The sequence below is a fragment of the Paenibacillus sp. URB8-2 genome (assembly GCF_013393385.1).
GTDB lineage: Bacteria > Bacillota > Bacilli > Paenibacillales > Paenibacillaceae > Paenibacillus_AQ.
Map to the genome: position 1 here is coordinate 115,344 of NZ_AP023239.1, position 57,671 is coordinate 173,014.

The 57,671-nt window shown below is 53.5% G+C and carries 49 protein-coding genes, 10 tRNA genes, 3 rRNA genes, 1 other RNA gene and 1 pseudogene (1 of these 64 only partly in view); 56 read left to right on the plus strand and 8 right to left on the minus strand.

Translation table 11 applies throughout. The features are described 5' to 3' along the window. Positions 1–774, plus strand: the final stretch of a protein-coding gene (gene argS, locus PUR_RS00550; RefSeq protein WP_179033574.1) for an arginine--tRNA ligase. Its footprint begins 912 nt before the window's first position; only the last 774 of its 1,686 coding nucleotides appear in the window; its start codon lies beyond the left edge, outside the window; it ends in the stop codon at positions 772–774. 114 nt (positions 775–888) lie between these two features. Here the strand turns inward: argS and PUR_RS00555 are convergent, their stop codons facing one another. Then, on the minus strand, positions 889–2,079 hold the full coding sequence (locus PUR_RS00555) for a S8 family peptidase (RefSeq protein WP_179033575.1): 1,191 nt from the start codon (positions 2,077–2,079) through the stop codon (positions 889–891). A gap of 411 nt (positions 2,080–2,490) precedes the next feature. Beyond that, entirely contained in the window at positions 2,491–2,679 is a 189-nt protein-coding gene (locus PUR_RS00560) for a hypothetical protein (protein ID WP_179033576.1), read from the minus strand. A gap of 130 nt (positions 2,680–2,809) precedes the next feature. Between PUR_RS00560 and rpoE the strand changes: the two genes are divergently transcribed. The 6 genes from rpoE to PUR_RS00590 all read left to right on the plus strand — a co-directional run bounded on the left by rpoE (position 2,810) and on the right by PUR_RS00590 (position 10,700). Then, on the plus strand, positions 2,810–3,376 hold the full coding sequence (gene rpoE, locus PUR_RS00565; protein WP_179033577.1) for a DNA-directed RNA polymerase subunit delta: 567 nt from the start codon (positions 2,810–2,812) through the stop codon (positions 3,374–3,376). A gap of 316 nt (positions 3,377–3,692) precedes the next feature. Continuing rightward, positions 3,693–5,300: a CTP synthase gene (locus tag PUR_RS00570; RefSeq protein WP_179033578.1), complete on the plus strand. Its 1,608-nt coding sequence runs from the start codon at positions 3,693–3,695 to the stop codon at positions 5,298–5,300. 359 nt (positions 5,301–5,659) lie between these two features. Then, entirely contained in the window at positions 5,660–7,219 is a 1,560-nt protein-coding gene (locus PUR_RS00575; protein WP_179037688.1) for an IS1182 family transposase, read from the plus strand. A 341-nt stretch (positions 7,220–7,560) separates the two neighbouring features. Further along, positions 7,561–7,953, plus strand: a complete 393-nt coding sequence (locus PUR_RS00580; RefSeq protein WP_179033579.1) for a response regulator — start codon at positions 7,561–7,563, stop codon at positions 7,951–7,953. A gap of 390 nt (positions 7,954–8,343) precedes the next feature. Continuing rightward, complete coding sequence (gene fba, locus PUR_RS00585) at positions 8,344–9,198, plus strand: class II fructose-1,6-bisphosphate aldolase (RefSeq protein WP_179033580.1); 855 nt, start codon at positions 8,344–8,346, stop codon at positions 9,196–9,198. A 248-nt stretch (positions 9,199–9,446) separates the two neighbouring features. After that, positions 9,447–10,700: a UDP-N-acetylglucosamine 1-carboxyvinyltransferase gene (locus PUR_RS00590; protein WP_179033581.1), complete on the plus strand. Its 1,254-nt coding sequence runs from the start codon at positions 9,447–9,449 to the stop codon at positions 10,698–10,700. A gap of 180 nt (positions 10,701–10,880) precedes the next feature. On the opposite strand, the gene PUR_RS00595 is transcribed toward PUR_RS00590, so the two are convergent. Beyond that, positions 10,881–11,063: a hypothetical protein gene (locus PUR_RS00595; RefSeq protein ID WP_179033582.1), complete on the minus strand. Its 183-nt coding sequence runs from the start codon at positions 11,061–11,063 to the stop codon at positions 10,881–10,883. Between the two features lie 101 nt (positions 11,064–11,164). Here PUR_RS00595 and rho point away from each other — a divergent pair, with 101 nt between their 5' ends. The 30 genes from rho to PUR_RS00745 all read left to right on the plus strand — a co-directional run bounded on the left by rho (position 11,165) and on the right by PUR_RS00745 (position 32,954). Next, a complete protein-coding gene (gene rho, locus PUR_RS00600; protein WP_179033583.1) occupies positions 11,165–12,520 on the plus strand; it encodes a transcription termination factor Rho in 1,356 nt (451 codons plus the stop codon). A 25-nt stretch (positions 12,521–12,545) separates the two neighbouring features. After that, on the plus strand, positions 12,546–13,829 hold the full coding sequence (locus tag PUR_RS00605) for a radical SAM family protein (protein WP_179033584.1): 1,284 nt from the start codon (positions 12,546–12,548) through the stop codon (positions 13,827–13,829). Between the two features lie 127 nt (positions 13,830–13,956). After that, complete coding sequence (gene rpmE, locus PUR_RS00610) at positions 13,957–14,154, plus strand: 50S ribosomal protein L31 (RefSeq protein WP_025695904.1); 198 nt, start codon at positions 13,957–13,959, stop codon at positions 14,152–14,154. A gap of 188 nt (positions 14,155–14,342) precedes the next feature. Next, an RNA gene (ffs, locus tag PUR_RS00615) (signal recognition particle sRNA large type) lies at positions 14,343–14,610 on the plus strand. A 139-nt stretch (positions 14,611–14,749) separates the two neighbouring features. Next, positions 14,750–16,504 carry a DNA polymerase III subunit gamma/tau gene (gene dnaX / locus PUR_RS00620; protein ID WP_179033585.1) on the plus strand — a complete coding sequence of 585 codons (1,755 nt, stop codon included), beginning with the start codon at positions 14,750–14,752 and terminating at the stop codon, positions 16,502–16,504. Between the two features lie 53 nt (positions 16,505–16,557). Beyond that, a complete protein-coding gene (locus tag PUR_RS00625) occupies positions 16,558–16,869 on the plus strand; it encodes a YbaB/EbfC family nucleoid-associated protein (RefSeq protein ID WP_124697831.1) in 312 nt (103 codons plus the stop codon). 42 nt (positions 16,870–16,911) lie between these two features. Next, a complete protein-coding gene (gene recR, locus PUR_RS00630) occupies positions 16,912–17,511 on the plus strand; it encodes a recombination mediator RecR (protein WP_124697830.1) in 600 nt (199 codons plus the stop codon). Positions 17,512–17,754: 243 nt separating this feature from the next. Further along, on the plus strand, positions 17,755–18,003 hold the full coding sequence (locus tag PUR_RS00635; protein WP_179033482.1) for a hypothetical protein: 249 nt from the start codon (positions 17,755–17,757) through the stop codon (positions 18,001–18,003). A gap of 29 nt (positions 18,004–18,032) precedes the next feature. Beyond that, complete coding sequence (locus tag PUR_RS00640) at positions 18,033–18,299, plus strand: pro-sigmaK processing inhibitor BofA family protein (protein ID WP_179033586.1); 267 nt, start codon at positions 18,033–18,035, stop codon at positions 18,297–18,299. A gap of 355 nt (positions 18,300–18,654) precedes the next feature. Beyond that, positions 18,655–20,210, plus strand: a 16S ribosomal RNA gene (locus tag PUR_RS00645). A 143-nt stretch (positions 20,211–20,353) separates the two neighbouring features. Continuing rightward, positions 20,354–20,470, plus strand: a 5S ribosomal RNA gene (rrf, locus tag PUR_RS00650). A gap of 40 nt (positions 20,471–20,510) precedes the next feature. Then, positions 20,511–20,587: transfer RNA gene (locus PUR_RS00655), tRNA-Ile, on the plus strand. Between the two features lie 23 nt (positions 20,588–20,610). Continuing rightward, positions 20,611–20,686: transfer RNA gene (locus tag PUR_RS00660), tRNA-Ala, on the plus strand. Positions 20,687–20,836: 150 nt separating this feature from the next. Beyond that, a 23S ribosomal RNA gene (locus PUR_RS00665) occupies positions 20,837–23,888 on the plus strand. Together the 16S, 23S and 5S rRNA genes with 10 tRNA genes alongside form the textbook arrangement of a ribosomal RNA operon. Before the next feature lie 110 nt (positions 23,889–23,998). Further along, positions 23,999–24,090, plus strand: a tRNA-Ser gene (locus PUR_RS00670). Between the two features lie 23 nt (positions 24,091–24,113). Further along, positions 24,114–24,190 (plus strand) — tRNA-Met (locus PUR_RS00675). Between the two features lie 7 nt (positions 24,191–24,197). Then, a tRNA-Val gene (locus PUR_RS00680) sits at positions 24,198–24,273 on the plus strand. A 32-nt stretch (positions 24,274–24,305) separates the two neighbouring features. After that, positions 24,306–24,381, plus strand: a tRNA-Thr gene (locus PUR_RS00685). A gap of 13 nt (positions 24,382–24,394) precedes the next feature. Next, positions 24,395–24,471 (plus strand) — tRNA-Asp (locus tag PUR_RS00690). A gap of 17 nt (positions 24,472–24,488) precedes the next feature. Then, positions 24,489–24,561 (plus strand) — tRNA-Phe (locus PUR_RS00695). Positions 24,562–24,568: 7 nt separating this feature from the next. Beyond that, a tRNA-Tyr gene (locus tag PUR_RS00700) sits at positions 24,569–24,654 on the plus strand. Positions 24,655–24,662: 8 nt separating this feature from the next. Next, a tRNA-Lys gene (locus tag PUR_RS00705) sits at positions 24,663–24,735 on the plus strand. Between the two features lie 149 nt (positions 24,736–24,884). Then, positions 24,885–25,814, plus strand: a complete 930-nt coding sequence (locus tag PUR_RS00710) for an NAD(P)/FAD-dependent oxidoreductase (RefSeq protein ID WP_179033587.1) — start codon at positions 24,885–24,887, stop codon at positions 25,812–25,814. A gap of 66 nt (positions 25,815–25,880) precedes the next feature. Further along, positions 25,881–26,978, plus strand: coding sequence for a PucR family transcriptional regulator (locus tag PUR_RS00715; RefSeq protein ID WP_179033588.1), 1,098 nt, complete (start codon positions 25,881–25,883; stop codon positions 26,976–26,978). 102 nt (positions 26,979–27,080) lie between these two features. Beyond that, positions 27,081–28,202: an ABC transporter ATP-binding protein gene (locus tag PUR_RS00720; protein WP_179033589.1), complete on the plus strand. Its 1,122-nt coding sequence runs from the start codon at positions 27,081–27,083 to the stop codon at positions 28,200–28,202. A gap of 345 nt (positions 28,203–28,547) precedes the next feature. Next, positions 28,548–29,486, plus strand: a complete 939-nt coding sequence (hprK, locus tag PUR_RS00725; RefSeq protein ID WP_179033590.1) for an HPr(Ser) kinase/phosphatase — start codon at positions 28,548–28,550, stop codon at positions 29,484–29,486. A gap of 12 nt (positions 29,487–29,498) precedes the next feature. After that, positions 29,499–30,536 (plus strand): prolipoprotein diacylglyceryl transferase, encoded by a 1,038-nt coding sequence (gene lgt / locus PUR_RS00730; RefSeq protein ID WP_179033591.1) that lies wholly within the window; start codon positions 29,499–29,501, stop codon positions 30,534–30,536. 3 nt (positions 30,537–30,539) lie between these two features. Further along, positions 30,540–31,193 (plus strand): pyrophosphatase PpaX, encoded by a 654-nt coding sequence (gene ppaX / locus PUR_RS00735; RefSeq protein ID WP_179033592.1) that lies wholly within the window; start codon positions 30,540–30,542, stop codon positions 31,191–31,193. After that, positions 31,190–31,678 carry an acyltransferase gene (locus PUR_RS00740; protein WP_179033593.1) on the plus strand — a complete coding sequence of 163 codons (489 nt, stop codon included), beginning with the start codon at positions 31,190–31,192 and terminating at the stop codon, positions 31,676–31,678. The genes ppaX and PUR_RS00740 overlap by 4 nt, the downstream gene beginning before the upstream one ends. Before the next feature lie 91 nt (positions 31,679–31,769). After that, complete coding sequence (locus PUR_RS00745; RefSeq protein ID WP_179033594.1) at positions 31,770–32,954, plus strand: acyltransferase; 1,185 nt, start codon at positions 31,770–31,772, stop codon at positions 32,952–32,954. An 83-nt stretch (positions 32,955–33,037) separates the two neighbouring features. Here the strand turns inward: PUR_RS00745 and gntK are convergent, their stop codons facing one another. The 4 genes and pseudogenes from gntK to gnd form a co-directional block, all read right to left on the minus strand. Next, entirely contained in the window at positions 33,038–34,582 is a 1,545-nt protein-coding gene (gene gntK, locus PUR_RS00750; protein WP_179033595.1) for a gluconokinase, read from the minus strand. An 83-nt stretch (positions 34,583–34,665) separates the two neighbouring features. Further along, positions 34,666–35,935: pseudogene (locus PUR_RS00755) on the minus strand (GntT/GntP/DsdX family permease). Positions 35,936–36,097: 162 nt separating this feature from the next. Beyond that, positions 36,098–36,769: a GntR family transcriptional regulator gene (locus PUR_RS00760; RefSeq protein WP_179033596.1), complete on the minus strand. Its 672-nt coding sequence runs from the start codon at positions 36,767–36,769 to the stop codon at positions 36,098–36,100. 131 nt (positions 36,770–36,900) lie between these two features. Continuing rightward, the gene (gnd, locus tag PUR_RS00765) at positions 36,901–37,800 is read right to left on the minus strand and encodes a phosphogluconate dehydrogenase (NAD(+)-dependent, decarboxylating) (protein ID WP_179033597.1); all 900 of its coding nucleotides are present in this window, start codon (positions 37,798–37,800) and stop codon (positions 36,901–36,903) included. 382 nt (positions 37,801–38,182) lie between these two features. Between gnd and PUR_RS00770 the strand changes: the two genes are divergently transcribed. From PUR_RS00770 to trxB, 12 genes are all read left to right on the plus strand, one after another. After that, on the plus strand, positions 38,183–39,388 hold the full coding sequence (locus PUR_RS00770) for an ATP phosphoribosyltransferase regulatory subunit (protein WP_179033598.1): 1,206 nt from the start codon (positions 38,183–38,185) through the stop codon (positions 39,386–39,388). Between the two features lie 74 nt (positions 39,389–39,462). Further along, positions 39,463–40,098 (plus strand): ATP phosphoribosyltransferase, encoded by a 636-nt coding sequence (hisG, locus tag PUR_RS00775; RefSeq protein WP_179033599.1) that lies wholly within the window; start codon positions 39,463–39,465, stop codon positions 40,096–40,098. Positions 40,099–40,300: 202 nt separating this feature from the next. Next, positions 40,301–41,608, plus strand: coding sequence for a histidinol dehydrogenase (gene hisD, locus PUR_RS00780; RefSeq protein WP_179033600.1), 1,308 nt, complete (start codon positions 40,301–40,303; stop codon positions 41,606–41,608). Next, positions 41,574–42,203 (plus strand): imidazoleglycerol-phosphate dehydratase HisB, encoded by a 630-nt coding sequence (gene hisB, locus PUR_RS00785; protein ID WP_179033601.1) that lies wholly within the window; start codon positions 41,574–41,576, stop codon positions 42,201–42,203. Before hisD ends, hisB begins: the two co-directional genes overlap by 35 nt. Positions 42,204–42,206: 3 nt before the next feature. Then, positions 42,207–42,824, plus strand: coding sequence for an imidazole glycerol phosphate synthase subunit HisH (gene hisH / locus PUR_RS00790; RefSeq protein WP_179033602.1), 618 nt, complete (start codon positions 42,207–42,209; stop codon positions 42,822–42,824). Positions 42,825–42,956: 132 nt separating this feature from the next. Continuing rightward, entirely contained in the window at positions 42,957–43,688 is a 732-nt protein-coding gene (hisA, locus tag PUR_RS00795) for a 1-(5-phosphoribosyl)-5-[(5-phosphoribosylamino)methylideneamino]imidazole-4-carboxamide isomerase (RefSeq protein ID WP_179033603.1), read from the plus strand. Positions 43,689–44,017: 329 nt separating this feature from the next. Beyond that, on the plus strand, positions 44,018–44,776 hold the full coding sequence (gene hisF / locus PUR_RS00800) for an imidazole glycerol phosphate synthase subunit HisF (protein WP_124696092.1): 759 nt from the start codon (positions 44,018–44,020) through the stop codon (positions 44,774–44,776). Next, a complete protein-coding gene (gene hisIE, locus PUR_RS00805; protein WP_179033604.1) occupies positions 44,773–45,495 on the plus strand; it encodes a bifunctional phosphoribosyl-AMP cyclohydrolase/phosphoribosyl-ATP diphosphatase HisIE in 723 nt (240 codons plus the stop codon). Before hisF ends, hisIE begins: the two co-directional genes overlap by 4 nt. Positions 45,496–45,512: 17 nt before the next feature. Further along, positions 45,513–46,340 carry a histidinol-phosphatase HisJ gene (gene hisJ / locus PUR_RS00810; protein WP_179033605.1) on the plus strand — a complete coding sequence of 276 codons (828 nt, stop codon included), beginning with the start codon at positions 45,513–45,515 and terminating at the stop codon, positions 46,338–46,340. A 23-nt stretch (positions 46,341–46,363) separates the two neighbouring features. Further along, positions 46,364–47,314, plus strand: coding sequence for a ribose-phosphate diphosphokinase (locus tag PUR_RS00815; protein ID WP_179033606.1), 951 nt, complete (start codon positions 46,364–46,366; stop codon positions 47,312–47,314). 274 nt (positions 47,315–47,588) lie between these two features. Further along, the gene (locus PUR_RS00820; protein ID WP_332107928.1) at positions 47,589–48,965 is read left to right on the plus strand and encodes a tetratricopeptide repeat protein; all 1,377 of its coding nucleotides are present in this window, start codon (positions 47,589–47,591) and stop codon (positions 48,963–48,965) included. A 90-nt stretch (positions 48,966–49,055) separates the two neighbouring features. Beyond that, a complete protein-coding gene (gene trxB, locus PUR_RS00825; protein ID WP_179033607.1) occupies positions 49,056–50,009 on the plus strand; it encodes a thioredoxin-disulfide reductase in 954 nt (317 codons plus the stop codon). A 92-nt stretch (positions 50,010–50,101) separates the two neighbouring features. Here the strand turns inward: trxB and PUR_RS00830 are convergent, their stop codons facing one another. Next, complete coding sequence (locus PUR_RS00830) at positions 50,102–51,949, minus strand: ABC transporter substrate-binding protein (RefSeq protein ID WP_179033608.1); 1,848 nt, start codon at positions 51,947–51,949, stop codon at positions 50,102–50,104. 136 nt (positions 51,950–52,085) lie between these two features. On the opposite strand from PUR_RS00830, the gene PUR_RS00835 reads away from it, so the two are divergent. The 7 genes from PUR_RS00835 (at position 52,086) to PUR_RS00865 (ending at position 57,669) form a co-directional block, all read left to right on the plus strand. Further along, positions 52,086–52,262, plus strand: coding sequence for a hypothetical protein (locus PUR_RS00835; RefSeq protein ID WP_179033609.1), 177 nt, complete (start codon positions 52,086–52,088; stop codon positions 52,260–52,262). A gap of 178 nt (positions 52,263–52,440) precedes the next feature. Next, on the plus strand, positions 52,441–53,238 hold the full coding sequence (locus PUR_RS00840) for a DUF438 domain-containing protein (RefSeq protein ID WP_179033610.1): 798 nt from the start codon (positions 52,441–52,443) through the stop codon (positions 53,236–53,238). Positions 53,239–53,472: 234 nt separating this feature from the next. Next, positions 53,473–54,423, plus strand: a complete 951-nt coding sequence (locus PUR_RS00845; RefSeq protein ID WP_179033611.1) for an ROK family glucokinase — start codon at positions 53,473–53,475, stop codon at positions 54,421–54,423. 44 nt (positions 54,424–54,467) lie between these two features. Beyond that, positions 54,468–55,367, plus strand: a complete 900-nt coding sequence (gene rapZ / locus PUR_RS00850) for an RNase adapter RapZ (protein WP_179033612.1) — start codon at positions 54,468–54,470, stop codon at positions 55,365–55,367. 58 nt (positions 55,368–55,425) lie between these two features. Continuing rightward, on the plus strand, positions 55,426–56,367 hold the full coding sequence (locus PUR_RS00855; protein ID WP_232101843.1) for a gluconeogenesis factor YvcK family protein: 942 nt from the start codon (positions 55,426–55,428) through the stop codon (positions 56,365–56,367). A 5-nt stretch (positions 56,368–56,372) separates the two neighbouring features. Then, positions 56,373–57,302, plus strand: a complete 930-nt coding sequence (gene whiA / locus PUR_RS00860) for a DNA-binding protein WhiA (RefSeq protein WP_179037689.1) — start codon at positions 56,373–56,375, stop codon at positions 57,300–57,302. A 97-nt stretch (positions 57,303–57,399) separates the two neighbouring features. After that, positions 57,400–57,669 (plus strand): HPr family phosphocarrier protein, encoded by a 270-nt coding sequence (locus PUR_RS00865; protein ID WP_025332700.1) that lies wholly within the window; start codon positions 57,400–57,402, stop codon positions 57,667–57,669. Positions 57,670–57,671: the final 2 nt, after the last annotated feature.

The following is a 57,671-nucleotide window of genomic DNA, read 5'->3' on the forward strand; positions in this document are numbered from 1 at the left end:
GACGACAAGGACCGCGTGCTGATCAAGAACGACGGCACTTATACGTACCTTACGCCGGATATCGCCTACCACAGCGATAAATACGGCCGTGGATACGACAAAATGATCAATATTTGGGGCGCCGACCATCACGGATACATTCCGCGGATGAAAGCGGCGATGGCTTCGCTGGGCAACGATCCGGACAAGCTGGTCGTACTGATCGCCCAAATGGTCAGCCTGTTCCAGGACGGTGAGAAGGTGAAAATGTCCAAGCGGACCGGCAAAGCCGTAACGATGGAGGATTTGATGGATGAAGTCGGCGTCGACGCGATCCGCTATTTCTTTACTATGCGTAGCATGGATTCCCATCTCGACTTCGACATGGATCTCGCCGTTTCGACCTCAAACGAAAATCCGGTATTCTATGTACAATACGCGCATGCGCGTATTTGCAGCGTATTCCGTCAAGCTGAGGAGCAGGGTATTACCCTGCCGGAATTGGCCGGAATCGATTACTCGAAGCTGACGGCGGAGCACGAATACGCCCTGCTGCGCAAAGTCGGCGAGCTTCCTTTCGAGGTTGCCCTGGCCGCCGAGGGTTACGCGCCGCACCGCCTGGTCCGCTATGTGTACGAGCTGGCGGCGCTCTTCCACAGCTATTACAAAGCGGAGCGCGTCATCACCGAAGACGCCGCCCAGACGCTCGCGCGGCTCGCGCTCCTTGGCGCCGTTCGCCAATCCATCGCGAACGTGCTGCGCCTTGTTGGCGTGACGGCGCCGGAACGGATGTAGGCGCCTTATACCCAATACGCGCATCCAGCCGCGTTTAACCGCACGCAAGCCAGAAGCCGCCCCCCGGGGCGGCTTCTTTATAATGCATTTATAAGCTGAATGCCGACTCGGCCTTCAACCCGGCATTCGCGGCGCCGACCCAGCGCCTGTCGGCCTTTTTGCCCGCGCCCGCAGCAGGCGCATCGCGTCTACCGTACCGCCGCCCAGCGTAACACGGCGCTGGCCCTTTCGCAGCAGCAGCGGCGATGAGGTGCGGCGCAGCGCCAGCTTCAGCTCCCGGGGCGTAATCCCCGGGCGCAGAGCGAGCAGCAGGGCGGCGGCTCCCGTCACATGGGAGGTTGCCATGGAGGTGCCGCTCATTTCTTTGTAGCCTTCCTTCGGCCAACAGGAAGTGACATTTTCCCCCGGGCCGTATACGTCGATATAGGAACCGTGGTTGCTGAAGGAGGCGACGCGGCGCTTGCGGTCGATAGCGCCAACGGCAATGGCCTCGCTGTACCGGGCCGGGTAGTCTCCCCCCCGTTTCCCGTCATTGCCCGACGAGGCAATAATCGGAATGCCGGCACGGTAGGCTTTGACGACAACGTCATGCAGCGCATTGCTGCGGCTTTTCATTCCGAAGCTCATGTTAATGAGATCGATCCGGTTCTGAACGCACCAATCGATGGCGAGCACGATATCGGACACAAAAGCCGAGCCGGTATGATCGAAGGCTTTGACCGGATAAATCAGGGAACGCGGCGCCACCCCCATCATGCCCCGCATGCCGCCAGCGGCGGCGAGCGTTCCGGCGATATGCGTGCCGTGCCCGTTATCATCAATAGGAAGCATGCCGCGATGCAACAGATTCACTCCAGAGGCGAGCGAACTCTTAAGATCGGGATGGAGGAAATCCGCTCCGGTGTCAATGACGCCGATTTTAATATGAACGCCGGTCGATCTCGACCATGCCTGGGGAGCGCGAATCGCCCTGACGCCCCAAGGCAGAGAGTGCGAATTCTTATTCGCGGCAGGAGACAGGGTATGTGAATGGATTTGAATGCGCAAATCCTCTTCGACGGCGACCGCTTCGGCATATCTTTGCATCAGCTTCACGGCTCCGGCCGCCGGCACAAAAAAGGCCCGGATCAGTGGAGACACTTTGACCCTGCGCAGTCCGGGCCGGCGTGACTTCAGGAATTTCCACTGCGACAGCGCTCCGGCATACTGACGGGGATCGTGAAAAGTAACGATTCGCCGTTCAGCGTTTCCGGGAGCGGCCGCTGCTTCTTCAAGCACCAGTTTCCAAAATTCGTGAAAGTCCATTGTTCTGCAATCCCCTCCTGCTGCCGTGCTTCCATATTTTATGAGGAGGGGGAGAAGCCCGCGTGGGAACTTGCCTTTTTTTGCTGAAATAGGCCGTCTGTCGTGTCAAAAGAGAGTCCAACACATAAAATAGTGTAAGAGGGAAGGCCCTCTTTGAAACAACGCCGAGCTAATCCTTGGCGTGGATACAGTCAGGTGCGGAGGAGCTTCCTCCGCCTTTTTCTTAAAATATAAGAATTTATAAGCTGCGCCCTTATTTATGGGCTTTATATTCGATTAGAAACGGATGCCTGCAGGCGATACGCAGTATCGCTCGCTTCGGAAGCATAAGCTCCGGAGAGGATGGCGAAGCCGTTTCTTTTTGAAATATCAGAAAGTATAAGCTTCGCGCTTATCCTTAACCTGATATTTTTACGAGAAACGGATGCCTTCCTCTTCCAGAGGACGGCGAAGCCGTTTCTTCTTATCTCCGCACATCTTCGCCGTCCGGTTGACAGCCACTTCGGAATCGGCGGTATTTTTTCGAGGCTCCGTCCACCCGGTTTTTCTCGGGGAAACTTCAATAAACGGTTGATACCGGCCTTCCGAAATCAGGGGCATCCGTATGCGCCAATTTGACTTGCATTTTGTTCCCAAATAGGTTTTACTTAGGTTTGTCAATGAATGTTAACGAAATAACGACTGAATAAAGCCATAGCGTGAACAATGCGTGAGAGGAAGTGTCCCGAAAGTGAGTACGCCACTTAATTTGAAGCTGGATCCTGAAAAAATCAAAGAAATGCCGATGGTGGACTTGGCGTTTCTGATTCTGAAAGCGGCCAATACGCCGTTCTATTACCGTGACCTGATGGCCGAGGTGGCCAAGCTGCGCGGAATGTCCGAAGAAGAGATCAACGATACGATTGCCCAGTTATATACCGAAATTAATATCGACGGGCGTTTTGCCTGTGTCGGAACCAACCTGTGGGGTTTGAAGCGCTGGTATCCGCTTGAGCGCTCCGACGATCCGATTGGCAACTCCAAGCGTCCGCGCATCATTAATGATGAAGACGATGATTTGGACGATGACGATTTCACCGAGGAGGAAGACTCCTACTCCGGCGATGACGAAGACTTCGACGTGATCGACGAGGACCGCGACGATCTGTATTCCGACGATGACAGCGATGAGGAAGTCGACGAAGAAGTCGTTATAGACGATGAGGATATAGACGAAGAGGAAATTGAAGACGATGAGGAATCCGAGGAAGAGGCCGACGATGAAGCTTCGGATGATGAAAACGACGACAAATTTTAAGACGCTTCCGTCCAATAATTCTTCCTTGACATCAACAAAGCCGACAGAGTAAACTATTTGATGGGCTTATGATGAATTTAAATTCTATATTTTCAAAAATAAAAAGTGCCCCCGGTTCTGCGGGTGTCACTTTTTTGTTTTTTAGATATCATTTTGATGCCGGATAACGCTGTTATGACGCAAGTCGGACCAACGTGAGGGCTTCCCCGAGAGATTTAGGCGATTTTGAATTTCTCCGTTTTGCCGCTCTGAAAACGGGTTACGATAACATCATATATCGCCTGATTTTACGGAAATTATTTAGGAGGGTTATGCATTGACAAAGTATATTTTTGTAACGGGTGGCGTTGTGTCCTCCCTGGGCAAGGGAATTACGGCTGCTTCGCTAGGCAGGCTGCTCAAAAACAGGGGTCTTAAGGTGACGATCCAGAAATTCGATCCGTACATTAATGTGGACCCGGGAACGATGAGTCCCTACCAGCACGGTGAAGTATTCGTTACGGATGACGGAGCGGAGACCGACCTTGACCTCGGGCACTATGAGCGGTTCATCGACATCAACCTGTCCAAGAACAGCAACGTGACGACAGGTAAAGTGTACTCTTCGGTAATCAGCAAGGAAAGGCGCGGAGAGTATCTGGGCGGCACGGTCCAGGTCATTCCCCACATTACGAACGAAATCAAGGAACGGGTATTCCGCGCAGGCCGCGAGACCGGTTCGGATGTCGTTATTACCGAGATCGGCGGCACCGTCGGCGACATCGAGAGTCTGCCTTTTCTTGAAGCCATCCGTCAAATCAAGAGCGATATCGGCCGTGAAAATGTAATGTATATCCACGTAACCCTCATTCCTTATATCAAGGCTGCGGGCGAAGTGAAGACCAAACCGACCCAGCACAGCGTCAAAGAGCTTCGCAGCATCGGAATTCAGCCTAATGTGATCGTCTGCCGCACGGAATACGAGCTTTCCGCAGACATGAAGGCAAAGATTGCGTTGTTCTGCGACATCGACGCGAATGCGGTTGTGGAATGCCGCGACGCTTCGACGCTGTATGAGGTTCCGCTTAATCTGCGCAACGAAGGACTTGACGAGATTGTCGTCAACCATCTGAAGCTGACTACGCCGGCGCCGGATATGCGTGAATGGGAAGCCTTGCTTGCGCGCATTAACAAGCTGGAGCGCAACGTGGAGATCGCGATTGTCGGCAAATACGTGGCGCTGCACGATGCTTACCTCAGTGTCGTCGAGTCCCTCTCCCACGCGGGATTCGACGCTAATTCCGAAGTCAACATCCGCTGGGTGAACGCTGAGGAGATAACCGACGAGAATGTGGACGAGATACTGCGAGGCGTCGGCGGAATACTGGTGCCTGGCGGCTTCGGCGACCGGGGCATCGAAGGCAAGATTTCCGCGATCCGTTATGCCCGCGAGAAGGGTGTGCCTTTCTTCGGCATTTGTCTGGGAATGCAGGTATCCGTTATCGAATACGGCCGTTCGATCCTGGGAATGGCGGGAGCGAACAGCTCGGAGATTGATCCGGCAACGCCACACCCTATCATCGACCTGCTGCCCGAGCAGAAGGATATCGAGGACCTTGGAGGCACGATGCGTCTGGGTCTTTATCCTTGCAAGCTTCAGCCGAATTCCCTGGCCATATCCTGTTACGGAGAAGAGCTTGTGTATGAACGCCATCGTCACCGGTACGAGTTCAATAATTCCTACCGCGATCAAATCGAAAAAGCAGGCCTACTGATTTCCGGCACTTCCCCGGACGGACGTTTGGTCGAGATCGTAGAGCTTCCGGGTCATCCGTGGTTCCTGGCGGTTCAGTTCCATCCGGAATTCACTTCCCGTCCGAACCGTCCTCAGCCGCTGTTCCGTGAATTTGTCAAAGCCTCGCTAGTTCATGCGGAGCAATTGTAAGATCGGCTGGCGTTTTCCATATCCGGATCTCCGGAGATTAAGGGGGTGTCCCAAAAGCCATGAAATGGCTACTTGGGACACCCCTCGTTTTTTGAGTAGGATTTAGGTAAGCACTTGGTGTGGACGCTCCGCGAACGGACCGTTGTTCCAATCGCTGTTGTGTCCAGATTTTTTTCATTCCCCTTAGCGGTGAAAATCCGGACCCAAAGGCGACCGCTACCGCTTTTCCACAATCGTTCCGTCCCCTCCGCTGCTTTCAGCTGTAACTGTTACTAAAATTCTTTCTTGAAATCACAAAAAGAAATCGCCCTTTGGTAAAATGGAAGTACCACCCACCATCTCTAAAAGGAGCGATTTCTTTGTACATTCAATATACCATGGACCAACTTTTCCTGCCAATGGATTTAGAAGAAGACATTCCAGAAAATCACCTCGTTCGTGTCATCAACACTGCCGTAAACCGCCTGGACGACTCGATCTTTGATGCCGCTTATCCCGGTGGTGGCCGCGACAGCTACCACCCCAAAATGCTCACCAAAGTCACTATTTATGCCTACACCCAGCGCATCTACTCTTCCCGGCAAATGGCCAAAGCTGTGCGGGAGAACATTCCCTTCATGTGGCTGGCCGGACGACAACGCCCGGACTTCCGCACCCTTAACCGCTTCCGTTCTCAGCGGATGAAGGATGTCCTCGAAACCGTATTTACCGCCGTTCTTCAATTTCTGGCGGACGAAAAATACATCTCCCTGGAGCATTACTTTGTCGATGGCACCAAGATCGAGGCCAATGCCAATCGCTACACGTTTGTTTGGGGCAAAGCGGTCAGCAAACATAAGACCAAACTGCAAGAGAACGTACACGCGCTGTTTGCCACCATCGAAGCTGCAGAGAACCAAGAAGAAGCGAAACACCAAGGCAACGATCTCGCTGAACTTGGCGAGTCCTCAGCGATTAGCGCCGAGAAACTCGAACAAGTGACCCAGGAACTCGAAGCCCGGCTTCTGAACAAGCCTAAAGATAAACTCCTGAAGAAAGCGGTTCGTAAGCTTCGAAAAGACCTGCTTCCCCGGCTGCTGAAGTACGAACAGTACCAAGCGTTGCTCGGCGACCGGAATAGCTTTAGCAAGACCGACCCGGATGCGACCTTCATGCGAATGAAGGAAGATCACATGCGAAACGGTCAACTCAAACCGGGATACAATGTTCAGATTGGGACCGAAAACCAGTTTATTTTAGCCTACAGTCTACACCCAAGACCGACCGATACCCGCTGCCTACAACCGCATATGGAAAAGGCAAGGCAGATGCTTGGCAAACTCCCACAGACGGTCATTGCAGATGCAGGCTACGGCAGTGAAGAAAACTACGCCTATTTGGAAAAGGAAGAGATTCAGGCTGTGGTGAAATACGGCAGCTACCATCAAGAGAAGAGTAAAGCCTGGAAAGAGAAGGTCGGAAGGATTGAGAACTGGGCGTATGACGAAGCCGAAGATACGTGGACCTGTCCGGCCGGACAAATGCTGCATTTCCGCAGAGAAAGCAAGGAAACCTTGGCAAGTGGGTATGAAATTCGCAAACGTCATTACCGAAGCCAAAACTGCGACGGTTGCCCACTGAAGGACCGTTGCACCAAAGCGGCAGGAAATCGGGAAGTGGCCGTCAGTCTGGAACGGCTAAGGTACCAGAAGCAGGCTAGGGAAATGTTGCGAAGTGAAGATGGCTATGCTTTGACGGTACGGCGAATGACGGAACCGGAAAGCGTATTTGGACAACTGAAGAACAACCGAGGGTTCCGGCGTTTTCTGCTTCGCGGCATGGAGAAAGTGACGCTTGAGGTCGGGTGGCTTTCACTTGCCCATAATGTGCTGAAGCAAGCCGCAGTGGACCAAAAACGCAAAGCAGCGATTCTCCAATAACGGGAGAATCACTGCTTTGCTGACTTTTTACGATTTTTTAGAATGAAGAAAGCTGTCTCTGACGTAGAAGAACTACTTATGGGACAGCTCCTTTTTTTAGGGGCTAAGGGGCCAGGCAATCCCTGAGTATGTTTAGGGTCGAGGCCGAACTTCGTTGAGTGGTCTTTCCACTTGGGGGCGGCAACTTGCATTTGTACTGTTTTATGACGTATAATTACGCATTTTTTACCATTTAGCAGGAGTTTCGTGGTCAAGCACGAATTATAGTTCTTCGTATGGATTTATGCGAAGACCGTCGGACGCGGTAAGGTGGATCGGCCACATATCAGGGAGGGTTACGAATGGAAAAAAAGAAAAAGAAAGTATTGATCGTCGATGACCAAAACGGGATTCGAATCCTGCTTATGGAGGTTTTTAATAGCGAAGGCTACACGACTTTTCAAGCAGCTAACGGAAAAGCGGCTTTGGATATTGTGCGCAGCGACTGCCCCGATCTGGTTCTCCTCGACATGAAAATCCCGGGAATGGACGGACTGGAAATTTTAAAGCATATTAAAGAGATCAATACGGAGATCAAGGTAATCATGATGACGGCGTACGGTGAGCTGGACATGATCAAGGAAGCGACGAAGCTCGGAGCGCTTATGCATTTTACCAAGCCATTCGATATTGATGAAATGCGGGTGGCGGTCAATGTGCATTTACGTACAGGTTCTGTTGACCATTACAGTTAAAGCTGGGGATTCTGCGATAAGCAGAGTCCCTTTTTTGAAATATCAGAAAGTATAAGCTTCGCGCTTATCCTAAACCTGATATTTTTACGAGAAACGGATGCCTTCCTCTTCCAGAGGACGGCGAAGCCGTTTCTTCTTAAGGGACTTCCGCCGGCTCGGGATTGGCAGTCACATGATACTTTCCGGATGTATGCTTGTGGATCATTTGGGGTAATAAAAAGAAGACCGGATCGCAACTTTATCTTAACACCAGAGGGTTGGGCGAATTATGTCCCGCCGGGACATATTTTTGTCTAAACTATTTAGTATTTGAGACAGGTTGTGCTATAATAGGCCTGTATGTGATGTCGGCTTTAAAAAAGCGAGAAACCATTTTTAGGAGGATGAATTATGCCATTGGTATCGATGACAGACATGTTGAACAAAGCTCTTGCAGGAAAATACGCGGTTGGTCAATACAACATTAACAACCTTGAATGGACCCAAGCAATTTTGGGCGCAGCAGAAGAAGAGAAATCCCCTGTTATTCTTGGTGTATCCGAAGGCGCAGCGCGTCATATCGGCGGATTCAACACTGTGGTTAAAATGGTGGAAGGTCTTATTCAAGACATGAAAATTACGGTTCCTGTAGCGATTCACCTCGACCATGGATCCAGCTTTGACAAGTGTAAAGAAGCCATCGACGCCGGATTTACTTCCGTTATGATCGACGGCTCCCACCATCCGATCGAAGAGAACATCGAGATGACCAAGAAAGTCGTTAATTACGCTCACTCCAAAGGTGTTTCCGTTGAAGCCGAGGTTGGTACGGTTGGCGGACAGGAAGACGACGTTATTGGCGGCATTATGTACGCCAAACTGGATGAGTGCGTAGCTATCGTAAAAGAAACTGGCGTTGATGCCTTGGCTCCGGCGCTTGGTTCCGTACATGGACCTTACCTCGGCGAGCCTAACCTTGGATTCAAGGAAATGGAAGAAGTTCGCGACGCTGTTCAAATTCCGCTTGTTCTTCATGGCGGCACAGGCATCCCGAAACATGACATTGACAAAGCGATCTCCCTTGGCACTTCCAAAATCAACGTAAACACCGAGAACCAAATCGCATTCGCCAAGGTTGTCCGCGAAGTGCTGGCAGCTAAACCGGACGCTTATGACCCACGTACGTTCATCGCACCGGGCCGCGAAGCCATCAAACAAACGGTTATCGGCAAAATCCGCGAATTCGGTTCCAACAACAAAGCTTAATCGTGTATAATGGGCAAGTCAGCTTCAATCGGTTATAATGAATGGAATAGCGTCATTTGGAGAGCACACCGCTTAGACGGTGTCTTTCCATTTAAATACAGATAATTCATATCCTTTCGGATCAAGCGATGCGGGCAGCGGGGCTGCGTTTCAGGCAGCCCCGCTGTGCTTTCCCGCCATTTTTTATGATGCGTCAGCTATTATTATGAAAAGCAGCTGCAATACATCTAGGGGGAACCAGATAATCAATGGAAAAATTAATGATTGGCGGTGGGCGTCCGCTGCAAGGCATGGTGACGATCAGCGGTGCAAAGAACAGTGCGATTGCGCTCATACCTGCGGCGATTTTGGCAGAATCGGAAGTTGTCCTGGATAATTTGCCCTCCCTTAGCGATGTGGCCGTCTATTCTGAAATTCTTCAAGAGCTTGGCGCCGAAGTATCCTGGTCGGGCAGCCAAATGAGAATCGATCCTTCCCGAATCATTTCCATTCCTATGCCCAACGGTCCTGTCAAGAAGCTTCGGGCTTCTTACTACATGATGGGAGCGCTCCTCGGACGCTTCAAAGAAGCGACCATTGGACTTCCCGGAGGCTGCAATTTCGAACCAAGACCTATCGACCAGCATATCAAGGGATTCGAAGCGCTTGGTGCGACCGTCTCCAACGAACATGGCGCCATTCATTTATATGCCAAGGAACTGCGCGGCGCGAAGATTTACCTCGACGTATCCAGCGTTGGTGCGACTATTAACATTATGCTTGCGGCTTCCCGGGCCAAAGGCTCTACCATTATCGAAAATGCGGCCAAAGAGCCTGAGATTATAGATGTAGCCACTTTACTTAATTCCATGGGCGCCGTCATTAAGGGTGCCGGAACCGAAACGATCCGGATCGAGGGCGTCTCGGAGATGCACGGGTGCCGTCACTCCATTATCCCCGACCGGATTCAGGCGGGAACCTACATGATCGCTGCGGCTTCCACGCGCGGCAATGTGCTTATTGACAATGTGATTCCCAAGCATCTGGAGGCGCTGACCGCCAAGCTGCTGGAAATGGGCGTCGAAGTGGAAGAACTCGATGAGAGCATCCGCGTCATCGGCAAAGCGGTCTACGAACCGGCCGATGTTAAGGCGCTTGTCTATCCCGGCTTCGCTACCGATCTTCAATCGCCGATGACCACGATGCTGACCCAGGCGAAAGGCGTGAGTGTGCTTAGCGATTTCGTTTACAGCAACCGCTTCAAGCATGTTCCGGAGCTATTGCGTATGGGAGCGAAGATACGCGTTGAAGGAAGGTCGGCCATTATTGAGGGCAACAGACTGAATGCGGCCAAAGTCAAAGCGGCCGACCTTAGAGCCGGCGCCGCGCTCGTCATTGCCGGACTGACCGTTGAAGACGGAATAACGGAAGTGACGGGGGTCGAATATATTGACCGCGGTTACGACAATCTGGTATCCAATCTCCGTGAACTGGGTGCCGAGGTCTGGCGGGAGGAAGAATAGTCCTCAAGCACTTTGATTCTGAAGCGGAACGCATGGAGGGCCGTCAATAGGGAAGACACATCATTTATTGGCGGCCGCCATGCGATTCGTTAAAGAATTCCCCCGATTTTTCAAAAAGATTTGCAATGATCTGCATATCTTCCTCCATTTTGGGTAATGCTATCCTAATGAGGATTTTTGTTATACAACCGAAACAATCCATGCGAAATCAAGTATTGCAGCAGAGCCGACGATTATATGATGCTGTTCAACCGATTCCTCGCTTCTGAATTCAGGCATATGCCGCAAGCGCAATGTCCTGCGGTTATCCACCGGCGCCCGGCGCGTCCAGTTGCCGCTCACCCACCCTCTGCATTTTGTCATGCTAATTTTCTGATATACCAGATTTGCTTCACTGTTGGCTTTTTTAGTTTGCGCGTTCACGTTATTGTTATGAACTTATAAATTGAATAGGTGGTTATTACATGGATCTTCAAATTTCCGACTTGGAAGAAATGAAGCTGACCGAATTATACAAGTTGGCTAAGAAATATCAGATTCCCTATTATGGGCAAATGAAGAAGAGAGAATTGATTTTTGCTATTCTGCGCGCCCAGGCGGAACAGAGCGGTCTGATGTTTATGGAGGGCGTGCTGGAAATATTGCCGGAGGGCTACGGTTTTCTTAGACCGATCAACTATTTGCCCAGCGCGGAGGATATTTATATTTCGGCTTCGCAAATCCGCAAATTCGACCTTCGGACCGGAGATTTGGTATCCGGCAAATGTCGGACGCCCAAAGAGAACGAGCGTTATTTCGGACTGCTGCAAGTCAACGCCGTCAATGGCGAGAATCCGGCCACTGCTGCCGAACGCCTTCATTTCCCGGCCCTTACGCCGTTATATCCTCAAGATAAGCTTACGCTTGAAGCAACGCCTACCCATTTGTCCACCCGCATCATGGACCTGCTTGCACCCGTTGGGCTGGGGCAGCGCGGTTTGATTGTCGCTCCGCCCAAAGCCGGCAAGACGCTCCTGCTCAAAGAAATTGCCAACAGCATCTCCACGAACAACCCCGAGATTGAACTGTTTGTACTGCTGATTGACGAACGTCCCGAGGAAGTTACCGATATGCAGCGTTCCGTAAAAGGCGAAGTGGTCGCCTCGACGTTCGACGAGCTTCCCGAAAATCATATCAAGGTGGCGGAGCTGGTGCTTCAGCGGGCGCTTCGTCTTGTCGAACACAAAAAAGACGTCGTCATACTGCTGGACAGCATTACTCGCCTTGCGCGCGCCTATAATCTCGTTGTCCCTCCTTCAGGCCGTACGCTTAGCGGCGGGATCGACCCGGCGGCGTTCCACCGTCCGAAGCGCTTTTTTGGTTCGGCGCGGAATGTCGAGGAAGGCGGAAGTCTCACCATTCTCGCGACGGCGCTGATTGATACCGGCTCGCGGATGGACGATATTATTTATGAAGAGTTCAAGGGTACGGGCAATATGGAGCTGCATCTTGACCGGAAGCTTGCGGAACGCCGCATTTTTCCGGCCATCGATATCCGCCGTTCCGGCACGCGCCGCGAAGAAGTGCTGCTGAGCAAGGAAGAACTGGATACCATTTGGACCATCCGTAAAAATATGAATGACTCTTACGACTTTGTAGAGAACTTTATCAAAAAGCTGCGCAACACCAAGACGAATACCGAGTTCCTGGCCTCCTTCGATACGGCCGACAGCAAGGAATCGGCCAGCGGCACAGCAAGCAGCGGCGGGACGTCGAACAGCGGAGCTTCCGCCCGGCGCCCGATGCGCACAAAACCGGCTTCCGTAACGACTACAACCTAAGAAATAAGATCAAGAGGAGAATAACATGCATTTGGTATATGCCGACGGGCAAGGAAACGTATACGATCATCCCGAGCTGTATGGGCTGGCCCGCAGTGGGGATATGATTGTCGAACTGTTGGAGGAAGAACTGATTCCGCTGCCGGAAGGGGCGACGCTTTCTCTTCTGCCGAATACGAGAGCCGTCGGAATGAACCCGTCCACCGGCGAAATGCTGCCGCTGCCGGAAGGCTCGCAGGCGGTAGGAGCACTGCTTCCGCAGGGCTTTACCCGCCTCTGTCTGCCGGGATATATCAAGACCGATAAATCGTACAAGCTGCCGCTGTTCGGTTATTCGGCCGTCGTATGGAAAGACGGTGGCTTCTATGTGGCCGCCGAGCAGTCCGACGATCCGCAGAAATGGAATCCGATGAACTGCGACCGGGACGCTGTGCGCAGCGGGGTTGGCAGCCTGACGGCGAAATATCCCGAGAACCGTCTATACGGACATCTCTCGAACTGTGCGCTCGGCTATGAATGTCTGACCTCCTCCAATACCTTTTTGAACCGGTGGGAGGGCGCCGTTCCGGTGTCGTATTCGTGCAATGCGGGCTGTTTCGGCTGTATTTCCGAGCAGCCGGATGACAGCGGCTTTGTCTCGCCGCAGACGCGGATGAATTTCCGGCCGAGAGTCGACGAGATTGTACAGGTGATGCTGGAGCATCTGAAGACGCCGGAATCGATTGTCAGCTTCGGTCAGGGCTGCGAGGGAGAGCCTTCCACGCAGGCGAAGCTTATCATAGAGGCGGTCCGCGAAGTCCGGTCAATTACGAATATGGGTTACATCAACATCAATACCAACGCCGGCCTCAGCGATCATATCCGCGGGATTGTCGACGCCGGACTCGATTTGATGCGCGTCAGCACGATCAGCGCGCTCGATGATCACTACAACGCCTATTACAAGCCTCGCGGCTACACGCTGGCTAATGTGGAGAAATCGCTAAAGTATGCGGCGTCACAGGGTGTTTACGCCTCAATCAACTATTTGGTATTTCCGGGGGTCACCGACAGGGAGGAAGAGGTTGAAGCGATGGTGGAATTTGTGAGGCGTACCGGCCTCAAGCTCATCCAGATGCGCAATCTTAATATTGACCCGGAGAGCTATCTTGAGCTGATTCCGCCGGCCCAAGGCGAGATCCTGGGAATGAAGACAATGCTTGAGATCTTTCGTGAGGAACTGCCGGAAGTGGTCATCGGCTCCTATACGCATGTTCCTCCGGATGGGGAGGCCCGGCCCAAGAAAGCCGTTGCGCGGGTTTCGCCATGAAGCGGCAATGAATAATTCGGGATGGAATGCTATTGCCTCCCTGCTTTGTTCGTGCTAAACTACATTTATGTGTCTTATATTAACTCTGGGTCCGCCTGAGGCTCAGGGCAAAAGAGGTGAAATTTAAATGCAAACTGCAATTCAACCGAAATATAATGTCGTAACCGTAACTTGCGCCTGCGGCAACACGTTCGAAGCTGGTTCTGTGAAACAGGATCTTCGCGTCGAAATTTGCTCCGCATGCCATCCGTTCTTCACTGGCAAGCAGAAGTTCCTGGATGCCGGCGGCCGCGTCGACAGATTCAAGAAGAAATACGGAATCTAATCCGGTCTGCCGCTGGTCGGCAAGAATCGGTAGAAAGCCCTCTGCTTTATGGCAGAGGGCTTCGTTTTTTTCTAAACTCATTATATTGTGTATGCTTCCAGAGAGAACAAACCATCTTTATAAAGACGGCGAGGCCGGTTTTCTTATCCAGTTGATTTTTGCCCCGGCGTAGGCTATACTTATCTTCGCCGTGCTAGACGGGGAGGTAGCGGTGCCCTGTAACTCGCAATCCGCTATAGCGAGGTTGAATTCCTGTTAGAGGTGCTGTCGATGTGAGGCTTGGTCCCTACGTGCTGTGTTGACGGTTGGGTCCTCCGCAATGAGCGCTTGTGAACCTGGTCAGGTCCGGAAGGAAGCAGCCATAAGCAAGTTTGCTCTTGTGCCGGAGGGCAGCCTAGCCCGAGCAGCGGCGTAGGGTTGCCGCTCGGATCGCAGTCATCAATAACAGGTGCGCGGTTTACATTTAGGATAATAACAAGCATCTTTGCGACAAGCGGAGATGCTTTTTGTTTTTGGTCATGGACCGGAGAATATAGTATAATTAACGAAGCGATTAACGCCCGGGAAGCGGCGGTTGAAAGAGGGTAATGCTTAAGTGGAACACATCGCGTTGTACCGTGCCTGGCGGCCTCAAGCGTTTCAGGACATGGTCGGACAACAGCACATTATCCAGACGCTTCAGAACGCGATTCGCGAGCAGCGGGTTTCACACGCCTATCTGTTCAGCGGCCCTCGGGGCACCGGCAAGACGACTGCCGCCAAAGTATTGGCTAAAGCGGTCAACTGCGAGCGGGGCCCGGGCCCGGAGCCGTGCAATGAATGTCCTTCCTGCTTGCGGATTGCTTCGGGCGCGGTGATGGATGTACAGGAAATCGATGCTGCGTCCAATCGGGGCGTGGAGGAAATCCGCGACCTGCGGGATAAAGTGAAGTACGCACCTACCGAAGTGCGGCGTAAAGTGTATATTATTGACGAAGTGCATATGCTGACTACGGAGGCTTTCAACGCTCTTTTGAAGACGCTCGAGGAACCGCCTGCGCATGTCATGTTTATTTTGGCGACAACGGAGCCTCATAAACTGCCTGCGACGATTATATCGCGTTGTCAGCGCTTTGATTTCCGTAGAGTTTCGCTCGAGGAACAGACAGCCCGCCTGAGAGTCATCTGCGAAAAGGAGGGCATTTCCGCCGAGGACGACGCACTGCAGTATATTGCCCGTCTGTCGGACGGGGGGATGCGCGACGCGCTCAGCGTTCTGGATCAGATCTCCTCTTTTACAGATGGACATGTGACCTATCAGCAGGTGCTGGGCATGACCGGCGGCATACCGGCGGAACAATTCGCCCGCCTGGCCAAAGCTATTTTGGATAGCGATATGGGTCAACTGCTCGAATTGGTCGAACAACTGATGCACGAGGGGAAGAGCGCCGACAAATGCCTGGAGAACCTGCTTTATTACTTCCGTGATCTGCTTATGATCAAAATGGTGCCGGGCTCTGCCGGTTTGACCGACAGAGTGCTGAATCCAGCGGAGTTTCAGGATATGGCTGCGGCCTTCTCGCGTGAGCGGCTGTTTGAAACTGTAGATACGCTGAATCGTTATTTGAGCGAGATGAAATACGCCACGCATCCTCAGACCCTGTTTGAGGTAGCGCTTATGAAGCTGTGCAGTCCGAAGGAGAATGATAATACTCTCGGGACGCAGGCGCATATAGGCGGAAGCCCATCACCGGCCGATAACGGGGGGTTGGATGTGCTCAAGCGGCAGATTGCTGCCTTGGAGAAAAAGCTGGAACAGGCGCTTCAGTCCGGCGGTATTGCAGCAAATGGCCGGGATAACGCCGCGCCGAAACCAGCGGGCAGCCGTTCTTCCTCTTCTCCGCGGGTGTCTTCCTCCTCCAAGCTGCCGCCCCAAATGGATAAATTCTTAGCGGGCAAGGACAGCGGCGATTTTGCGGCTGTGTATAAGCAGTGGGGCCAGGTGCTTCAGGCCGTCAAGGAAGAGAAGGTAACGGTTCACGCCTGGTTTGTCGACGGAGAACCTGTATCGATGACCGACGACGCGGTACTGGTTGCTTTCAAGAATACGATACACCGGGAAACGACTGAGAAGCCGGCAAATAAGCAGGTTATCGAACGCGTTCTGGAGACCCGTCTGGGCAAGACGTACCGATTGGTCACTGTCATGCTCCGCGATTGGAACGAAGCCTCCGTGAAATCGGCGAAGCCTCCGGACAAGGAGGAACTCCGTCTGGAGCATGAGCATGAGACTGGAGAGGCTTCCAAGGAACCTTGGATTGACGAGGCCATTCAGCTTTTTGGTGAGGACCTCGTTGTCATAAAAGATTGACCCGCAGCATACCATATGCGCCAAATGCGCGCAGTTAAAGGAGACGATAACGAATGAATAATATGAACCAAATGATGAAGCAAGTCAAAAAAATGCAGGAGCAGATGCTGAAAGCCCAGGAAGAGCTTGGCAGCAAGACGGTGGAAGGCTCCTCCGGCGGCGGGGTTGTAACCGTTCAGGTTAACGGACACAAGAAACTGCTGTCCATCGAAATCAAGCCGGAAGCGGTAGATCCAGAAGATGTGGAAATGCTGCAGGATTTGGTGATTACGGCTGTAAACGACGCCCTGACCAAAGCGGATGAGTTGGCTAATTCGGATATGGGCAAATTCACCGGAGGCATGAAGATCCCGGGCCTGTTCTAAACAAGGGCAAAGGCTTAAGCTAAACATAAAGGAGATACCCTATTGTATTACCCCGAACCGCTTGCCAAGCTGATCGATGCTTTTACGCGTTTGCCGGGAATCGGCCCCAAGACGGCCGCCCGGCTTGCCTTTCATGTGCTGAACATGAAGGAAGACGAGACGATTGATTTTGCCAAAGCTCTCGTCAGCGTGAAACGCAATCTTCACTATTGCTCGGTCTGCTGCAACATTACCGATACCGACCCGTGCCGGATTTGCCAGGATAAGAAGCGTGACGCCTCGGTAATTTGCGTGGTGCAGGATTCCAAGGATCTTGTCGCCATGGAGCGGACCAAAGAGTTTAACGGGTACTATCATGTTCTGCAGGGCGCTATCTCTCCAATGGAGGGTGTCGGACCCGATGATATCCGGTTAAAGGAACTGCTGACAAGGCTCAGCGACGAAAGGGTGCAGGAGCTTATTCTGGCAACAAATCCCAATATTGAGGGAGAGGCTACAGCGATGTATATCTCCCGGCTCGTCCGTCCTTTTGAAGTCAAAGTAACAAGAATTGCCCATGGTCTGCCGGTTGGCGGCGATCTCGAATATGCGGATGAGGTGACCTTGTCCAAGGCGCTTGAGGGCCGGCGCGAGCTGTTTTAATCCAATAAAGTCATATTTTGCACAAGAAGCCTGCTTAAAGGCTTCTTTTTTATTTGCTAACTTTTTATAACATCTATTTTGGTAAAACACCCTATATTCCAGCACGAAGCGATGCCTGTCCATAAAAACGCTACGCGAAGTGCTACTTCATAGTTCTAAGTTTGTCCTTGTCCCGATATGAATGAGAATGTATGGAGATGAAAGTGGTCTTCAAAGTAAATTCACTATAAAGGAGGACTCGGGATGGGTTGGTTGAGCGGATGGCGCAGGCAGAACGGCAATGGGCAGGAGGAGGGCCGGGAGGAGTGGGATGTTTTTACCGAGGTAAGGAAGGCTCATATGGAGTGGGAAAGAGCTCACCTGATGTTTGATGAAGCCGTAGGCCAAGACCAGATCGATTATGCCATTTTTATTTTGGAAGCCGCTGAACGGAAGTATCAAATTCATCTGAAGCATGCCAAAAGAATCGGATTAAACCGCGACCGGCTATAAGAACCGTTTGAAGATAAGGAGGAGCTGCAATGAAAATAATAGCGACAGGCATACTGATTCTCTCCGCAGTGCTGCTGGTGGCAGTTGTGTTTAAAAAAAGATTGGGCTGGGGGTGGCTGGGCCTTTTCGGCTCCCACCTGATCCTGGCGGCGCTAGGTCTGTATATCGTCGATTTCACCCAATTAGCCGGAGGAGTGTATATCCCATTGAACCCTGCAACGATAGGAACGGTGTCGGTTCTGGGTCTCCCGGGAGTAGCCATGCTCGTAGGTTTAAAAATTACCTTATTTGGGTAGTTGACGCGCATTCGCGTTATGTGATACATTAATACTCGGCTCTTCGGACATGATATGAAGCAGCAAGCTATCGAAAAGCGCTTTTAAAAAGAAAAAATAAAAAAAGCTTGACGATAGTAACTAGACTGTGATATATTATAAAGGTCGCTGCAAGAGACGCGGCGATGCACTGAAAGAGAAATTGATCTTTGAAAACTGAACAACGAGTGAGTTGGAATTCGCTTTAGCGAGTTCCAAAATGAAGAGAATGCAAATTCTCGTCAGATGTTTCAAAATGAGCGAATCGCTCTATCGATAAACTTTTCGGATGGTTATTTTCTCGGAGTGATTCGGGTGGTAATCGCACGAAAAAACCTTATTGGAGAGTTTGATCCTGGCTCAGGACGAACGCTGGCGGCGTGCCTAATACATGCAAGTCGAGCGGAGTCCTTTTGAGAGCTTGCTCTCAAAAGGACTTAGCGGCGGACGGGTGAGTAACACGTAGGCAACCTGCCCCTTGGACTGGGATAACTACCGGAAACGGTAGCTAATACCGGATAAGACCTTCTGGTGCATACCGGAAGGCGGAAAGGCGGAGCAATCTGCTACCAGGGGATGGGCCTGCGGCGCATTAGCTAGTTGGTGGGGTAACGGCTCACCAAGGCGACGATGCGTAGCCGACCTGAGAGGGTGAACGGCCACACTGGGACTGAGACACGGCCCAGACTCCTACGGGAGGCAGCAGTAGGGAATCTTCCGCAATGGGCGAAAGCCTGACGGAGCAACGCCGCGTGAGTGATGAAGGTTTTCGGATCGTAAAGCTCTGTTGCCAGGGAAGAACGTCTTGTAGAGTAACTGCTACAAGAGTGACGGTACCTGAGAAGAAAGCCCCGGCTAACTACGTGCCAGCAGCCGCGGTAATACGTAGGGGCAAGCGTTGTCCGGAATTATTGGGCGTAAAGCGCGCGCAGGCGGCTGTTTAAGTCTGGTGTTTAAACCATGGGCTCAACCTGTGGTCGCACTGGAAACTGGGCAGCTTGAGTGCAGAAGAGGAAAGTGGAATTCCACGTGTAGCGGTGAAATGCGTAGAGATGTGGAGGAACACCAGTGGCGAAGGCGACTTTCTGGGCTGTAACTGACGCTGAGGCGCGAAAGCGTGGGGAGCAAACAGGATTAGATACCCTGGTAGTCCACGCCGTAAACGATGAGTGCTAGGTGTTAGGGGTTTCGATACCCTTGGTGCCGAAGTTAACACAGTAAGCACTCCGCCTGGGGAGTACGGTCGCAAGACTGAAACTCAAAGGAATTGACGGGGACCCGCACAAGCAGTGGAGTATGTGGTTTAATTCGAAGCAACGCGAAGAACCTTACCAGGTCTTGACATCCCTCTGAATCGTCTAGAGATAGGCGCGGCCTTCGGGACAGAGGAGACAGGTGGTGCATGGTTGTCGTCAGCTCGTGTCGTGAGATGTTGGGTTAAGTCCCGCAACGAGCGCAACCCTTGACTTTAGTTGCCAGCAGGTCAAGCTGGGCACTCTAGAGTGACTGCCGGTGACAAACCGGAGGAAGGTGGGGATGACGTCAAATCATCATGCCCCTTATGACCTGGGCTACACACGTACTACAATGGCCGGTACAACGGGAAGCGAAACCGCGAGGTGGAGCCAATCTTATAAAGCCGGTCTCAGTTCGGATTGCAGGCTGCAACTCGCCTGCATGAAGTCGGAATTGCTAGTAATCGCGGATCAGCATGCCGCGGTGAATACGTTCCCGGGTCTTGTACACACCGCCCGTCACACCACGAGAGTTTACAACACCCGAAGTCGGTGGGGTAACCCGCAAGGGAGCCAGCCGCCGAAGGTGGGGTAGATGATTGGGGTGAAGTCGTAACAAGGTAGCCGTATCGGAAGGTGCGGCTGGATCACCTCCTTTCTATGGAGAATCGTTTCCCGAGCGGAAACATTCAAATCGGAAGCTTGACTTCCAAAGCTTATGCTTTCGAAGCAGCTTTGCTTCGCAAAGCTTTCAACTCACTCGTTGCTCAGTTTTGAGAGAGCAAGTCTCTTTCTTAAGCGTTTGGTGGCGATGGCGGAGGGGTTCCACGCGTACCCATCCCGAACACGACCGTTAAGCCCTCCAGCGCCGATGGTACTTGGACCGAAGGGTCCTGGGAGAGTAGGACGCCGCCAAGCGCATCCTTATGGGTTTCCATAAGAGTATATGCAAGACTAAGGGCCTTTAGCTCAGCTGGTTAGAGCGCACCCCTGATAAGGGTGAGGTCGGTGGTTCGAGTCCACTAAGGCCCACCACTTTAAATTAAATTTCCTTTTATGGGGCCATAGCTCAGCTGGGAGAGCGCCTGCCTTGCAAGCAGGAGGTCAGGAGTTCGATCCTCCTTGGCTCCACCAACAGTATAACATGCAAGAATCTTGATCCTTGAAAACTGGATACCGAAACGAAAATTGCGTTTTAGAACATCTTTTAGCTGAACTTGTGTCAAGCGATTGATCAAGTGAAGTGAATAGTGGTTCATGATTTTCCCTAACGGGAAAACATGTGGTTAAGCTACTAAGAGCACACGGAGGATGCCTAGGCGCCAGGAGCCGATGAAGGACGTGGCGAACAACGAAAAGGCCTCGGGGAGCTGTAAGCAAGCGTTGATCCGGGGTGTCCGAATGGGGAAACCCGGCTGTGGTAATGCACAGTCACTCCTACCTGAATTCATAGGGTAGGTGGAGGCAGACCAGGGGAACTGAAACATCTAAGTACCCTGAGGAAGAGAAAACAAGAGTGATTCCGTCAGTAGCGGCGAGCGAACGCGGAACAGCCTAAACCAGGGAGCTTGCTCCCTGGGGTTGTGGGACGTCTCACATGGAGTTACAAAGGAACAAGATAGGTGAAGAGGTCTGGAAAGGCCCGCGATAGAGGTAAAAGCCCTGTAGCCCAAATTTTGTTCCCTCCGAGACGGATCCCGAGTAGTGCGGGGCACGTGAAACCCCGTATGAATCCGGCAGGACCATCTGCCAAGGCTAAATACTCCCTGGCGACCGATAGTGAAACAGTACCGTGAGGGAAAGGTGAAAAGCACCCCGGAAGGGGAGTGAAATAGTACCTGAAACCGTGTGCTTACAAGAAGTCAGAGCCCGTTATAGGGGTGATGGCGTGCCTTTTGTAGAATGAACCGGCGAGTTACGTTTAACGTGCAAGGTTAAGGCGAGAAGCCGGAGCCGCAGCGAAAGCGAGTCTGAATAGGGCGAATAAGTACGTGGGCGTAGACCCGAAACCGTGTGATCTACCCCCGTCCAGGGTGAAGGTGCGGTAACACGCACTGGAGGCCCGAACCCACGCACGTTGAAAAGTGCGGGGATGAGGTGGGGGTAGCGGAGAAATTCCAATCGAACTCGGAGATAGCTGGTTCTCCCCGAAATAGCTTTAGGGCTAGCCTCGGTGATTAACAGTACTGGAGGTAGAGCACTGATTGGGTGCGGGGCCCGCAAGGGTTACCAAGCTCAGTCAAACTCCGAATGCCAGCTACTGATGCACCGGGAGTCAGACAGTGAGTGCTAAGATCCATTGTCAAAAGGGAAACAGCCCAGACCATCAGCTAAGGTCCCCAAGTGTGTGTTAAGTGGGAAAGGATGTGGAGTTGCACAGACAACCAGGATGTTGGCTTAGAAGCAGCCACCATTGAAAGAGTGCGTAATAGCTCACTGGTCGAGTGACTCTGCGCCGAAAATGTAACGGGGCTAAACACACCACCGAAGCTATGGCTTGGATCGACTTCACTGCGTTTTTGAGGCGGTGTTTATAGAAGGAGACATTTTTGCCGAAAAGCCTGAAATCAAGGCTTGAGGCCAAATGCACTCCGGGGATAAACACATCTGCTTCGAAGCTGGAGTGAAGTCGATCCAGGGGTAGGGGAGCGTTGTATGTGGGTTGAAGGTTGACTGTAAGGACAGCTGGACAGCATACAAGTGAGAATGCCGGTATGAGTAACGAAAAGATCAGTGAGAATCTGATCCGCCGAAAGCCCAAGGTTTCCTGAGGAAGGCTCGTCCGCTCAGGGTAAGTCGGGACCTAAGGCGAGGCCGACAGGCGTAGTCGAAGGACAACAGGTTGATATTCCTGTACCACCGTAATCCGCTATGAGCGATGGGGGGACGCAGGAGGGTAGTGACGCGGACTGATGGATGTCCGTCCAAGCAGCGAGGCTGGTGTATAGGCAAATCCGTACACCGTAAGGCTGGGCTGTGATGGGGAGCGAAAATTACAGTAGCGAAGGTCATGATCTCACACTGCCAAGAAAAGCCTCTAGCCAGGAGAAGGTGCCCGTACCGCAAACCGACACAGGTAGGCGAGAAGAGAATTCTAAGGCGCGCGGAAGAACTCTCGTTAAGGAACTCGGCAAAATGACCCCGTAACTTCGGGAGAAGGGGTGCCTCGGTAGGGTGAATAGCCCGAGGGGGCCGCAGTGAAAAGGCCCAAGCGACTGTTTAGCAAAAACACAGGTCTGTGCGAAGCCGCAAGGCGAAGTATACGGGCTGACGCCTGCCCGGTGCTGGAAGGTTAAGGGGAGCGGTTAGGGTTAAACCCGAAGCTGTGAACCGAAGCCCCAGTAAACGGCGGCCGTAACTATAACGGTCCTAAGGTAGCGAAATTCCTTGTCAGGTAAATTCTGACCCGCACGAATGGCGTAACGACTTGGGCGCTGTCTCAACGAGAGATCCGGTGAAATTTTAATACCTGTGAAGATGCAGGTTACCCGCGACAAGACGGAAAGACCCCATGGAGCTTTACTGCAGCTTGATATTGAACTTGGGTACGATCTGTACAGGATAGGTGGGAGCCTTAGAAGCCGGAGCGCCAGCTTCGGTGGAGGCGCCGTTGGGATACCACCCTGATCGTATCTAGGTTCTAACCTGGCACCCTAAACGGGTGCGGGGACCGTGTCAGGCGGGCAGTTTGACTGGGGCGGTCGCCTCCTAAAGCGTAACGGAGGCGTCCCAAGGTTCCCTCAGAATGGTTGGAAATCATTCGAAGAGTGCAAAGGCAGAAGGGAGCTTGACTGCGAGACCAACAAGTCGAGCAGGGACGAAAGTCGGGCTTAGTGATCCGGTGGTACCGCATGGAAGGGCCATCGCTCAACGGATAAAAGCTACCCTGGGGATAACAGGCTTATCTCCCCCAAGAGTCCACATCGACGGGGAGGTTTGGCACCTCGATGTCGGCTCATCGCATCCTGGGGCTGAAGTAGGTCCCAAGGGTTGGGCTGTTCGCCCATTAAAGCGGTACGCGAGCTGGGTTCAGAACGTCGTGAGACAGTTCGGTCCCTATCTGTCGTGGGCGTAGGAAATTTGAGAGGAGCTGTCCTTAGTACGAGAGGACCGGGATGGACGTACCGCTGGTGCACCAGTTGTTCCGCCAGGAGCATGGCTGGGTAGCTACGTACGGACGGGATAAGCGCTGAAAGCATCTAAGCGTGAAGCCCCCCTCAAGATGAGATTTCCCAATTCGTAAGACCCCTTGAAGACGACGAGGTAGATAGGTTGGAGGTGGAAGTGCAGCAATGCATGGAGCTGACCAATACTAATCGGTCGAGGGCTTATCCAAATTTCTAAAATGCAAGTTTCGTTTCGGTCCAGTTTTCAGGCGATCAAGCCTGAATGAATTTGAAAGACCCATCTTTAACGGTTCTGCAATAGAAGCGTGAGGATTTGTTTGGAGAGATACCCAAGTGGCTATAAGGGGACCCTCTGCTAAGGGGTTAGACTGCGTAAGCGGTGCGAGGGTTCGAATCCCTCTCTCTCCGCCATTTCAAATTCATCATTATAGTATGGCGGTGTAGCTCAGCTGGCTAGAGCGTACGGTTCATACCCGTGAGGTCGGGGGTTCGATCCCCTCCGCCGCTACCATACATACGGAGGCTTAGCTCAGCTGGGAGAGCATCTGCCTTACAAGCAGAGGGTCGGGGGTTCGATCCCCTCAGCCTCCACCATTTGACAATTTAATATTGACATATGACATCTTGCCGGTGTAGCTCAATTGGTAGAGCAACTGACTTGTAATCAGTAGGTTGGGGGTTCAAGTCCTCTCGCCGGCACCATTGTCACAAACGCGGAACCGTGGTGTAGAGGCCTAACATGCCTGCCTGTCACGCAGGAGATCGCGGGTTCGAATCCCGTCGGTTCCGCCATTTTTATGTCAATTTATGGCTCGGTAGCTCAGTCGGTAGAGCAGAGGACTGAAAATCCTCGTGTCGGCGGTTCGATTCCGTCCCGAGCCACTTTCATGGAGGCTTAGCGAAGTGGCCAAACGCAGCAGACTGTAAATCTGTTCTCTGACGAGTTCGGTGGTTCGAATCCATCAGCCTCCACCAGTATTTTTGAGCCATTAGCTCAGTTGGTAGAGCACCTGACTTTTAATCAGGGTGTCGAAGGTTCGAATCCTTCATGGCTCATCCTGTTTAAGAAGTCATCACCTTTCGGTGATGGCTTTTTTTGTTTTTTTACACATTATTTTTGAAAGCTATTGGCAATTGGTAAGTTTAAAAATCAGGGTTGTGTTTAAATATAAGGTTATAACCTTATATAAAGAGGGAGAAGCCATATGACGTACGATACGATTATTATTGGAGGTGGAATTGCCGGTCTTCAGGCCGCCATTCAGTTGGGCCGTTATTCTGCTCATCACGTGCTTGTCATTGACGCAGCGCGGGGCCGGTCTTCGCTGTGCCGCAGTTACCATAATATATTGGGATGGCCGGACGGGATTTCAGGAGAAGAGCTGCGAGCAAGGGGGAAGCTGCAGGCAGCTAGCGTGGGTGTTGAGTTCGTTTCCGATAAGGTGCTGAGGGCCTCAAAGAGGGCTGGACTTTTTTATCTGGAAGGAAGCGGGGGTACGAAATATACGGCCAAGACGCTGCTGCTGGCGACGGGGATTATGGATCGTTTTCCGGAGTTGCCGGGTCTTCGCGAGACGCTTGGCCGTTCGATATATGTATGCCCGGATTGCGACGGCTATGAAATACAGGATCGGTCAACGGTGCTTATAGGTTCGGGCATATCCGGGTTGAATATGGCGTTTATTTTACGGCAGCGCACTCCGCATCTCATCTACATCAATCATGAGAAAAAAGCGTTGTCCCCCAAGCAGCGGGACCATCTTGAGGTGCAAGGAATTATTTATATAGAAGAAGCGATTGCGCGGTTGGAGAGCGGTGAGGACGGGATGATTAGAGGTGTGACGCTGGAAGATGGAGGAACGGTGCCCGCAGAGCGTGGATTTATCGCAATGGGAGGCAATTCTGTGCATTCGGAGCTGGCGGAGCAGTTGGGCGTGGAATTGCACAAGAACCGTCATATCGAGGCTAACCGTCGATCATTGATGACGAACGTGGAGGGCGTATGGGCAGCGGGGGATGTGGCTGTTCATGCGGAACAGGCTGCGGTAGCTATGGGGGATGGAGCGATTGCGGCTATCTGGATTCATAAAACGCTTCAGAAAATGAAGCAAACTGTTCCGCTGCACTTAAGCTGACTACAAGAACATACAAAAGCATGATAAAATAGGCAAAAAGAGCAAAAGTGGTGGAGTATGTTGACAATGGACACTGAGACGTTGCGGCAAAAAATGGAGCAGCTCACCGGGAAAAAAACGGGGATCAAGCAATTCGGGAGGCAGAAATCAGCTTCCCTTTTTGACATGGGACCTGAGGCGGCAGAGCGGTCGGTATTATTTGAAGGAAACGTTTGGATACCCCTTTATGAGAGCGAAGGCCGGATTACCGCCCTGTGGATCGAGACGGAAGGCCTTTCCGAGATGGAGCTGCAGCTGGCGCAGTTTGCCGCCGAGAATTATGCCGCCGCGCTCAGGGCTTCGGGCTTTAAGGAAGAAGGAGAAGCGGAGGCACGGCAGCTTGGCGCATGGCTAAACACACAGCTCGAGCAGGATTATGACGACGGTGAAATTTCTGACGAAATTGCTTTAAAGAGCCGCCTGTTCATCGATATGGTTCCTTTCCTACTGGTCGGAGAAAATACGCATAGCTCTGATATTGCCTACCGTTCACTGTTAAAGTTAATCCGGAGTTATTTCGATAATACGACGCTGCTCATCCCCTTGCAGGCGAAAGAATGGCTGATATTGGCCCGTAAAGATCTGCTCACAGGCACGGAAGAGAAGGAAGAGCAAGAGGAGAGCGACGATGAGGAGCTTTTGGCACAGGCCTGTATGGGCCTTCACGAATTGATTGCCTCCGAGTGGGTCGGTGTATTTCATGTGAGCGTTTCCTCCTCGATGATTCCTCTCAAAGGCTTAGCGGGAGTGATCACGCTGCTGAGGGAGACGATCAGCCTTGGGCGTATTTTTCAGGTGGGAGAATATATTCATTTACCTTGGGCCCTTCGATTGGAAAGACTGGTCAACAGCATTCCCGACGGGCGGCGGCGGCAGCTGCTTGGACAGTTTGGCGATTATACATCCGTGCTGGGCGACAAGGAGATGCTGATAACGCTGGAAACTTTTTTTCAAATGGATTGCAATGTTAGCGAAACGGCGAAGAAATTATACATTCATCGCAATACCCTGCTCTATCGTCTGGATAAGATCAAACAGGAGACGGGCGCGGACGTACGGAGCTTCGGCGACGCGGCGATTGTAAAGCTTACCATGCTATTGTATAAAGTAACGAAAAGGAAATAGGATTTTTGTGAACGTTACAAATAGCCAGCCCGGGTACTCTGGGTTAAGATAAGTACAGGAATTATTTCCGAACTCTATCACTTATCCGAGGGGGAAATTCAAATGGCAGGCGTACGTTTAGAGCATGTATTCAAAAAATATCCAGGTTCCGATAAAGCAACGGTAATTGACGTCAATCTTGACATTAAAGATAAGGAGTTCCTTGTACTGGTCGGACCTTCCGGCTGCGGTAAATCCACTACCTTGCGGATGATCGCAGGGCTGGAGGAAATCTCCGAAGGCAAGCTGTTTATCGGCGAGCGCGTTGTCAACGATGTAGCTCCTAAAGACCGCGACATCGCGATGGTGTTCCAATCCTATGCCTTGTATCCTCATATGAGCGTGTACCAAAACATGGCGTTCGGCTTGAAGCTCCGCAAGGTGAAAAAAGACGAGATCGACAGAAAAGTGCGCGAAGCCGCGAAAATTCTTGATATCGAGCACCTGCTGGAACGTAAACCGAAGGCGCTTTCCGGCGGCCAACGTCAACGTGTCGCTCTAGGCCGTGCGATCGTCCGCGATCCTCAAGTGTTCCTGATGGACGAACCGCTTTCTAACCTCGATGCTAAGCTGCGCGGACAAATGCGCGCCGAGATCACGAAGCTGGTTAAACGTCTTGAGACCACTTGCATTTACGTAACACATGACCAAACGGAAGCCATGACGATGGGAGACCGTATCGTCGTTATGCAGGATGGCATTATCCAACAGGCTGCTTCTCCTGAAGAACTGTACAACCATCCGCAGAATCTGTTCGTGGCCGGATTTATTGGTTCTCCGACGATGAACTTTATTTCGGGTTCCTTGTCCGAAGTAAATGGTTCCGTACGTTTCCGCGCAGACAACCTGGATGTTGAAGTTCCCGGCGGCAAAGCTCAGCTGCTCCGCAGCAAAGGCTACATCGGCAAGGAAGTCATCATGGGCGTTCGTCCGGAAGACATTCACGAAGAGCCGGTATTCCTGGAAGCTTCGCCGAATACCGTCTTTACCGCACTGGTAGAAGTAACCGAGAACCTGGGTCATGAAATGCTGTTGTACCTGAGCGGCATTGGCAAAGACTCCATCATCGCCCGCGTTGACGGACGTTCGACAACCCGTGAAGGCAGCAAGCCGAAACTCGCTATCGATATGAACAAAGTGCATTTGTTTGACAAACAATCAGAGCTGAACATTTTCCTGGGATAAGCGCCAGGTTCAGACTCTTTTGGGAAGCCGCCCTCCGGGGCGGCTTTTTATATTAATGAAGAGATTCGGCAAGCGTCTTTCTTAAGGGGGATTTATATGCCGCCAATCTCCGTCTCCTCTCCAAATCTTCAATAAAGCACAGGTCATCCCTATACCGTTTATTTTGTCAAAAAGACTCTGTCCGCATAACCTTCCAACCCGGTATAATGATTGCATTCGCATCCGTTATCCTTTAAGATAGCAGGAGAATTACCTGCCGGAAGGAAGGATTATACAGCCGCTGCCGGTCAAGGGAAGCAGGACAGGCGGGGACAGAACCGCAGGCGACGAAAGGAAGAAACAGATATGGCCAAGAAGGTAAAAGTATCGGAATTGGTAGAGCATTTTCAACTGGAAGTCATTTCCGGACAAGAAGGCCTGAAAAGGCTGATTACGGTCGACGACCTGAACCGCCCCGGCCTCGAAATGGCCGGATATTTCGAATATTATCCTGAAGACCGGGTTCAACTGATGGGCAAGACGGAGTTGGCCTTCTTCTCAATGCTTCCTGCCGAGGAACGGATCAGCCGGATTCGCGGCATTTGCGACGATCAGACCCCCTGTATCGTTATTACACGCGGTCTGGATGTGCCGCAGGAACTGCTTGATGTCAGCAATGAAAAAGGGCTGCCCGTATTGCGCAGCTCGATGGCGACAACGATTTTTTCCAGCCGCTTGACCAGCTTTCTGGAAGGAAGACTGGCTCCGACCGCGACCATTCATGGCGTGCTCTGCGACGTATATGGCGTCGGCATGCTGATTACCGGCAGCAGCGGCATCGGCAAGAGCGAGACGGCGCTTGAGCTGGTTAAGCGCGGCCACCGCCTTATTGCCGACGATGCCGTTGAAATCCGGCAGACTTCGGACAACCAGCTGCACGGGACCGCGCCGGAGCTGATTCGGCATCTACTGGAAATCCGCGGCGTCGGTATTATCAACGTTATGACGCTGTTCGGGGCCGGAGCAATACGCAACCATAAGCGGATTACTCTGGTCGTTAAGCTGGAGGCCTGGCAGCAGGACAAGCAATATGACAGGCTCGGACTGGATGAGGAGACGACGCGCATAATCGACACCGATGTGCCGCTGGTGACCATTCCGGTGCGTCCGGGACGGAACCTTGCCGTTATTATCGAAGTGGCGGCGATGAATTACCGGTTGAAGCAAATGGGCTTCAATGCCGCGCTGCAATTCACCCACAAGCTTACTGCAACCATATCGGAAGATATGGACGACCTGGACTAGGAGGGCGAGGGAATGTTTCCACTGGCGCTAGATCCGATTGCCTTTTCAATCGGCGCTTTAAAGGTGCACTGGTATGGCCTGATTCTGGGACTTGGCGCCTTGACCGGCCTGTTCCTTGTGATTCGGGAGGGGAGAAGATTTGGCATCCCCCAGGAGTTTTTTATGGACTTGCTGCTTCTCGGCGTTCCTTCGGCCATTATCGGCGCGCGTATTTATTACGTAGCTTTCACTTGGGACGAATATAAGAACAACTTTGTGGATGTATTTAAAATATGGAACGGCGGAATCGCCATCTACGGGGCGCTCATCGGGGCTATTATTTGCGCTATTATTTACTTCCGTTATAAAGGCTATCCTTTCTGGCGGATCGCTGATATTTGCGCCCCCGGGCTGCTGGCTGGACAAATGATTGGCCGATGGGGCAACTTTGTGAACCAGGAAGCCTATGGTGGTCCGGTTCATGAGACTTTTTTGCGGAACAGTCTGCATTTGCCAGACTTTATTGTGAACCAAATGTACATAGAAAAGGATCTGGCGTACCATCACCCGACCTTTTTGTATGAATCGCTGTGGAGCCTGGTCGGCATTGTGCTGCTCGTGGTGCTGCGCAGACAGCGGTTTATACGCGCGGGAGAATTGTTCCTGTCGTATTTCATCTGGTATTCGATCGGACGGTTCTTTATAGAAGCGCTGCGGACCGACAGCCTTGCTTTTAAAGGCAGCGATGCTCTAGCCTCGTTTATTAATGGCCTGTGGAGCCCGATGAAGGGCCTGGGCTTCGAACAGGGATATCTCAATCCGGACTACGGAAATATCCGGACCTCTCAACTGCTGGCCCTGCTTATTGTTATCGCGGCGATCTTGCTTATCGTTATCCGCCGGACGACGGGAGCGGCCAAGGCCCATTATTCGGACCCGATTGTGTCCACCAAGCCGCAAACCACCGATCCTGTACTGACGGAACCGGAAGGGAATCGGGAGCAAAAGGCTTCCACCGGTCCGTCCCCCCATAACCATCCGCCCTTGGAAGAGGAGAAAAAGGAGCAGTAATCTATGATTGAAGGTATTTTATTTGATTTGGACGGCACGATCGTCAATACAAATGAGCTGATTATCAGCTCGTTTATGTACGCGCTGGAGCATCATGCGCAGCCTGCGATTACCCGGGAGCAGATGATTCCCCATATGGGAACCAGTCTTACGGACCAATTAAGAGCATTCACCAATCTTCAGGATGTCGCCGCTCTGGAGGCTTCCTACCGCCTGTATCAAACCGAGCATCACGACAATTTGATCCAGTCTTTTCCAAAAGTGAACGAAACGCTGGAAGGGCTGCGCAGCCGGGGAATCAAGCTCGGGGTCGTAACGACCAAAATCCGCCCCACGACGATCCGGGCGCTGGAGATGTTCGATTTGCTGCAGTACATGGATACGGTTGTGACGCTCGATGACGTTACGAAGCTGAAGCCTCATCCGGAACCGGTGCTGACAGCGGTGAACAATCTGGGCTTAAGTCCGGAGAAAGCGCTGATGGTTGGCGATAGCGGAGTCGATATCCAGTCGGCTAAAGCTGCAGGCGTACTGGCTGCCGGGGTGGCATGGTCGCTGAAGGGTGAGGATACGCTCCGCAAGTATGAACCCGATTATATTCTTCGAGATATGACCGACCTGTATGAAATTGTAGGTGAGGGAACGGCTGGATTGTGAGCAGGAAGGTCACCCGCTATCCGGTCGAAGGAGATAATTCGCTTTGGCACATTTACCGGACGGTTAGTCCGTGGAAGGGCGTAAAAAATTTTATTTTTATCCAGATTGCGCGCTATTGTCCAATTCTTCCGCTCAAGAACTGGATTTATCGCCGAGTGCTCGGCATGAAAGTGGGGAAACATACAGCTTTCGGGCTGATGGCGATGGTGGATGTGTTCTTTCCGGAGCTAATCACGGTTGGTGAAAATTCGATCATCGGGTATAATACGACCATCTTGGCGCATGAGTATCTGATTCGAGAGTACCGACTGGGCGCGGTTGTGATCGGGGAGAACGTGCTGATCGGCGCCAATACGACAATTCTTCCCGGTGTAACGATCGGTGACGGGGCCATTGTGGCTGCAGGCTCGGTTGTGCATAGGGATGTACCGGCGGGAGCTTTTGTCGGCGGAAATCCGCTGCAGGACTTGAAGGGAAACCGATAAAAGTACATTTCAGGGATGAATGCTGCAACAATATCGTGGCTTCTCCTGTTGGACTTTTCAGTGGCAATCGCGATTACTACAGGAGGTGAACATGGGACAAAAAGAACGTATCCCTCAGTTGGATATTTTTCGGGCAATCTCTATCTTTGCCGTGATGGCGATCCACGCGACTTCGCGGACGCTCGCGGAAACGCTGAATACGCCGCTGTTTCACCTGTTTTTGTTCATCAATAAATTCAGCCAGTTTGCGGTGCCTTCATTTGTATTTTTAAGCGGTTTTGTACTGTTCTACAACTATATCGACCGGCCGCTGACCGGCAAGACGCTGGGCAAATTCTACAGCCGAAGGCTGATCTATATTCTCGTGCCTTATATCGTATTCTCACTGCTTTATTTTGTGCTCAAGCTCTATGCAGGCAATCAGTGGAGCATGCCTCCACAGGAGATGGCAGCCAAGATGGCCAAATATGTGCTGACCGGAACGGCTTATACGCACTTGTACTACGTTATTATCATTATCCAGTTCTATGTGCTGTTTCCGCTGCTGCTGTGGTGTCTGCAAAAAAGCCGCCGTTTGGCCGCCTGGGCGCCGCTCATTGGTCTTGCGCTTCAGTGGGGGTTCGTGGTGCTCAATAAGTATATGGTCAACCACGGCTATTGGCAGGTGCCGAAGGGCAGTCTTGCGATTACGTACTTCTCCTATTTTTTGCTGGGCGCGGCCATAGCGGTGTTTTATTCGTCCCTTAAGCCTTGGCTGATTCCTGGGGATGATAAGAGACCGACGGGGCGCTGGTTGCTGTGGGCGGTCCTGTGGGTGGTCTGGATTGCTGTAGGAACCGCTCATGTAGAGCTGTGGAACCGCAATTATACGCAAAAAACGGTCATCAACAGCTTTTGGTTCGAAGGGGCTGCGAATGCTCATGCGCTGCTGTCCTGTCTGGTGCTGCTTCAGCTTTCCTTCTTGTTGTACGGCGCGGGCCAGCGGCTGTGGTCCAGACTGTTAATTTCGGCCGGGGCCTGTTCGTTCGGCATTTATCTTGTTCATCCGGCTGTGCTCTTTTTCTACCGGAAGATTGATTTTCACGGCGGCTATCTTGCCTATGCGTTGGCTATTGCCGGCGGCTGGCTTGCCGCGCTCCTTCTTTCCTGGATCATTGTGGCGCTTGCTTTCCGGTACATCAAGCCTGCTTGGATTCTGTTCGGCTCGGTGCCGCGGCGTTCGGTGAGGCAGCCGCAAGAGCTGCGGCAGGAGTATAGCAGGAGTATATCCAAATAAGATAAAAGAAGTAAAAAGGGTGTTCTCCGTCATGCCAAATGACGGGAACACCCTTTTTGGTGGCTATTATGGACGTATAATGACTATTCCCCGGCGTGTTCGCGCTGGAATTTGGCAATTGCCTCATATTGGCTGTCCAAGCTGCGGAACAGCGAGATAAAGATAGGCAGCAGCTGCTTATACACGTTTGCGTTGGCCTTGATAGGCATATGGCGATGCGTAGTACCGATCATGCCGAATACAGCATTCAGAGAGTCGATTCGCCCGGTCGCGTATAGACCGAGTACGACTGCTCCCAGGCAGGAACTCTCGAAGCTCTCCGGCACAACCACCTCCTGGTCGAAAATATCCGCCATCATCTGCCGCCACAGGGCGGAGCGGGCAAAACCGCCGGTCGCCATAATCCGCTGCGGGCGTCCCATCTGCTCCTCCACCGCCAGCATGACGGTGTACAGATTGAAGATGACACCTTCCAGCACGGAGCGGATCATATGCTCTTTGCGGTGGTTCATGGAGAGTCCGAAAAAGGAGCCTCTGGCGTCGGAGTTCCATAGCGGAGCGCGCTCCCCGGTCAGATAAGGATGAAACAGCAGGCCCTCGCTCCCCGCAGGCACATGTTCGGCAATCCGGGTGAGCACATCGTAAGGATCAATGCCAAGCCGCTTGGCCGTCTCCACCTCGGATGCGGCAAATTCGTCCCTGACCCAGCGGAAGAGCATTCCGCCGTTATTGACGGGACCGCCGATGACCCAGTGCTTCTCGGTCAAGGCATAACAGAAGATCCGTCCCTTGGGATCGACCACAGGCCGGTCGGCCACGGTGCGGATCGCTCCGCTCGTTCCGATGGTGGCGGCGACGACGCCGGGCTCGATGGCGCCTACGCCGAGATTGGAGAGAACCCCGTCGCTTGCGCCGACGACAAAGGGAGTGTCCGGCAGCAGTCCGATTTCCTTGGCCGCTTCCGGCAGCAGTCCGCGGGCGGCATAAGTTGTCGGTACAAGGCGGGACAGCCGGCTTTCGTCAATGCCTGCAATATTCAGGGCTTCCTTATCCCATTCCAGCCGCTCCAGATTCAGCATGCCGGTGGCGGAGGCGATGGAATGGTCGACAATGTATTCTCCGAACAGCTTCGCGAAGATATATTCCTTGATCGAAATGAATTTAGAAGTTTCTTCGAACAGCGCGGGCTGCTCCTCGCGCAGCCACATCAGCTTCGTAATCGGCGACATGGGGTGGATCGGCGTGCCTGTGCGCAGGTAGAGTTCATGCCCGCCGAGCTCATGCTTCAGGCGCAGAGTCTGGCTGGCGCTGCGATTGTCGGCCCACGTAATGCACTTCGTTAAAGGATGGCCATCCTTGTCAACGGCAATGACGCTGTGCATGGCGGAGCTGAACGAGACGAACAGGACATCCTTTGCCTCGATCCCGCTTTTTTGCATCACTGCCGAAATCGTATAGACGACGGCCCGGTAGATTTTCTCGGGGTCCTGCTCGGCGATGGACGGCGAGGGGGTAAGGAGCGGATAGCCTTGATCCGCCTTGGTTAAGATCGTTCCATTCTCCGCAAACAGCACGGATTTGGTGCTCGTAGTCCCGATATCGACACCAATCATATACTGGGTATTCATCATTCAACCTTCTTTCCGAGAATGCTGCGAAAGGGGCCGGACTGATCTCTCAGCCGCCCCAATGCATATTATCTAATATTTAATTATACAAAGACACTCACAATCAAGATGAAGATGAGGCCAACGACGGACAAGAGAGTTTCCATAACCGTCCAGCTCTTTAAGGTCTGGATAACGGACATGCCAAAGAATTCTTTGATCATCCAGAAGCCGGCGTCATTGACATGGGAGAGAATGAGCGAGCCTGCACCGGTTGCCAGAACGACCAGCTCGACCGGAGCGCCGGTGCTTACGGCAAGAACCGGGGCGACGATACCGGCAGCCGTCGTCATTGCAACGGTCGCGGAGCCGGTAGCGACGCGAATCAATGCGGCGACAAGCCAGGCGAAGAAGATCAGGTTGACATGAGTCTGCGTAGCCACCGAAGCGATGGCGCCGCCGACGCCGCTGTCAACTTTCTTGAAGCCGCGGGCAAAGCCGAGCGAGAAGAAGGAGAACACGGCCGAAATGAGCAGGGCGATAACTTCATGTCCGATAAACTTGGCAAACGGCGTAAAAGCGTTTACCGATTCCGGATCGACAATATCGGCAATGGAGCCGATCAGCATAAGAATAACGGGCATCAAAATGGTCAGAAGCGTAATGCCGAAGCCCGGCAGCTCCTTGACGCTTTTGGAAGCAAACTGTTAGGCAAGCTTCTCCGGGGGCTGAACCAGAATGCGTTTACCGATAAATTTACCGAACAACGGTCCGGAGATAATAGCGGTCGGCAGTCCGACGAGTATCGAATACAGAATCGTTTTACCCAAATTTGCGCCGTAAGCGTCAATGGCAATCATGGGCGCCGGATGCGGCGGTACAAGTCCGTGTACAGTGGACAGACCGGCCAGAACCGGAATGCCGATTTGCAGCAGCGACATTTTCGTTTTGCGGGCAACCATGAAGACAACCGGGATAAGCAGGATTAAGCCGACTTCGAAAAAGACTGGAATCCCGACGACATAGCCGACGAGCATCATGGCCCAGTGAACGCGTTTTTCTCCGAACCGGTCAACAAGCGTAGTGGCGATGCGTTCGGCGCCGCCGGATTCGGCCATCATTTTTCCCAGCATGGTGCCAAGGCCGATGACAATGGCAATCGTACCCAAGGTGCCGCCAAGACCACCGGTAATAAGACTTGATCAGATCCTGATATTTCATACCGGCCAGCAGGCCCAGGGACAGAGCGGAAAGAAGCAGGGTGACGAACGGATTCCATTTATATTTGGCGATCAGTGTAACCAGAAATACTATGACCACCAATGTGCACACAAGCAGGGTTGCATTGTGGCTGAGACCGAACAAACTGTTCATGATAGTCCTCCTTATAATGGGCAAATCACTTGGAATAAAACGGTGAAAAGATTTTATTATTTTTGTAGCGTTTTCATAATGGTCCGTCTTTCCTTGTTGCATACTTGTCGACAAGAAAAGACGAAGAAATTTTTTATACAATCATGACATTAATTTTGGACTTTATGGGAGCGTATGTCCCAGTGTCAGCATCGAATCGGCAAAATACGTCTGAACGACCTTGCGGATGTTCTCCGCATCATGCGACCTCAGTCCTTCCACAATGCTCCGGTGCTTGTCGGCAATCCAGTTCATGCGCTCTTCGCCCTCGGCAAAGCTCTTTTCGGTTGTTACCAGAATGACGGTCATGACAATCTGGCGGATGCTGTTCCACAGGTGAAGAATCCGGGTGTGGTTGGCCTTGACGACAATCGCCTCGTGAAAGGAAAAATCCTGATAGGCGAATTCCACATAATCGTTATATTTGACGGCCAGCTTCATGCGGTCGATCGTCTGCTCAAGCTGAAGGATCAGCGCATCCTGCGGGGCTCCCGAAAGTCTCGTCTGGGCAAAGCTTTCGATCAAATAACGTACATCGTATAATTCCTTGACGTTCTCCAGGTTTAGGCCGACAACAACCGCTCCCATCCGTTCCAGACGGATCAAGCCCTCCGCGGCCAGTTCCTTTAAGGCTTCCCGCACCGGAGACCGGCTTGTTCCGAATTCCTCGGCAATCCGGTTCTCAGAGAGTACCTCACCGGACCTCAGCTCTTCATTTATAATTTGCAGCCTGAGTTTGCAGGCAATGGACTCTCCAAGCGAGACTCCCTGCAACCAAGCGGTAGGATACTGCATTTCACACGACTCCTCTGCGGACGATTTGCTGGATGTGAGGCATTCTTTCTTTCGATTCTAGCATACATCCGCATTCGGGTTCTATGATTTGAAACGCAGTATAACAGACTGGCACAGCCGAAGCGCGGACGTTACTCTTCTCTTACGACGGCATGGCCGCCAAATTCATTGCGCAGGGCGGCTACTACCTTGCCGTGGAACGTATTCTCTTCCAGCGAACGGTAGCGCATCAGCAGAGAGAGCGCGATTACCGGCGTGCTGGCTTCAAGGTCAAGCGCCGTCTGCACGGTCCATTTGCCCTCTCCGGAACTCTGCATGACTCCGCGAATGCCGGAAAGCTTCGAGTCCTTGGAAAAAGCGCTTTCGGTAAGCTCCATTAGCCATCCCCGAATGACGGAACCGTTCGACCATACGCGGGCAACATCCTCATAGTTGAAATTGAAGGGGCTTTTCTCCAGCAGCTCAAAGCCTTCGGCAATGGCCTGCATCATCCCATATTCAATACCGTTATGAATCATTTTCAAAAAATGACCGCTGCCGCTGGGTCCCGCATACAAATACCCTTTATCAACGGCAAGATCGCGGAAGAGCGGCTCGACAGTGCCGAATATCTCGGGGTTGCCTCCAATCATAAAGCAGGCTCCATGCGCTGCTCCTTCGGTTCCGCCTGAAGTGCCGGCATCGAAAAAATGAATCCCGTATGCACTAAGCTTTTCCGCTCTGGCAATGGAATCTTTGTAATGGGAGTTGCCTCCTTCAATCACAATGTCTCCTTCATCCAGCAGCCCGGAAAGAGTATCCACAACGCTGTCCACCGGCGCTCCGGCCGGCACCATGACCCAAACGATTCTTGGGCGGGCAAGCTGCGCCGTAAGCTCCGCTATGCCGGAAGCCGCTACGGCTCCAAGCTTCTCAAGCTGGCGTCCGGGTTCCGGATTGAGATCGCTTACAATAACTTCATGTCCGTGATTCAATAAATTCAGCGAAAGGTTGTAGCCCATCTTGCCAAGTCCGATCAGACCCAACTTCATGTATAATCACCTCTTTAACCGTTTTCATTGATGCATGTATACCTGTATACAAGTTATGTCTGTATCATACGACGACGACAGATGTTTGTAAAGAGAAATTTGTAAGCGATTGCTGATACCGCTTTAACGCCGATTTTTTTATGGGAACTCAATTATTAAAATAGGTAGGCTGATCGAAAAAAAGATATAATGGATGCATTGAAAAGAGCTTGATCGTATAATTGAGTGAATTTTCAGGCTTGAATTGACGAAAAATAACATGTCATGGTACGATATCAAAGACGCTTTACTTTGCTACCACTTTACCATAGTAAAGAACGAGGATGTCCTTTATCAGATTTAGCTGACTGATTTTTCAATAACCGATGAGGTGAATTTCAATATGTCCAAACCGAAGGGTTTCGAGAAGCCCATAGGCTTTCGGGATTACCTCCCGCATGCCGTGAGCAAGCTGCGCAAGATCGAGAACGATGTGCTGAACTGCATGAACCAGTGGGGCTACAGCCAGATTATGACGCCGACTCTGGAATACTACGATACGGTTGGGGTTGCCAGTTCAACCTCGGACCAGAAGCTGTATAAACTGCTGAACAACCGCGGCCAGGCGCTGGTGCTGCGTTCGGAGATGACGGCCCCGGTGGCCCGCGTTGTGTCCTCGCTGCTCAAGGACGAGCCGCTGCCGCTTCGTTTGTCTTATCATGCCAATGTATTCCGGGCGATTGAGGAAGAGGCCGGACGCGAGGCCGAATTTTATCAGACTGGCGTCGAGCTGGTGGGCGATGATTCCCCTGAAGCAGACGCGGAGGTCGTGGCCCTGGCCATCGAATCGCTGAAGGCCGCGGGAGTGCAGACTTTCAAGATCGCCATGGGCCATGTCGGCTTCCTGAACGGTTTGTTCCAGGAAGTGGCCCCGGGACTGCCGGAGGTGCAGGAGGATCTCAAAAGCCATCTGCTGGACCGGGATTATGTCGCTTTCCGTGACGCACTCGGCCGGCTGGACTTGACAGAATCGCAAAAGGAAGAGATGGATGCGCTGCTGCGGCTGCGCGGCGGCAAGGAAATCTGCGGCCAGGCGCTGGGGCTCAGCCGGCATCCGCTCGCCCGTGCTTCCATTGAGCATCTGTGCAAGGTGTGGGAGGTGCTGGAGGCGTATGGAGTGTCCCGGCATGTGCTGATCGATCTGACCATGGTCGGGGATTTTACCTATTATACGGGTATGACTTTCGAAGGCTATGCCGCCGAACTCGGATTTCCGGTCTGCAGCGGCGGACGTTACGACAATCTGCTGCAGCAGTTCGGCCGATCGGTTCCTTCGACGGGCTTCTCGCTTAAGACGAACCGCATTCTGGATGGTGTCCGGGGAGCGGAGAATGGGTATGAGCTGCCGACTCTCGTCCAGTACGATGCGCAGCAGCGCAGAGAAGGATTGCAGGAGTCGGCGCGGCTGCGCACCGAAGGGCATGTTGTGATAACGAAGCTGGTGTCGAATCCCGGAGAGCTGACGACGGCCGATTCCGGTATCGAGGCGGGCGGGAAGCGCTACAGGGACATTTATACCTTCGTTTCATTTGTTAAGGAGCGCAGCTAAGGACAACTTGTCCAATGGCGCAACGGATATTATAAAAATATTAATTATAGGAACAGAAAGGCGGACATAAGCAAATGGCGCAGATACTGAAGGTGGCTATGCCGAAGGGCCGCATTTATAACAAGGCGGCAGAGCTGTTCCGTTCCGCGGGACTGCCGATTCCTCCGGAAGGCGAGGCTTCGCGCAAGCTGGTCATTCCGCTTCCTGAGGCGGGAATGGAGTTTATTTTGGCCAAGCCGGTGGACGTGCCCACCTATGTGGAATACGGAGCGGCGGATATCGGAATCGTAGGCAAGGATGTGCTGCTCGAGGAGAACCGGGATGTGTACGAGCTGCTGGACCTCGGCATCGCCCGCTGCCGGATGTCAATCATCGGCCTGCCGAACTGGGAGCCGGGTATTCATCAGCGCGTGGCGACCAAATATCCGAATGTCGCTTCCCGGTATTTCCGGGAGCAGGGCCAGCAGGTGGAGGTCATCAAGCTGAACGGCTCCATCGAGCTGGCGCCGCTGATTGGACTTGCCGAAAGAATCGTCGATATGGTGGAGACGGGACAGACGCTGCGCGACAATGGACTCGTTGAAATGCAGAGCATTTTCGGGATTACGAGCCGGCTTGTGGCCAATCGGGTCAGCTACCGGATGAAAAATGCGGAAATCCAGCAGCTGTGCGACCGGCTTCAGGCCGTTATCGCCCAGCCGGCCCAATAATTGCGTAATGCGTATGCTGCCCCGGCGCATGTTATTTATGGACGCTAGGAGCATCTCGGCAGCCGGACGCAGAGATTACGAAGCGGACAAGAAGCTGTGAGCGGACTTCCGCCTCGTTACATTTTTCATTAAACGTAAGAAAGCCAGAGGCGCATAGCGGATGGCCCAGGGGCGATCCGGCGATATATAAGGAGGAAGAGCAGTGAAGGTGCAATCCAGCAGGGATTTCAAGCTGCAGCGGGACGTCGATTACGGTACCCCTGAGCAGAATAAGGCCGTTAAGCAAATTGTGGCCGATATCAAACAGGAGGGCGATGCCGCCCTTTTCCGATATACGGAAAAATTCGACGGAGCCCGGCTGGACCGTAACAATGTCCGGGTTACCCAGGAAGAGCTGCAGGCTGCTTACAAGCATGTTGAAGAATCGTTTGTGGCGGCGATTCGGGCCGCAGCGGAGAACATCCGCGCATTCCATGCCAGACAAAAGCGGAACTCCTGGATGGACCTGCAGCCCGACGGCACGATTCTCGGCCAGATCATCCGGCCGCTCCAGCGCGTGGGCGTGTATGTTCCCGGGGGCAAGGCATCCTATCCTTCTTCCGTGCTGATGAATGTGATTCCCGCCCAGATCGCCGGCGTGCCGGAGATCGTTATGGTGACGCCGCCGGCGACAGGCGGGAAGGAAGGGATCGACCCTTATATTCTGGTCGCCGCCGCGGAGGCCGGCGTGAATGAAATATACCGTGTCGGAGGCGCCCAGGCGGTAGCCGCGCTGGCGTTCGGCACGGAGTCGATCGAACCGGTCGATAAAATTTGCGGGCCGGGCAATATTTACGTCGCGCTGGCCAAGCGCGAGGTGTACGGGGCCGTCGATATCGACAGCATCGCCGGTCCGAGCGAAATCGTCGTGCTGGCGGACGACGCCGCCGAACCGGCCTATGTCGCCGCCGATCTCTTATCTCAGGCGGAGCATGACGAGATGGCTTCGGCCATCCTTGTGACGCCTTCGCAAGCCCTGGCCGAGGCGGTCGCCGCCGAGGTGGAGCGGCAGCTTCGGGAGCTGCCGCGTGAGGCAATCGCCCGGGCTTCTGTGGAAAATTACGGCGCCATTATCGTAGTGGAGACGCTGGAAGAAGGGATTTCCGTCGTCAACCGGCTGGCGCCGGAGCATCTGGAAATCGTGGCGCAGGACCCGATGGCGCTGACCGGAGCGATCCGGAACGCCGGAGCGATTTTCCTCGGGCCATACAGCTCGGAGCCGGTGGGCGACTATTTTGCCGGGCCGAATCACATAATTCCAACGAACGGAACGGCGCGGTTCTCGTCGCCGGTGGACGTTGACGATTTTATTAAAAAATCCAGTCTGATCTATTACAGCAAGGAGGCGCTGCTGCGCGACGGAAGAACCATCATCGAGCTGGCGCGCCGCGAAGGGCTGGAGGCCCATGCCAGAGCCGTGGAAATCAGGCTGGAGAATGAAGCGAAGGGTGGAGAAGAGCGTGGAGAATAACGGGCAGTTAATCAGGCAAGCGGGTCTTTCCCGCAAAACGAATGAGACGGACATCAAGCTGGCGCTGACAGTGGACGGAAGCGGTCAGTCGGAACTGGAGACCGATGTGCCTTTTCTGAACCATATGCTCGATTTGTTCACAAAGCACGGCCAATTCGATCTGTCCGTCCAGGCGCGCGGCGATATCGAGATTGACGATCATCATACGGTGGAGGATATCGGCATTTGCCTCGGACAGGCTATGCGTGAAGCGCTAGGCGACAAGAAGGGCATCAAACGATACGCAAGTGTATTTGTGCCGATGGACGAGGCGCTCGCGCAGGTCATCATCGATATCAGCAACCGACCGCATTTCGAGTACCGGGCAGAGTATCCTTCGCAGCAGGTGGGCAGCTTCTCCACGGAGATGGTCCATGAATTTCTGTGGAAATTCGCGCTGGAAGCGCGGATAACGCTGCATGTCATCGTGCATTACGGTTTCAATACGCATCATATGATCGAAGCGGTATTCAAGGCTCTCGGGCGCGCGCTGGACGAGGCGACGGCGATCGATCCCCGGGTGAAAGGCGTTCCATCCACGAAAGGAGTGCTGTAGCCCATGACCGTTGCTATCGTCGATTACGGGATCGGCAACCTGCACAGCGTTAGCAAGGCAATCGAGCGTCTCGGCCACGAGCCGCTCGTGACTGGTAACCCGGGCGAAATTCTGGCCGCGGACCGCGTCATTCTGCCCGGCGTCGGCGCATTCGGCGACGCGATGGATCATCTGCGGGAAAGCGGACTGGACGCGGTCGTCAAAGAGGTCGCAGCGACGGGCCGGCAGCCGCTGCTCGGCATCTGCCTGGGCATGCAGCTCCTGTTTACCCAAAGTGAGGAGTACGGCGTCCATGAGGGGCTTGATCTTTTGCCGGGAACGGTGGTGCGCTTTGAGCCCAGAGAGGGCTACAAGGTTCCGCATATGGGCTGGAACAAGCTGCAGTACCTTCAGCCGGAGAACCCGCTGCTCAAGGGGCTGGAAGAGGGCCATGTCTACTTTGTCCATTCCTACCACGCCCACGTCACGCAGAAAAGCGATCTGCTGGCCGTGACGGATTACGGTCACCCGGTTACAGCTATCGTTGGGCGGGGCAGCGTATTCGGCATGCAGTTTCACCCCGAGAAGAGCGGGGAGCTGGGAAGGAAGCTGCTTGAGCAGTTTTTGAAGCTGGAAATCTAACGGGGCGTTTGCCTCATGAAACATATGGTCTGTGGCGCCTTAGGCATCCTGGGCAGGAGCTCCAGAGAGCCTTGGCGATCGGCCTCGTAAAAGTAAAATGATTTTAGCAAGGAGAAAGCGGGGAACGGCGAAATGTCTTCTTTTATCGTGTATCCGGCGATTGATATCCGGAACGGAAAATGCGTCCGGCTGCTGCAGGGCGATTATAATCAGGAAACGGTCTACGGCGACAGCCCGCTCGATATGGCCAAATCATGGGAGGCGCAGGGCGGAGAATTCATCCATCTTGTCGACCTGGACGGCGCAAAGGCCGGACATCCCGTCAATATCGACATTATCGGATCGATCGCCGCGGGCGTGAACGTGCCGGTTCAGGTCGGTGGAGGGCTGCGCACCTTGGAAGATGTGGAGAAGCTGCTGTCGCTCGGCGTCAGCCGGGTCATCATCGGCACCGCCGCCATCAATGACCGGGAATTTACCGAAGCCGTGCTGGCGAAATACGGCGCTAAGGTTGCGATCGGCATCGATGCGCGGAACGGCTATGTCGCCACGCACGGCTGGCTTAACACGTCGGAGGTGCTGGCTACAGATTTGGCGAAGGAACTCGCTTCCAAGGGCGCGGAAACCTTTATCTACACGGATATCTCCCGAGACGGGATGATGCAGGGCCCGAACGTGGAGGGCATTCTCGCTATGGCGCAAGCCAGCGGCAAAAGCGTGATCGCCTCCGGCGGGGTCACCGTCCAGGACGATTTGCTTCGCCTCAGCGCGCATAAGAACAGCGGTATCGGCGGCGCCATCGTCGGGAAGGCGCTGTATACCGGAAACATTAAGCTTGCCGAGGCTTTGGCGGCGTTGAAGTAGTCTCTGGCCCGAAGGGCCAGATCCGCGGCACGCGAAGGTTTTAGGCTTTAAAGGTTGTTAAGCAGGCGGGGCAAGCCCGCCGCCCCGTAGGGGCCAGATCCGCGGAACGCGAAGGTTTTAGGCTTTTAAAGGTATTGCTCTTTGCCGCAGGTGCGCCGCATTTCAAGCGGTCCCGCAGGGATAAGCGGTCGGACCACAAAAATGAACTAAGGAGCGCCTTCGTCCCTGACCCCGCCAAACTTCCGGGTGTCCAGAGGGCGGGCCCTCGGGGTCCCCCTTGGCTAAGGGGGATTTAGGGGGATCGAAAACGCTTTTAAGGAGGACAAAACATGCTGGCCAAACGCATCATACCCTGTCTGGACGTTAAAGACGGGCGGGTGGTAAAAGGCGTTAATTTTGTAAACCTGCGCGATGCCGGCGATCCGGTGGAGCTGGCGGCGATTTACGACCGGGAAGGCGCGGATGAGCTGGTGTTTCTGGATATCTCCGCATCGGTGGAAGGCCGGGCGACCATGGTCGAGGTCGTGCGCCGCACGGCGGGCGAAATTTCCATTCCGTTCACCGTGGGAGGAGGAATATCGGCTCCCGAGCATATGAAGACGATTTTACGCGCCGGAGCCGACAAAATCGGCATCAACACTGCGGCCGTCAACAATCCGCAGCTCATTCTCGAAGGAGCGCGGCGATTCGGCTCCCAGTGTATTGTAGTGGCGGTAGATGCCAAATATAATGAGACTTGGGGCGAGTGGGAAGTGTACACCCACGGCGGACGAAAGCCTTCCGGAATCAAAGCGCTGGAATGGGTGAAACAGGCCGAGAAGCTGGGAGCCGGAGAGATTCTGCTTACCAGTATGGATGCCGACGGCACCAAGGACGGCTTTGATCTTCGCCTGACATCGGCCGTCAGCGACTTGGTGGATATCCCGGTGATCGCATCGGGCGGAGCGGGGAAAATTGAACATTTTTACGATGTGTTCACTGCGGGCAAAGCGGATGCGGGACTTGCAGCGACCATTTTTCACTATAAGGAAATTGCGATCGGCGATTTGAAGGCCGACTTAAAACAAAAGGGTGTGGAAATCCGATGAGCGGACAGCAAAACAATACGACGCCTGGACAACAGGATATTTTGGAAGGAATACGCTGGAACGATGCCGGGCTTCTGCCTGCCATTGTGCAAGACGATAAAACCTTGGAAGTGCTCATGTTCGCATATATGAACCCGGAATCGCTGAAGCTGTCGCTGGAGAGCGGACAGACCTGGTTCTGGAGCCGTTCGCGAGGAGAGCTGTGGCATAAAGGCGGCACTTCGGGCAATACGCAGGCGATAACCTCGATTCATTACGACTGCGACAGTGATACGCTGCTCGTTAAGGTCAAGCCGGAAGGACCAGCCTGTCATACGGGCAAGGTTTCATGCTTCTACCGCGAGCTGCCGCTCGGCAGCAAGTCTGCGGCGGATAAGCCGGAGGCGGGTGAATTACATAGCGCCGAAAGATCGGCCGAAGAGCGTTTCGCTGTGCTGGCCGAGCTGGAGCGGATTATCGCCGAGAGAGAGACGGAGCTTCCGGAAGGGGCCTATACCACGTATTTGTTCAATAAAGGCGTAGACAAGATTCTGAAAAAAGTCGGCGAAGAAACGGCCGAGACGATCATCGCCGCCAAGAACAAGGATAACGCCGAGCTTCGACTGGAGGTCAGTGATCTGATTTACCACCTGCTCGTCCTGCTGCAGGAGCGAAAGCTTCCGCTCGACGACATTATGGCCGAGCTTAGCGCGCGCCACGAGCGGCCCCGCCGCGACTAGAAAGGGAGGAGCTTCCTATGCAGATCGATTACCATACCCATCACGAGCGCTGCGGTCATGCCGTAGGCAAGCTCGAAGACTATGTTCGCCGGGGCGTTGAGCTGGGCCTGGACCAGCTTGGGCTCTCGGATCATCTCCCGCTGATTCATGTCGATCCGGACCAGTATTATCCCGAGATGGCGATGCCGCTGGAGGAGCTTCCGCGCTACGTGGAGGAGTGCCTTGACCTGAAGGAGCGCTATCGAGGGACTATCGATATCCGCGTGGGGCTTGAGGCCGATTATATCGAAGGCTATGAAGAGCAAATCCGCGAACTGCTGTCTCCCTACCCATGGGATTACCTGATCGGCTCAGTCCATTTTCTCGGCGAGTGGGATATTACCGATTACCGGCAGGTTCACGGCTGGGAAGGCCAAGATCCCCTTGAGGTATACCGGCGTTACTATCAAGCGATAAGTAAGGCGGCATCTTCGGGATTATACGATATAATAGGGCATATGGATGTTATTAAAAGATTCGGCTACGGGCCGGATACCTCAGAAGGCAAGGCGGAAGTGAGAACAATGGAAAGAAGCGCGCTGCAAGCGATTGCGGACGCGGGAATCGCGATGGAACTGAACGCCTCTGGCCTGTTCAAGCCGTGCGCGGAGATGTTTCCGGCTCCGCATGTGCTTGCTGGGGCGCTTGAACTGGGCATCCCGCTGACGCTGGGCTCGGACGCCCATGATCCGCTTAAGCTGGGCGAAGGTCTTGCGGATGCGCGAAAGCTGCTCTGGGACACGGGATTCCGTGAACTTGCGGTGTTTAAAGAGCGCCGCCGCGAGGCGGTTCCTTTTGAAGGCTAATCATCTATTTGAGGAGGAGCGTTATGCAGCACCATTCATTGCGTATTTTTTCCGGCTCGTCCAATCCGAAGCTGGCCGCAGATATTGCCGGGCGGCTTGGCGTGGAGCTGGGGAGGATCAAGCTGACCCGCTTCAAGAGCGGCGAGATTTATGTGCATTATGAAGAAAGCATCCGGAATTGCGACGTTTTTTTGGTGCAATCACTCTCCCATCCCATCAATGAGCTGTTCGTCGAGCTTCTAGTGATGATTGACGCCGCCAAGCGGGCGTCCGCCCGTACGGTTAATATCATCGTTCCGTACTACGGCTATGCCCGTCAGGAGCGCAAATCGGCGCCTAGAGAGCCGATCTCCGCCAAAATGGTCGCCGACGTGCTGACAACGGCCGGCGCTACGCGCGTCCTGACCATCGATCTTCATGCCGCGGCGATCCAGGGCTTCTTCAACATTCCGGTGGACCACCTGACCGCGCTTGATCTGATCAGCGGCTATCTGAAGACTAAGAATTTGTCCGATGTGGTAGTTGTATCGCCCGATGCCGGCCGCGCTTCCATGGCCGAGAAGCTGGCGAGCCGGCTCGATTCGCCGTTTGCAATTATGATCAAGAAGCGCCCGGCCCATAACGAATCGGTCATTACCCATGTCATCGGCGATGTGGAGGGGCGGACTCCGGTCATCATCGAGGATCTGATCGATACGGGCACCACCATTGTCAACGTTGTCGAAGGACTTAAGGAGAGAGGCGCGAAGAACAGCATCGTCTGCGCCACACACGGGCTATTCTCCGGTCCGGCGATCGTCCGGCTGGAGCATCCGGGAATTGAGGAAGTGGTGGTCACCGATTCAATCGCGCTGCCCGCCGATCACTCCAGCCGGTTCACTGTATTGTCGGTCGCTCCGATGCTGGCAAGGGCCACACGCATTATTACCGAAGGCGGTTCCATCGATAAGCTGCTTGAAGACGCGGGGATTTAACATCCCCCGTCTTTTTTTGTCTATACAGGAGAACAGCCGGCATAACGACGATGCGGATGGCTCTCCGTTTTTCCTCTCACTTTTTGTCTGTTTCAGGCGCCCGTTCAACTTGAGACCCCCCCTCGGTTTTGTGTTATACTGTGTGGAGACAGCCGGGACGGAATTCGGAACCCGGCAAACGTGAAGTTTGGAGAATCGCTCGGGCATGGGCGCGTCTTCTGTTAACATGTTTAAGAGAGGGTTAGGGAGCTTACAAGGGAGGTGCCTTGCTTCCATGATAGAAAAGACTTCAGAGCCGGTCGGCCGGAATGTGATTTCCGTTGCTCTGAGCGCCAATTTTTTCTTTGAAAGAGCCGTGCGTTCGCTCGATCGCTTTCAATATGAGAAAGCATTGAAAAATTTCCGCAAAGCGGTTGAATATGAACCGGAAAATCCGGTTAATCATTGCAATATGGCGGGTATACTGTCGGAGATGGGAAATTATGAAGCGTCCAACGCTATTTTGGCCCATGTTCTGGAAAAAGTGGACCCATCGATGACGGAGTGCCATTTTTATATGGCTAACAACTTTGCCAACATGGAAAACTTTGAAGAAGCCGAACGTTCGTTGGTGACGTATCTCGAGGAGGATGCTAACGGCGAGTTTCTTGCCGAATCGGATGAACTGCTGGAGCTGCTTCATTACGAGCTCGACCGGCCCGCTCCGCTTCACCGGATTCGCAGCAGAGAAGGGGCGGTCGAGCACGACCGGGCCCGCAGCCTGCTGGAAGAAGGGAAATTTCCGGAGGCGGTGCGCCTGCTGGAAGAGATCATCGAAGGCACGCCCGATTTTTTGGCAGCGCGTAATAATTTGGCTCTGGCCTATTTTTATTTGGGGCGGTTCGGCAAAGCCAAAGAGTGTATCGCGCAGGTGCTGGAGCACGAGCCGGGAAACTTGCACGCGCTCTGCAATATGGCAATTTTTCTGCAGTATGAAGGGGACCGGGAAACGCTGGACGCGCTGCTGCGCATGCTAGAGGTTACTGTTCCGTTTCACCGGGAGCATGTCTTCAAGCTTGCGACAACAATGGGGATTCTGGGACGGCACAGAATCGCGTACGGCCATTTCCGCCGTCTGTTGAAAGACGAGGAGATCGGCGGCGACGCCGGCCTCTATCATTACTGCGCGGCCGCGGCCTGCAACAGCGGACTGCTGCGGGAGGCGGAGCGCTGCTGGCGGCAGGCCGCCAAGCTCGATCCGGAGTCGGCGGTGCCCCGGTTCTTCCTGAACCTGCTGCATCAATCCGCAGCGGAAGGGGCGGCTCTGCCGCCCGTCAGCTATAATTACCAGCTTCCTTTTCAGGAGCAGCTCAAGCAGTGGAAGGCCAATAGAGGCAGCTTTGCCGAGCAGGTTCGGGTCAACCCGCTGCTGCGGTCGTCCTTCTTCTGGGCGCTGCGCTACGGAGATGCCAGCCTGAAGCGGCAGGTCACCGAGGCGCTCAGCTGGATCGGCGACGAAGAGATGGTCCAGGCGCTTAAGGAACTGCTGAGCGAGCCGTTGCAAGGCGCCAAGCAGGAGGAAGCTGGTCTGCTCCGTCTGCATAAGCTTATCGGCATGGAGCCGGAGAAGGAGCCGCGCCCGGAAGGGAAAGAGCGGCTTCCGCGCGGCTAAAGTCATTAAGATTCGAGGCATAATAGGGATAACCAGCTTGGCATATCAGCCAAATCTATAATAATCCGTTTTGCGAGGAGGTCACTTAAGATGTATAAATCGATTGTAATCGGAACCGGCCCGGCCGGTCTAACCGCCGCCATTTATCTGGCGCGCGCGAATTTGAGCCCGCTGGTCATTGAAGGCTTGCAGCCGGGCGGACAGTTGACAACGACGACGGAAGTGGAGAACTTCCCCGGATTTCCGGAAGGCATTCTTGGTCCGGATCTTATGGACAACATGCGCAAGCAGGCGGAACGCTTCGGAGCCGAGTTCAAGAACGGCTGGGTAGAATCGGTCGATTTCTCGCAGCGGCCCTTTAAAGTGAATGTGGATGGGCTCGGTGTGCTGGAAGCGGAAACGGTTATTATCTCGACGGGCGCTTCGGCCAAGTACCTGGGTATCCCGGGAGAGCAGGATAATGTAGGACGCGGAGTCAGCACCTGCGCCACCTGCGACGGTTTCTTCTTCCGCGGGAAGAAGATCATTGTGGTCGGCGGCGGCGACTCCGCGATGGAGGAAGCGAGCTTCCTGACACGGTTCGCAAGCAACGTCACGCTGGTGCATCGCCGCGAGGAGCTGCGGGCGTCCAAGATTATGCAGGACCGGGCGAAGGAAAACAGCAAAATTTCGTGGGCGCTGGGCCGCACTCCATTGGAAGTCGTGACGGGCGAGACCGGAGTGAAGGGACTGCTTGTCCGCAACAACGAAACCAGTGCCGAAGAACTGATTGAAGTCGACGGCGTCTTTGTGGCGATCGGCCATACGCCGAACACCGCTTTTCTCGGCGGCCAGATTACGACCGACGCCAACGGCTATATCGTCGTCCGTCCGGGCACGACCGAGACGAATATCCCCGGCGTGTTCGCCTGCGGCGATGTTCAGGATACCCGGTATCGTCAGGCCATCTCTGCGGCGGGTTCGGGATGTATGGCGGCGATGGACGCCGAGAAGTATCTTGAAGGCGCGATGGTACACGACTGGAGCGAGACGCTGGATAAATAAGTGGCCAGGGTGCTTTCATCCTGGTATACAACAGGCTTCCCTATTCAACGGGAAGCCTCTTTTTTTGCCGGGCGCTCATCGTGCGGCAAAGTCTATTTGTTCTCGCGCGAATGCGGCTGGAACCAGACGGTGCGGAAGTCGAGCCACCCGCAGGAATTCAGATTGATTCCCTGAATCGAAGAATGGAGCCTTGTGTTGCTTTTCTTGTGCAGCAGAAACAGTACGCTGTAGGACTGGTGCAGCAGATCCTCCAGTTCATGGAGCCTCCGCCAGCGGCTGTTCCGGTCGGGGTCGGATAGTACGGCCAGAGCGGAAGCTTTTACCGTCTCCAGCATGCCGCCCTCCAAGGCGGAAGGGAAGAATCCTTTCTGCAGGTATAATTCCAGCTCATTAAACTCGTCGTCGCCGAGAGCAATCTCATACAGCTGGCAATCATCCTCCGGCGAAAAGCCCGGACCGCCCATATCCCCAGCTTTGCGCACTTGAATCTCCATGCGGATGCCGAAATCCCGGCAGCGCCGCTGAATCCACTGCGCGTCGGCGACATGGCTGCTGCGGGTCGCCAGCCGGACCGTTTCTCCCCGGTAGCCGCCCTGCTCCAATAGACGATAAATATCCGCTTCCTCCGGCGCCGGCTCCATTCGTTCGTGCGGGTCTTCGGCTATGCCCTGCTGAGTGCGGAATCCGAGCGCCGGATAAATCCGGTTCTCGCCGAGGTCCGCAATCATCTGCCTGCGGTCAATGATCAGATACATCGCCCGGCGGAAGGCGAGGCTCTTTTGGGGCCCTTCCTTGCGGCGGTTAAAGACCAGCATGCTGCAACCCGGCGAAACGGTCTCCACCTCGCGCCATTCGGCGTCCGGGCCGGCGCTTTTTCTCATATACCCATTGTACATATTCTGTTCTGTGCAGGAGGCGCCGGACCAATCCGGCTCTTTCAGCAGACCTGAATCCTGTTCGGACATAAAGAAGATCTCGACTCGGTCGATATGCGGCCTGCCCCGGAAATGGGAGGAGAAAGCCTCCAATATACATACGCTCTCATCATAACGCGTCAACTTGAACGATCCGGTTCCCAAAGGCTGTTTCATAAAGGCCGGTTCGTCCGCCCCGCACAGGTCTGCGGGAAGAATGGACGACGCTTTGACGGAAAGGACGTGCAGGAAGAGGTAATTGGGCTCTTTGAGCCGGATACGGACCGTCCTGCGGTCCAGCATATGGATATCCTCGATCCCCGCGAACAACCAGCTATGCTCGTATAGATCCGGGTTCAGCCGCAGCCGGTTGAAGGAGTAGATGACGTCCTCTGCCGTTACCTCCCTGCCGTGGTGGAAGCTGACGCCTTTTCTCAGATGGATGATCCATTCGCTGCAGTCCGGCGAGCTTTCCCAAAAGTGGGCGATGGAAGGCCGAAAGGTTTCGGTGGTCGGGTCGTACTCAACTAGCGTATCGAAAATATGCCCGATAATATGCGAGTCGAAGGCAAAATAGATCGAAGCGGGATCAAGCGTCACAATGAAGCGCTGCACGGGGAACCGGAGTATATCCAGCATTGTGTCGGTAACCAGGGTCCGGGTAAAGCCCATTCCGCCCGAGAGCCATTCCAGAAACCGGTCTTTGACCTGCGCGGACTCGCCGAAACGGTCGATCAGTTCAAGCGCTCCTTTGACATCGCCTTTATTCGTTTGGATTGTGGCTTCCTCAAGCAGGATATCTTGCGCGTCGGCCAGAAAAGCGAGCATGGAGGAATTCCCCCGGCCAAGCCCCGGCTGCCAGCTGATCCATCCGAGATCCGACAGCTTGCGGAGGACCATTTTAACGTTGCGCGGCGTGCAGTGCCATATGTCGGTCAGCGCTTGAATCGTGGTTGGAAAGGGAGTGTTCAGCTCCCGGTCAACGTAGGACGATCTCAGCTCAAAAAATTGCAGAGCGGCCAGCAAAGGCATACCCCCTTTGGTCAGTGGAAAAGGTGAAGCAGATAATTTGGATTATACCCTTTTTACCCCTTTTGGAAAAGGTATACTAAAAGTAACATCCGGATGTAAGTATCTGGCAAAGAAAGGGGCGGGATCACCTATGATTCATCCTGTAATCGCGGAAATGCTGATGGAGAAGGACCGGCTTAAGCTTGAATCTCTGGCGGACGGACATTGGAGAAGGCAGGAGGCCGAGAACGGCAGGAGCAGGCCGATGCGGCGCGTAACAGGGGCTCTTTGGTCCTTGGCTTTTAAAAGAATGCGCAGAATGTTGTGACGCGACTGGAAAGGCCGGTCCAACCTGTGACCCACATCATAAAATATGCTGTTCCCCCTATGATACAATGAGAATAATTCTCAATTAGGACAACGAGCTGTGCGGCAGGTTCCGCTCAAAACGGTCTGCGGCATAGAAGACGGACAGCACATTTTTTCGAAAAAAGGGGAGAGAACGCATGAGCAAACAGATTAGCCGGCCTGTAACGGAAGTCTCGCAGGAAAGCCGCCGCCGGGAAATGCTGAAAGAGGTTATCGAGGATCTGCATGCGGGCAAGTCGGTGGACGAGGTGAAGGCGAGGTTCGAGGAAGCGGTGGCCGGAATTAACGTGTTCGAGATCGCGGCCATGGAGAATGCGCTGATTAAGGAAGATGGAGTTCCTGCGGTTGAAATTCGGCGTCTATGCGCCGTGCATGAAGCCGTTTTTCAGGGTACAGTCCAGGAGATTCACCGTTTTTCGAAGCCTGAGGATCAGCCGGGGCATCCTGTACACACATTCAAGCGGGAAAACCGGGATGTCGAGCGTCTCGTCAATTTTAAGCTGAAGCTTCACGCGAACAAGTTCCAAAAGAACGACAGCCCTGAGAATGCCCGTAAGCTGCTGGATGATCTCGCTCTGCTGTTTGATCTCGACAAGCACTACCGGCGCAAGGAGGATTTGCTGTTTCCTTATTTGAAGAAGCACGGAGCCTATGGGACGTCCTCCGTCATGTGGGGCGCCGATGACGCTATCCGCAGCATGATCAAGGACGCCAGAACCATGCTTATGCCTTATAGAGGCCGCAAAACAGAGGTTGGCGAAGTGCTGTCCCGAATGAATCGGGAAGTCAACGAAATGATCTATAAGGAAGAGCAGGTTCTTCTTCCGGCGGCGCTTGAGATACTAACGGAAAAGGAATGGCTTGGCATTGCCAAGGCAAGCGCCGAAATCGGCTACTGTATGTCGGTGCCGGAGGAGGAATGGGTGCCGGAGTGAACAGCAAATAATAATGAAGAGCGGGCACAGGCCCCGCTGCTCGGAGGGTAGGCTGGCCATCTGCCGCAAGGCGGGTGGTTTTTCTGCACTCTTTTTCCTTTTTATACAACTTTCGGACTTTGGCGGTCGCCTCCGACCCGGGTGTGCCGCCTTTCCTTGACCGCAGGGAACGCTTCTATTATAGTGGGTAACGTGGGATTTACTATTTTAGTTTAGAAGAAGGTGGCTTGTTACATGTCGGAAAATATCTACGTAGGCGTGGATTTGGGCGGAACCGCAATTAAGGTGGGCATTTGCAATGACGAAGGTCATTTGCTTCACACCTATGAAGGGCCTACTGGAACCCAGGACGGTGTCGATACCGTCATTGACAACATCGAAAAGTACGTGCGTCAAATTGTCGCTGATTCACCTTATGAATGGGATCAGCTTGTCGGTGTTGGAGCGGGAGTAGCCGGTTTCACGAACATTCGTGAAGGCATTATCATTCTTGCGCCTAACATAGGATTCAGAGACGTGCCGATTCGTTCCATTTTGGAAGATCGCTTGAACAAGCCCGTCAAAATAGACAATGATGCCAATGTGGCGGCGCTTGGCGAAGCTTGGAGCGGTGCCGGGCGGGGCATCGAGAACTGCGTATGCTATACGCTGGGGACCGGCGTCGGCGGCGGCATTATTATAAACGGTAAAATTTATCAAGGATTCTCCGGCCTTGCCGGCGAGCTCGGCCATATTTCCGTGGTTCCTGATCTGGAAGCGATTCAGTGCGGCTGCGGGAAGATGGGCTGTTTGGAAACCGTTTCCTCGGCGACAGGCATCATTCGTATGGCGACCGACGCGGTAGCGCGGGGCGACCGCACAACGCTTGCGGCGGAGGAAAAAATCGCCGCCAAGGAAGTATTCGATGCGGCCAAAGCCGGGGACGAAGTGGCGCTGCGTATCATAAACCGGGCCGCATTTTACCTCGGCAAGTCGATGGCGGCGGTCGCTGCCGTGCTGAATCCCGAGGTGTTCATCATCGGCGGCGGCGTATCCAAGGCCGGTGAAATCCTGTTTGAGGAAATTCGCCGAGTGTACGCGCAATTGGCGCCCGATCCGCTTCAAAAGGACGTAAAAATTATCCCCGCGCTCCTCGGAAACGATGCGGGTATTGTCGGAGCGGCCGGCCTTCTGCTGCGTTCTTAGGAAACTGAAATAATTCATACACTAATTCTAGGGAGGGAAGCTTAATGACCGAAGAGGAGAATATTCCGTCGGCTGCGGACACCCTGATCATTATTACCGGAATGTCGGGAGCGGGCAAGACCATCGCCGTGCAGAGCCTCGAAGATCTTGGATTTTTCTGCGTCGATAATCTTCCGCCCGTCCTGATCCCCAAATTCGCGGAGCTGATTGAGCAGTCCAAAGGGAAAATCGCGAAAGTGGCGCTCGTCATTGACCTGCGGGGCCGCGAGTTTTTCACCGCCCTGTCGGAATCGTTGCATTTGATCAAGGATCATTTTACGATCGGCTGCGAGATTCTGTTTCTGGACGCCACCGATTCCGTACTGGTGCAGCGCTACAAAGAAAGCCGGCGTCGTCATCCGCTTGCTCCGAAGGGCATGCCGCTCGACGGTATCCGGCTGGAGCGCAATATGCTGGAGGAGCTTAAGAATTCGGCCACGCAGGTTATTGATACGAGCAGTATGAAGCCTGCCCAGCTCAAGGAGAAGATTGTCTCCCGTTACTCCCATTTGGGGAAAAGCACGCTTTCCGTCAATATCACTTCTTTCGGCTTCAAATACGGCATTCCAATCGACGCGGATCTTGTGTTTGACGTCCGCTTTTTGCCTAATCCGCACTATGTGGACCACCTTCGGCCCCACACGGGACAAGACAGCGATGTATATGATTATGTAATGAAGTGGCCCGAGACGCAGGCATTTCTGACGAAGCTGCTCGATATGCTGCATTTTCTGATTCCCCAATACCGCAAGGAAGGCAAGGCCCAGATCATCATCGGCATCGGCTGCACCGGCGGAAAGCACCGCTCTGTGGCCATTTCCGAATATTTGGGTAAAATGCTGGGGGTAAGCGAGACGGAAACCGTATCGGTCAGCCACCGGGATGCCGAACGCGACAGGCATTAAGGAGAGAAGGGATCTAATCGTGGCTGAACAACCGGGACAGCGTCCGCGAATCGTCGTCATGGGCGGCGGCACCGGCCTGTCCGTTATGCTTCGCGGCTTGAAAGAAAAGCCGCTGGATATTACCGCAATCGTAACGGTGGCCGATGACGGCGGTAGCTCCGGCATCCTGCGCAGCGAGCTGCAAATGCCGCCGCCGGGCGATATCCGCAACGTATTGACGGCGATGGCCGATGTCGAGCCGCTGATGGCCGACATTATGAAGTACCGCTTCAGCAGCGGAGAGGGCCTTGCCGGGCACAGTCTCGGCAATCTGATTTTGGCCGCGCTTACCGATATATCCGGCGATTTCGTCACCGCCGTCCGGGAACTGAGCCGGGTCTTCGCCGTGAGGGGGCGGGTGCTGCCGGCCGCCGGCGAAGCGGTGGTGCTGAGTGCGGAGATGGAGGATGGCACGGTCGTAAAGGGAGAATCCAAGATTCCAGAAGCCGGGGGCAAAATCAAGCGGGTCTTTCTGGACCCGCCCGATGTCGAGCCGCTGCCGGAGGCGCTGGAGGCGATCCGGTCCGCCGATGCCATTCTGCTCGGTCCCGGCAGCCTGTACACCAGCATTTTGCCGAATCTGCTTGTGCCGAAGCTGGCGGAGGCGGTTGTAGCCTCTAACGCGGTCAAGATGTTCATCTGCAACGTGATGACCCAACCGGGGGAAACGGATAACTATACGGTAAGCGACCATTTGCAGGCCGTGTACGATCATATCGGAATGCATTTGTTCGATTATGTCATCGTTAATAATGGCGAGATTCCGCCCGAAGTGCAGCGCAAATACGCTGAACAAGGGGCGCGTCCAGTCGGACTGGACACGAAAGCCATAGATGATCAGCGCTATAAGCTTATTGCCGACAAACTGGTTTTATTCCGCACCTATTTGCGGCATGATACGGATAAGCTGAGCCATCATATTTATCAACTGGTTCAGGATTGGATAACACGAAAGAGGTGAGAACCTTGTCTTTTGCGGCGCTAACCAAAAAAGAACTGACGATGGTCGAGAGCGGCCCCTGCTGCGAGAAAGCGGAGATGTCCGCGCTGATCCGGATGAACGGATCGGTGCAGCTTTCAAGCAAAAGGATCGTCCTCGACATCTCAACAGAGAATGCCGCGATTGCAAGGCGGATTTATTCCTTGCTTAAGAAATATTACCAGGTTCATACCGAGCTTCTCGTGCGTAAAAAAATGCGTTTGAAGAAAAATAACGTCTATATCGTCCGAATCCCCGCCCGTGTGGAGGAAATTCTGAACGACCTCAGAATCGTCTCGGAGGGCTTCATGTTTACGGACGGCATTGACGACAGCATTGTCCACAAGAACTGCTGCAAACGCGCGTACCTGCGCGGCGCTTTTATGGCGGGAGGCTCGGTGAACAATCCCGAAGGTTCGTCATACCATCTGGAGATCGCCTCCATGTATGAGGAGCACTGCAAGGCGCTGGTTGAGCTGGCGGGGGAGTTTCATCTTAACGCCCGCTGCATCGAGCGCAAGAAGGGATTCATCCTCTACATCAAGGAAGGCGAGAAGATCATCGAGTTCCTGAACCTGATCGGCGCCCATCAGGCCTTGTTCAAATTCGAGGATGTGCGCATTATGCGCGACATGCGAAACTCCGTCAATCGGATTGTGAACTGCGAGACCGCCAATCTCAACAAGACGATCAGCGCGGCGGTGCGCCAGATTGAGAACATCAAGTTTCTGGAGAAGGAAATGGGACTCGAGAATCTGCCCGACAAGCTGCGTGAAGTGGCGGAGGTCCGGCTGGCCCATCCCGATATCAATCTGAAGGAAGTCGGTGAAATGCTGAAAGGAAGCGTCAGCAAATCCGGCGTCAACCATCGACTGCGCAAGATCGACGAGTTGGCGGAGAAGCTTCGAGGCGAATGATTATTTTCTTCTAGTGTCGTTTAGGTTATAATGATATAATATGATAAAATTTACTGTGAAATTTTTGGGCACATCTTAATTAGGGGGTAAGCGTTTCATGACAAAGCACCCGGTAGTCGTCCGGTTGAAGACGGGGCTCCATGCTCGGCCGGCAGCATTGTTCGTGCAGGAAGCCAACAAGTTCTCATCTGAGATTTTCGTCGAAAAAGACGATAAAAAAGTTAACGCCAAAAGCATTATGGGGATTATGAGCCTTGCGATCAGCTCCGGCACGGAGATTTATATCAGCGCGGAAGGCGCGGATGCCGATCAGGCCGTAACCGCGTTGACGAGCCTTGTCAGCAAGGAAGAGCTGGAGAATCAATAACA

Excerpts from the sequence above, each read along its gene's own strand:
- PUR_RS00555 (WP_179033575.1), bottom strand. The coding sequence starts at position 2,079 with ATGGACTTTCACGAATTTTGGAAACTGGTGCTTGAAGAAGCAGCGGCC.
- PUR_RS00560 (WP_179033576.1), bottom strand. The coding sequence starts at position 2,679 with ATGCCCCTGATTTCGGAAGGCCGGTATCAACCGTTTATTGAAGTTTCC.
- PUR_RS00580 (WP_179033579.1), top strand. The coding sequence starts at position 7,561 with ATGGAAAAAAAGAAAAAGAAAGTATTGATCGTCGATGACCAAAACGGG.
- fba (WP_179033580.1), top strand. The coding sequence starts at position 8,344 with ATGCCATTGGTATCGATGACAGACATGTTGAACAAAGCTCTTGCAGGA.
- PUR_RS00590 (WP_179033581.1), top strand. The coding sequence starts at position 9,447 with ATGGAAAAATTAATGATTGGCGGTGGGCGTCCGCTGCAAGGCATGGTG.
- PUR_RS00595 (WP_179033582.1), bottom strand. The coding sequence starts at position 11,063 with ATGACAAAATGCAGAGGGTGGGTGAGCGGCAACTGGACGCGCCGGGCG.
- rho (WP_179033583.1), top strand. The coding sequence starts at position 11,165 with ATGGATCTTCAAATTTCCGACTTGGAAGAAATGAAGCTGACCGAATTA.
- PUR_RS00605 (WP_179033584.1), top strand. The coding sequence starts at position 12,546 with ATGCATTTGGTATATGCCGACGGGCAAGGAAACGTATACGATCATCCC.
- rpmE (WP_025695904.1), top strand. The coding sequence starts at position 13,957 with ATGCAAACTGCAATTCAACCGAAATATAATGTCGTAACCGTAACTTGC.
- PUR_RS00625 (WP_124697831.1), top strand. The coding sequence starts at position 16,558 with ATGAATAATATGAACCAAATGATGAAGCAAGTCAAAAAAATGCAGGAG.
- PUR_RS00635 (WP_179033482.1), top strand. The coding sequence starts at position 17,755 with ATGGGTTGGTTGAGCGGATGGCGCAGGCAGAACGGCAATGGGCAGGAG.
- PUR_RS00640 (WP_179033586.1), top strand. The coding sequence starts at position 18,033 with ATGAAAATAATAGCGACAGGCATACTGATTCTCTCCGCAGTGCTGCTG.
- PUR_RS00710 (WP_179033587.1), top strand. The coding sequence starts at position 24,885 with ATGACGTACGATACGATTATTATTGGAGGTGGAATTGCCGGTCTTCAG.
- PUR_RS00715 (WP_179033588.1), top strand. The coding sequence starts at position 25,881 with ATGGACACTGAGACGTTGCGGCAAAAAATGGAGCAGCTCACCGGGAAA.
- PUR_RS00720 (WP_179033589.1), top strand. The coding sequence starts at position 27,081 with ATGGCAGGCGTACGTTTAGAGCATGTATTCAAAAAATATCCAGGTTCC.
- hprK (WP_179033590.1), top strand. The coding sequence starts at position 28,548 with ATGGCCAAGAAGGTAAAAGTATCGGAATTGGTAGAGCATTTTCAACTG.
- lgt (WP_179033591.1), top strand. The coding sequence starts at position 29,499 with ATGTTTCCACTGGCGCTAGATCCGATTGCCTTTTCAATCGGCGCTTTA.
- ppaX (WP_179033592.1), top strand. The coding sequence starts at position 30,540 with ATGATTGAAGGTATTTTATTTGATTTGGACGGCACGATCGTCAATACA.
- PUR_RS00745 (WP_179033594.1), top strand. The coding sequence starts at position 31,770 with ATGGGACAAAAAGAACGTATCCCTCAGTTGGATATTTTTCGGGCAATC.
- gntK (WP_179033595.1), bottom strand. The coding sequence starts at position 34,582 with ATGAATACCCAGTATATGATTGGTGTCGATATCGGGACTACGAGCACC.
- PUR_RS00760 (WP_179033596.1), bottom strand. The coding sequence starts at position 36,769 with ATGCAGTATCCTACCGCTTGGTTGCAGGGAGTCTCGCTTGGAGAGTCC.
- gnd (WP_179033597.1), bottom strand. The coding sequence starts at position 37,800 with ATGAAGTTGGGTCTGATCGGACTTGGCAAGATGGGCTACAACCTTTCG.
- PUR_RS00770 (WP_179033598.1), top strand. The coding sequence starts at position 38,183 with ATGTCCAAACCGAAGGGTTTCGAGAAGCCCATAGGCTTTCGGGATTAC.
- hisG (WP_179033599.1), top strand. The coding sequence starts at position 39,463 with ATGGCGCAGATACTGAAGGTGGCTATGCCGAAGGGCCGCATTTATAAC.
- hisB (WP_179033601.1), top strand. The coding sequence starts at position 41,574 with ATGAAGCGAAGGGTGGAGAAGAGCGTGGAGAATAACGGGCAGTTAATC.
- hisH (WP_179033602.1), top strand. The coding sequence starts at position 42,207 with ATGACCGTTGCTATCGTCGATTACGGGATCGGCAACCTGCACAGCGTT.
- hisA (WP_179033603.1), top strand. The coding sequence starts at position 42,957 with ATGTCTTCTTTTATCGTGTATCCGGCGATTGATATCCGGAACGGAAAA.
- hisF (WP_124696092.1), top strand. The coding sequence starts at position 44,018 with ATGCTGGCCAAACGCATCATACCCTGTCTGGACGTTAAAGACGGGCGG.
- hisIE (WP_179033604.1), top strand. The coding sequence starts at position 44,773 with ATGAGCGGACAGCAAAACAATACGACGCCTGGACAACAGGATATTTTG.
- hisJ (WP_179033605.1), top strand. The coding sequence starts at position 45,513 with ATGCAGATCGATTACCATACCCATCACGAGCGCTGCGGTCATGCCGTA.
- PUR_RS00815 (WP_179033606.1), top strand. The coding sequence starts at position 46,364 with ATGCAGCACCATTCATTGCGTATTTTTTCCGGCTCGTCCAATCCGAAG.
- PUR_RS00820 (WP_332107928.1), top strand. The coding sequence starts at position 47,589 with ATGATAGAAAAGACTTCAGAGCCGGTCGGCCGGAATGTGATTTCCGTT.
- trxB (WP_179033607.1), top strand. The coding sequence starts at position 49,056 with ATGTATAAATCGATTGTAATCGGAACCGGCCCGGCCGGTCTAACCGCC.
- PUR_RS00835 (WP_179033609.1), top strand. The coding sequence starts at position 52,086 with ATGATTCATCCTGTAATCGCGGAAATGCTGATGGAGAAGGACCGGCTT.
- PUR_RS00840 (WP_179033610.1), top strand. The coding sequence starts at position 52,441 with ATGAGCAAACAGATTAGCCGGCCTGTAACGGAAGTCTCGCAGGAAAGC.
- PUR_RS00845 (WP_179033611.1), top strand. The coding sequence starts at position 53,473 with ATGTCGGAAAATATCTACGTAGGCGTGGATTTGGGCGGAACCGCAATT.
- rapZ (WP_179033612.1), top strand. The coding sequence starts at position 54,468 with ATGACCGAAGAGGAGAATATTCCGTCGGCTGCGGACACCCTGATCATT.
- PUR_RS00855 (WP_232101843.1), top strand. The coding sequence starts at position 55,426 with ATGGGCGGCGGCACCGGCCTGTCCGTTATGCTTCGCGGCTTGAAAGAA.
- PUR_RS00865 (WP_025332700.1), top strand. The coding sequence starts at position 57,400 with ATGACAAAGCACCCGGTAGTCGTCCGGTTGAAGACGGGGCTCCATGCT.